Here is a 51,105-nt window from a genome sequence, read left to right on the forward strand (position 1 = left end):
AGTGGGGGGTCGGGGCTGCCGGTCTGTCCGGCGAGGGGGCACCGGACCTCCTGGCCGCCGCCGGACTTCCGCGCCCTTCCCCACCGCCGCCTGCCCGCTGGCGGGGCGGGGATGGTGTCGGCCGCAGCAGCGCCCTGCTTCCAGGCCGGTGGCACGGGTTCGGGCGTCGATGGTCGGCTGCGCGCAACGGCCTCTCCCCCACACGCGGACGGACAGGAGCTGGCGTCGCTCCGAGGAGGCCGGGCCGGGACGACGTCCCCTGGGCGCCACGCAGACGCTCCTCGCTCATGACCCCTGTCCACGAGGATCCGGCCTCCTGCTCACGAGCTCCGGCTCTGGCTCAACTCGTGTGCTGTCGGCCTGGAGCCAGCGCCTCGGCGAGCCGCGCCCCCGGACGGCCGGCGACGTGATGCACGGAGCGCCCGGCCGGCCACGTCGTGATTCCGTCGTCCACCCATCGCGGAACGACATGGACGTGCAGATGGGGCACTGACTGCTCCGATCCCGGGCCGCTCGCGCTGAGGATGTTCACACCAGAGGCGTTCAAGGCGGTCCGCGCGGCCTCGGCCACGCGCTGGACCAGCGCCATCACCTCCGCGAGGGCGTCGGGCGGGGTCTCGAAGATGTCCGCGTGATGGAGCGTCGGAACCACCAGGGTGTGACCGGGCGCCAGCGGATTCAGCGGCGTAAAGGCGCAGGCCACCGGACCACGCTCCACCCAGTCGGCAGTACCTTCGCGGATGAGCCCGCAGAAGATGCAATCCATGTGACCGACCCTGCCAGACGCGGGACATCACTCGCCAACCAGTTCGAGGTGCGGTGCGTTCGGCGGCCGGCGGTCCGCGCGGTCAGGGTGCTGGAGCTCGGCCAGGCCGGTAGCCGCGAAGCTCAGCGACTCAGGCCCGCGAGCGGGTCGGCCGTCGCCGTCGCCGTCGCCGTCACCGGGGTCGAACCGGGCGGGTCCGGAGTGCGTCATGGCCGCCGTCGTCCGCTGGCGGAAGATGGATCCCGTCGGAAAGCTGTCAGGACAGCACGGCGGGGCAGCTGGTTCTCCGTGGTGGGACCACCAGGTCGGCGAGACGTCTGCGTCGACGCTGCGGAACCTCCGCGAGCCCGCGACTGCGCCCGCAGGCAGGGCTCGCCTACGCAGCCGCATCGGTGGGGGTTCTGTCCCGCTCCGGGAGCACTTCGGGCATTGCCTCCACCAGCACCACGACGCCGACCACCTCACCGGCCTCGGAACGGCCGACCCACACGGGGTAGGTACCGTCCCCGGTCGTCGCGAAGGACATGAGTTCGCCGCCGGAGGCCTCGTCCCAGGTGTGCTGCATGAACATGGAACCGTCGTCGAGGTCCTCGTAGCCGTCCAGGTCCGGCTCCCCCTGGATCAGCCCCCGCTCGAAGAGGGCGACGAGGGGTTCCCAGGACCCGGCGTCGGCGAAGCAGCCGGTGGCACCGTCGGTGGTGAAGCCGGCTATCTGCTGCTCGATGAACAGCCGGGGATCGTCGTCCGGGCCGAGGGCCATCTCCCAGGTCGCTGCGGGGGTCTCGTGGACGAGCAGGCGGACGGCCGTGGGTTGCGTGGTCGTGACCTCGGCGTTCCGCCACTCGCACTGGTAGCTGAAGCGGACCCGCGCCTCGTCGAGTACGTACTCCCCGGGCGGGACAGGGATCGTGATGCGCGGCCCGTCGCCGTCGTCGGTGTCCGGGCCGGAGACGGCCAGCAGCCCGCTGGGGACGCGCAGGGTGGCGACCCGGCGCGGCTCCACGACGGTCATCTCGGGGTGGTACCCGTCGGTCACGCGCACCCCCGGCCGGAACAGCTCGTTGATCGGCCCGGCCTGCGCGGGGCGCGGCGGACGCCAGCAGGTCGCAGGGGCGCCTCCGTCACTCGGCTCGGCGGCCTCGGCGACCACGGCCGGTTCGAAGGCCGGCGGCTCGGTGATCCCGTGCACCTGGGCCGAGAGCAGCGGCCACTCCCCGAAGGCGGGGCGGTCCATCCAGCGCTCGTCGTCCCGGAGGACGGGCGAGGTGATGTGGGAGCCCCCGCCCTGTCCCTGCGGCTCCTCCGTCCGTCGGCCCCTCCCCTCCGGGAAGAGGTCCACGGTGATGCGGGGGCACGCCTTGTCGAACTCCGCCATCTCCGGGCCTGTGTAGTACCAGCCGACGGAGTACCGGCGCAGCAGCCGCGACGGGTCGTCCAGCAGCCGCATGTCCAGATCGTAGGTGCGGCGGCCTTGGGCGTCGTAGACCCACAGCCCGACGTAGTGGTCCTGCCAGGAGACCAGCCGGACTTCGAGCGGGGCCTTCCGACCCGGCTCCCGGTACACCACCACGTACGGGAGTCCGGCGGCATCCCGCTCCCGGGCTTCCTCGGCGGGCATCGGCCGCCAGGGCGCACAAGCCTCCAGGTCCCACGCCTGCGCGTAACCCACCTCGACGACCATTGCCGCTCCTCTTGCTGCTGCCTGCCTTGGTTCTGTGCTGAGCTGCAAGGTATCCGCTGCCTCTGACAACGGCCCTCCTCGGCCGGGGCCGCCCGAGCGATCCGGGGCGTCCCCGCCACCCCTGCGACAGCACGCGCCACCGCCCGGCCCAGACCCCCACGTGCGCCGCCGCCCATCCGGACCTGCGTCTGCGGGCGAGGTCTGAGCCGTTCACCCGGTGCCCCGGCTCGCCGGCGTTTGGCGGCCGTCACCAGAGCTTGTCGATCTCCCCCGGATACAGCTCGATGCGGGAGTGGTGGAACGACTCCTGTGCCTGACGGCCCGCAGTCGAGAAGAAGTCCGCCATCGTGACCTTGTCGAAGCCGGGCTGATCACTGGGGAAAGGAGCCTGCGGGGTTCCTCCGATGAGTACGGCTCCCGGGAGCACACGCCAGCCGGCGCTCTCGTAGAACGCCTGCAGCGGGCGATCACACGTGAACAGGCCCAGGTCCAGGCTCTGAGCGATCATCCTCTCGCGTGCCGCTGCCACCAGTTGCCGGCCGTGTCCACGGCCTCGTGCCTGCTTGCTCGTCACCACCGTGCTCAGCCCACCCGCCGAAAGTCGCCGGCCGGCATGGACGATTTCCTTGCACAGGATGTCCAGCGCGGCCAGCACGGTCCCCTCGTCCACAAGCAGCATCGACAACGGGCGCAGTGCGGGATCGTGGGTCGGGGTGTCGACAGCAGCGTCCGACCCGGACGCGGACGGCCATGCCTGCTCTTGGATCTCTCTCACCTGGACGCGCAAGGCGGCGGGGGTGGCTACTTCGGGGAACGACACGATCTGCACGCGCCGATTGTGCTCACCCCTCGCGCCGGCGCAAGCGATTTCTCCCCGGACCCGTCGTGCTCACCGCCTGGCGCCGGCCTGTCCGGCCGGGCTGCTTCTGGCCTCCTCGTACTGACACCTGGGAGGCGTCACTCCCGGGGCGGGGCCGGTTTCTCGGTCACTGAGGAGAACCGGAGGTGCCGGGGGTGCGGCGCACGTCTGCGGCGGCGTCCTGGCCCACCTCGCGGAGCCCCTGCGCCGTCTCCTGGCCGGCGCTGCGGGCCTGGTCCTTGGTGGTCTCCGCGGCCTCCTGGGCGGTGCTCTTCACTGCCTCCACGGCCTGCGCCGCGGGCTCCCGCATCTCCTCCTTGACCTCCTGGACTGCTTCGCCGACCGTCTGCTTGACGGGGTGCAGCAGCTCTTCGGAGTGCTCCCTCAGTTGCCGTCCGACACGTTGTTCGGCTTCGGAGGTCGGCAGGAGCGCAGCGGTGAGCATGCCGGCGCCGAAGGCGATCAGCCCGGCGGCCAGCGGGCTCCCCTGGGTCTGCCGCTTCGCCTGCGCAGGCGCCTGCTGAAGGGTCTCGCCCACGGTCGTGCCGACGTCCTTGGCGGTCTCCGCGAGGGTGCCGGTGGCCTGACTCAGACCCTCGGTGGCTCCGTGCGCCGTGTTCTGTGCCGTGCCCATCACGCGCTCCTTCACTCCGCTGACGCGGTGGCGCACCGATGTGACCTTGCGCTGCGCCATTGTGCGGGGGGTCATCCTGTCCGCGAGGGCGTCGACGCTGCGCGCCAGGTGCGCGCGCCGGTACTCCGCGTCGGTCCTCAGCTCGTCGGGTGTCGGGCCCATCGCGCATCCTCCTTCAGCGACTCCACGGTCTGTTCGGGCTTGAGGTGGACATTGCGCCAGCCCGCACGTCCGCTCACATAGAGGGCCGCGCCGACGGCGGCCCACACGGCGGTGACGATCAGCGCGGCCCAGGCGATATGGATCACGCTGGCCATCGCGAAGACGACCGTGAGGCTGCCGAACAGCATCGCCATGTGGCCGGCGTAGCCGGCGCCGCCCAGCATCCCGCCCGCCTTGCCGGCCTGGGCGAACTCCTGCGTCAGCTCCGCCTTCGCCAGTTCGATCTCGGTGCGGACCAGCCCTGAGACGTCTTGGCCGATGGCTTCGACCAGATCACCGATCGAGGGTTCTGCGGCCTGCCGGTGGGGCGGGGCATGGTACGTCGGCCGTTCCTGGTGTGCGGTGGCCACGACTCACATCCCTTCCGCTCGCTGCGACGAGCCGTCGTCCGGCGGGCGGGCGGACGGCATGGGGACCACGTGCGGGGGCTGCGACTGGCCGTAGGTGTCGGTCAGGTCGTCGTACCCGGGTGGTATGCCGGAGTGTTGGACCGCAGGCATGCCTCCATCGGTCCGGTCTGCTGGTGCAGCCTGGGGCCCGCTGCCTTCGCCGCTACCGGTGCCGGCGGAGGCGGCCTTGACGACGCCCTTCTCGGCCCGCCCGATGAGGAAGCCGGCCACGGCCGCGCTCGCGAGGAAGGCGCCCGGGCGGCGGCGTGCGAAGTTCTGCAGGTCTGCGAGCAGCCCGTCGGGGCCGCGCTGCTCGATGCGGTCGGCGGCCCGGTTGCCGCCCTCGGCCATCTTCCGGGCCACACCGGCCATGGTGGAGTCGGGCTTGCCGTTCTCGCTCATCTCCCGCAGTTCCTGCGCGAGCCGGCGCACGTTCTGCGCCAGGCTCTTCGTCCGGGCCTGTGCCTGGCCCTGGAGCTGATCGCGCAGGCCGCCGGCGAGGTTGCGGGCTTGGGAGGTGGCCTCGCCGACGACGTCGGCCGCCTGCTCCTTCACCGTCCCGCCGACCTCGGCGGCCTTGCCGCCGACCAGAGCGGCACCCTCGCTCGTCTTGTCCTGCACCGTCTGCGCTACCGCCGCCGCGCTGCTGTCGTGCCGGCGGCTCGATTCCTGGAAGTCACTCAAGGCTCCTCCTGGGCCGATCGAAGGATCGTGGTTCCCCGCCCGGGGGTGCACCTGCCCAGGTTTCATCCCTCGACCCATCGGTGCGACGCCGGTTCGTCGAGCTCGCCCACACTTCCACCACGCTGTCCGCGACGAGGACCTGAGTGAGCGAGCCGGTTGCCCCGCCCGGGCGTGGGCGGGGGACCCGGGTGCGCCGCCTTCGTGCACGGTGAGATCAGGGTGCGCCGGGCTGCAACGCCACCGCAGGCCCCGTCGCCTCCCCCCCTTTCAGCTGTGCCGCTTCTGCGACGCCGCTCCCGTACCGGAGGGGGCGTCCGTGCCACTGGCGTGTCCGACCGCCCGTGGGTCCTCGACCGCCGGGGTGGCCGCGGCCCGTGGCCGGTAGCGGGAGACGGCCACTCCGGCCAGGCAGAGCAGGCCGCCGAGGAGGGTGAGCCAGGCCGGGACCTCGCCGAGGAGGAGCCAGCTCAGCAGGACCACGATGGCCGGCACCGCGTAGGTCGTCGCGCCGAGCTTCCCGGCCGGCATCCGCGCGAGGGCGAACGTCCAGGTGGTGAAGGCGAGGGCGGTCGGGACCACGCCCAGGTAGAGCATGTTCAAGGTCGCGGAGAGCGGGGCCTTCGGGACCTCGGCCGCCAGCCGGCCGGCGAACGGCAGGCAGGCCGCGGCTCCGGTGAGGCAGCTGTACGCGGTGATCTGCAGCGGCGTCCCGTACGAGAGGGCGGGCTTCTGCGCGACGACGCCCGTCGCGTACGCCACCGCCGCGAGCAGGCACAGCACGACCCCGAGCACCGAGGTCGTGCCGTCGCTGCCGGACGACATCGACAGGCCGACGACCACCGCTCCGACGAAGGAGACCGCCATACCGGCCACGAGCCGGGGCGGTAGGGCCTCGCCGAGCAGGCGCGCGGCCAGGAGCGCCATCAGGATCGGCCCGGTGTTCACGAGGAGGGACGCGGTGCCCGCGTCGACGAGTCGCTCACCCCAGTTCAGCGCGACCGTGTAGCCGGCGAACCAGACGAGGCCGGACAGCAGGATGCCGCGCCGGGCGCCGCGCGGGGGCAGGCCCTCGCGGCGCAGGAGGAGGAGCACGACGAGCACCAGTGAGGCGGCGAGGAGCCTGCCGAGGGCGAGCGCCCCCGGCGAGTAGGCGGCTCCCGCGCTGCGGATGGAGACGAAGGCGGACGCCCAGGCGAACACCGTGAAGCAGACGGCGCCGAGGGTGGGGAGGTAGGGCGGGAGGACGCGCGGGCGCGCAGGCGGCTGGGTCTTCATGTCTCCGACCTTACACCGAACACTTCGGTAGTCGCCGAAGTATTTTTACGGTGGCTGCGGCTTCCGGTGGCCTAACTCCACGCCGCCGGGGTGAGGCCCAGGAGCCTGCCGAGGGCCTCCTCCCCTGCCGGCGTCACCAGCAGCCCCCGGCCGCCGCCCTCGGGGCGGACCACCCAGCCGTCGTCCAGGGCCCGCGCGCAGAGCCTGGCGCCGACCGTGCCGCCGAGGTGGCGGCGGCGTTCGGTCCAGTCCAGGCAGGAGCTGACCAGCGGCCGGCGGCCGGCGGCCGTCACGTCGACGCCCGCCTCACGGCACCAGTCCAGACCCGCGTCGGTCAGCGCGAAGACCGCTTCGGTGCGCAGCAGGCCGCGGTCTTCCATCGCGTCCGTGACCGCCATGCCGAGCCGGCCCGCGAAGTGGTCGTAGCAGGTGCGGGCACGGGCCAGCGGGTCGGGCGCGGCGACCACCGGGACGGTGTGCGCCGCGTCCCGGCCGGGGACGGCGTAGGAGGCCAGGGCGTCCACCAGGCGGGCCGTGGCGGCGTCGGCGATGCGCACGTAACTGTGCCGCCCCTGCCGCTCCGTCACGCAGATCCCCGCTTCGAGGAGCCGGTGCAGGTGGCCGCTGACGGTGGACGGGGCGACCCCGGTGGTCCGGGCCAGCTCGCCCGCGGTCCAGGCCCGCCCTTCCAGCAGCGTCATACAGATGGCCGCCCGGGTCTCGTCGGCCAGGGCGGCGGCGAGGGCGGCCAGCCGGGCCGCGGGAGCGGGAGGGTCCGCCGGGGCCGGGGCGGGTGCTTCGTCGTGGTTCATGGGTCCAGGGTGCCCCATTGCTTCGGCATCTGGCGAATGGTTGCAGCCCGTGGCGGACGCGCTGGTGGCGGCGATCGTGCGGCCCCGGGTCGGCCGGCGGGCGGTGTGCGCCGTCCCGGTCGGCCGCCGCTTCCCGCCCGCCGGTGCCAGAGGTTGAACATCCGGCGGGCGGTGCAGGCGCTGGTGTCGATGGAGGCGTCGGCGTGCTTGTCGGCCACGGCGATCATCTCCATGGTCCACGGGATGCCGAATCCGACGCAGGCCGTGCACGGCGGGGGGTGCAGCGGTTCCGTGGGCGGGAGTTGCCACAGCCAGGGCACGATCCGCAGGGCGAGGAAGTCGCGTTCCTCCACCGCGCGGCGTAGTTCCCGCACGGCCTGAACCGGCCGGGTCAGGTCGCCACCGGCCCGGCGTCAAAGGCCTCCAGCGGGCACGAGCGCGACCGCGACCGAGCCGGACGTGGTCTTCGGCTTGCCGAGGGGTCGCGCGGGGTATGGCGTGCGCCCCCTGGTGCGGGGATGTGTCCCAACCTCGATGCAGTCGTGGGCGAGTTGGCGGCCCAAAGGGGGGCGCAAAGTTTTTTGCGCACCCGATCGGATGGTCCAGCTGCGCCATTCGGGTGGCGCGCGGACGGAGCAGTGTTCCGGTACGTCTTGGATGACGTCCATGATCTTTTCGGCAGAAACGTTGGCACCCGCCTACCCGGTCGGTGAGACCGGTGTTCCGCTGCCCGTGCACCGGGCGGTCGCGGCCGCCGCTCTTCGTGCGCCGGACCGGACCGCCGTCGTGGAGGACAGTGGGGGAAGCTGCTCGTACCGCGAACTGTGCTCCTGGGCAGGGGAGTTGGCCTCCCGGTTGCGTGAGGCCGGCGTCGGTCCCGGGGCAGCGGTCGCGCTGCGGCTGCCGCGCTCGGCCGGGCTGGTCGCCGCGTTGCTCGCGGTCTTCGAGACCGGCGCCGCCGCCGTGGTGCTGGATCCGCGTACGCCGGCCGAGCGGCTGGCGGCCATCGAGGCGGACGCGGGGTGCGCGGCGGTGCTCGTACCGGCCGGGGGGACCACGCGGCCGGGCGGGCCGCAGCCGGTCACCGTGCCGATCACCTTGCCGGCCTCCCCGGGTACGTCCTCACGCTCGGCCGGGAGCGCCCTGCGCCCGGCCGTACGGGACGGCGAACTCGACCACGTGGCCTGCGTGTTCTACACCTCCGGGTCGACCGGCCGCCCCAAGGGCGTGCAACTCACCCACCGCAACCTGGCGCACTTCGCCGCCGACCCGCACTGGGACGGGCCCGGGCACCGGGTCACGGCGCTCGTCTCCGCCCTGGGCTTCGACGCCCTCAGCCATGACCTGTGGCTGCCGCTGACCCGGGGCGGCACGGTGGTCGTCCCGGCCGAGGACCGGGTGGACGCGCACCGGCTGGCAGCCCTGGTCGCCGATCACGGCGTCACCGGCGTCTTCCTCACCACCGCCTGGTTCAACCAGATCGCCGCGGACGACCCGGGCGCGCTGCGAGGTCTGCACACGGTGCTCACCGGTGGAGAGGCGGCGGACGCGCGGGCGTTCGCGCAGGTCAGGGCAGCTTGTCCGCAGGTGGGGATCGGGCATGTCTACGGGCCCACCGAGTGCACCACGTTCACCACCCTGCACCTCCTGCCGCCTGATCGGCCGGTCCCGGTGGCACGGGTGCCGATCGGTACCGGGCTGCCCGGGGCGGTCGTGCGGTTGCTCGGTCCCGATCTCACCGTGGTGCCGCCCGGGGAACCCGGTGAGGTGTACGTCGCCGGTGAGCAGGTTGCCCAGGGGTACCTCGGTCTGGCCGGCATGACCGCCGAACGCTTCGTCGCCGATCCGTACGGCCCGCCCGGTACCCGCATGTACCGCACCGGTGACCTGGCCGTGCGGGGCTCCGACGGCGCGCTGGAATACCTGGCGCGCGACGACGACCAGGTCAAGATCCGCGGCCACCGGGTCGAGCCGGGTGAGGTACGCGCCGCGCTGGCCGCGCTGCCGGGGGTGGCCCGCGCGGTCGTGGTCGTGAAGGAAGGCCGGCTGATCGGCTACGCGGTTCCCGAACGCGACGCCGGCGGCGTCGCGGGGGAAGATCTGCGCTCCCGGCTGAGCCGGGTGCTGCCCGAGTATCTGGTGCCCGCGGCCGTCATGCTCATCGACGAGATCCCGCTGAGCGTGAACGGCAAGGTGGACCGGGCGGCGCTGCCCGCGCCCGCCGCCGTGCGAGGTGGCCTGGGCGGCGCCCGGACGCCCGCGGAACGGGCGCTGTGCGCCGCCTTCGCCGAGGTGCTCGGCCTGGCTGAGACGGGTACCGGCGACGACTTCTTCGCGCTGGGCGGCGACAGCATCACCGCGATGCGCCTGGTCAGCCGGGTCCGCCGGGAGAACGTGGCCATCAGTTCGCAGGACGTGTTCCGGCTGCGCACCCCCGGTGCGCTGGCCGCCGCCGCGCAGGCGGCGGCTCCGGCCGCGGACCTGCTGCACCGGTCGGCCACCGGCAGGCTGGAGTTGCCGCCGATCGCGCTGTGGTTACGTGAACAGGGTCCGGGCGTGGGCGAGTTCGTCCAGTCCGTGCTGGTCGAGACGCCGCCCGGCCTGGAGCGCGGGGCGCTCGTCGCGGCGCTGCAGGCGGTGCTCGACCGCCACGACGCCCTGCGCACCCGGCTGCCCGACCCGTCCACCGCGGCCGTGTGGCAGCCCGAGGTGCTGACCCCGGGCGAGGTGGAGGCGGGCACGGTCCTGGACGTGGTGGACGTACGCGAGCTGCCCGACGCCCCGTCCTCCGGCACGGTCCGGGAGGCCGTGGCGCGCGCCATGCGGTCGTTGGACCTGCCCGCGGGACGGACGCTGCGGGCGGTGTGGTGGGACGCGGGCCGTACCCGGCCGGGCCGCCTGTTGCTCGCCGTGCACCATCTGGTGGTGGACGGGGTCTCCTGGCAGGTGCTCACCCAGGACCTGGCGCGGGCCGCCGAGGATCCGCACGCGCTGGGCGCCTGGGGTGCGGCCACCCCATACCGCCGCTGGGTGCGGTCGCACAATGCCCGGGCCACCAGCGCCGAGGTGCTGGCGACGCTGCCGCACTGGCAGGCGGCGAGCGTGCCGGCGGCCACGCCGTGGCCGGCGCGAGGGCGGCTGGATCCGACGCTGGACACCATCGGCACGTCCCGCTCCATGGAGTCGGTCCTGCCGGCCGCGGTCGGCCGCGCCCTGCTCACCGCGGCCCCGGCGTACTACGGCGCCACGACGCAGGAGCTGTTGCTGGCTGCGCTGACCGTGGCCGCGGCCCGGCGCGGCGGTTCCCGGACGCTCGTCCTGGACACCGAGGGGCACGGCCGGGACAGCGAGGGCCACGGCCCGGACAGCGTAGGAGGCGGCGGCCCGGAGGCCGACGTGTCCGCCACCGTGGGCTGGTTCACGTGCATGTTCCCGGTCCGTCTCGCATGCCCCTCGGAGGCCGCCCGTCCCGCGGCCGGCGGTGCGCAGGACACGGTGCTGGCCCAAGCGGTGCGTGCCGTGCGGGAGCAGTGGCAGCAGGTGCCGCGGGACCGCGCGTCGTACGGGTTGCTGCGGCACCTGCATCCGCAGGCGGCCGGTCTGCTGTCGGCGGCACCCGGACGGCCGGTGCTCTTCAACTACCTTGGCCGCTATGCCGTTCCGGGCCGTGACCCGTGGCCCTACGCCGCGGAGGCGCCCGTGCTGGGCATCCACCGCGCCGCCCGGCAGCCGTTGTCGCATCCGCTGGAGATCAACGCCGTCGTCGACGAGCGCACCGGGGAGCCGCTGCTGACCGCCGTCTGGCGCTGGTCGGCGCGGCTGGTGGACAGCGGTGACGTGGCGGGGCTGGCAGCGGAGTGGGCCGACGTACTGGCCGCGTTCGCCCGCGCGGCCGATGCCGGTGTGCCCGAGCGGGCCACGACGCCGGCCCTGCCGGCCCAGCGGGAGGAGGAGCGGTGGCCCTGCTCCCCGCTCCAGGAGGGGCTGCTCTACCACGCCCACAAGGGCGAGGGCGCTGCGGACCCCTACCACGTCCAGACCGTGCTCGAACTGGAAGGGCCGGTGGACGCGCCCGCGCTGCGCACGGCGCTGTCCGCGCTCACCGCCCAGCACCCGGCGCTCCGGGCGGGGTTCCGATGGGACTGCCGGGGCCGCGCGGTGCAGCGGGTGCCGGAGGTCGTCGACGTCCCGCTCCGGGAGGTCGACCTGACGCGCCTGTCCGGGGCGGATCGGGAGCGGGCCGCCGACGAGGAGGCCCGTCGGGACCGGGACGAGCCGTTCGACCTGGCCGCACCGCCGCTGCTCCGGGCCGTGCTGCTGCGTCTGGACGAGGGACGCTGTCGGCTGCTGCTGAGCTACCACCACATCCTCATGGACGGCTGGTCGATGCAGGTGGCCCTGGCCGACCTCGCCGACCTGTACGGGCAGGCCGCCGCGGGCGCCGCGCCCCGGCCGGCGGCGCGACCGTCCGCGCTGGCCTATCTGCAGCACGTCGCCGACCAGGATGCCGCGTTGGCGGGCAAGCACTGGCAGGGCCTGCTCGGCGGCGTGACCGAGCCGACGCTGCTGACCTGTGCGGGAGCGGAGCAGCAGGCCCGTCCGCGCACGGTGCTGCTGGAGCTGCCGGCCGCGCGCACGGCCGCCCTGCGGGCGAAGGCACGCGAGCAGGCGCTGTCCCTGAACACCCTGGTCCTCGGTGCCTGGGCGCTGGTGCTGGCCCAGCTGACCGGCCGCGCCGACGTGGTGTTCGGCACGGTCGTCGCCGACCGTCCGCCCCACCTGCCCCAGGTCGAGTCCATGGTCGGGCTGATGAACAACGCGGTGCCGGTACGGGTGGACACCGCCGCGGCCGGCGACCGAGCCGACCTGCTGGCGGCACTCCAGGAGCAGCGGACCCGCATGATGCCCTTCCAGCACCTGGGCCTGGCGGAGATCATCCGGTCCTGCGGGCTGCGCGAGCTCTTCGACACCGTCGTCGTACTGGAGACCTACACCGACTCGTTCGCCACGCGGTGGGGGGCGGAGCTGCGGGTGACGTCCAGCCGGGTGGAGAACGGCACGCACTACCCCCTGTGCCTGCTGGTGTCCCCCGGCGAGCGGATGGCGATCCGGGTCCAGTACCAGCCGGGGCGGCTGGGCGAGGCCGGCGCCCGGGAGATCGGCCGCCGGCTCGTCGACGCCCTGGGCGCACTGGCGGGAGACCTGTCCGTACCTGCCGCGCAGCCGGTCTCGGCCGGGGGCGGGATCACGGCCGTGGACGGGGTCCCGGCCGCGGGTGGGGTCGCGGACATGGGCGCGGGCGGGGTCGCGGCCATGGGCGCGGCCGCGGGAGGCCTGCCCCCGGCAGCGGAGGCGTTGCCGGCGGCGGTCCCCGTGCTGGAACGATTCGCGGCTCAGGTGAGGACGGCCCCCGGACAGGCCGCCGTGGTGGACGGCGACGGGGTGCTGGACTACCGGGCGCTGGACGCGTCCTCCGACCGGCTGGCCGCGGAGCTGGGCGCCCGGGGCGTCGGGGCCGAGGACGTGGTGGCCCTGTGCCTGCGGCGTGGCCGGGACGCGGTGACGGCGATGCTGGCGGTCCTCAAGGCCGGCGCCGCCTACCTGTGGCTCGACCCCCGCCACCCCGCGCCCCGCGTGGCGGCACTGGCCGCCGAGGGGCGCCCCGCGCTGCTCGTCCATCACCAGGAGTTCGACGAGGCCCTGGCGCTCGTCCCGGCCGCCGTGCCGCGGATGCTGCTGGAGCCGCACCACGTGTCCCCCGAACCCCTGCTGCACGGCGAACGCCGTCGCCACCCCGTACGGCTGCCCGGTCACCCGGCCTACGTGGTGCACACCTCCGGGACGCAGGGGACACCGAAGGCGGTGGTGATGCCCGGCGCCGCCATGGACCGGCTGGTGGACTGGCACGAGCAGCGCTTCCCGGCCGAACCGGGCGCGGTGACGGCCCAGTTCACCTCGATGGCGTTCGACGTCGCCACCCAGGAGGTCCTCACGGCGCTGTGCAGCGGGCGGACGCTGGCCGTCCCGGATGCGGACACCCGTGCCGACGCCGCCGCCTGGACCGCCTGGCTGCGGGCGCACCGCGTGACCGAACTGTTCGCCCCCACCCCTGTGTTGGCCGCTCTGTGCGAATTCGCCGACGGGGAACGGGAGGTCCTGCCCGACCTGCGTCATCTCGTGCAGGCCGGTGAGGCACTGGTCGTCGGCCCGCAGCTGCGCGCCCTGTGCGCCCGCGGGGGCAAGCGCCTGCACAACCATTACGGCCCGGCCGAGACGCATGTGGTGACCGCGGGCGAGGTCACCGGGGAGCCGGCCGACTGGCCCGCGCGCCCCGGCATCGGCCGTCCGGTGCCCGGATCCCGGGTGATGCTGCTGGACTCGGGGCTGTGCCCGGTCCCCGACGGTGTGGCCGGCGAGCTCCATCTGGCCGGGGACCAGCTGGCACGTGGCTACCTCGGCCGGCCCGCCCTGACCGCCGCGCGGTTCGTCGCCGACCCCTGGGGGCCGCCCGGCTCGCGGATGTACCGCACGGGCGACCTGGCTCGCCGGCTCCCGGACGGCACGCTCGAATTCACCGGCCGCAACGACGACCAGGTCAAGATCCGCGGCCACCGGATCGAGCCCGACGAGGTGCGGGCCGTCCTGGCCGCCCTGCCCGGAGTGGTCCAGGCCGCCGTGGTCGCCGGGCCGGACGGACGCGGCGGCAAGGAGCTGACCGGCTACGCGGTGGGTTCGCAGGAGACCGGCGCCGCCCCTCTGGACGGGGCCGCACTGCGCGACGCGCTGGCCCGGGTGCTGCCGGACTTCATGCTTCCCGCCCGCGTGATGGTGCTGGACCGCATGCCGCTGACCGTCAACGGCAAGGTGGACCGCCGGGCCCTGCCCGAACCCCAGCGCGTCCCCGCCCGGATCAGGCAGCCGCGCACACCGGCCGAGGGCGTGGTGTGTGAGGCGTACGCCGACGTCCTGGGCCTGGAACGGGTCGGCATCGACGACAACTTCTTCGACCTGGGCGGTCACTCGCTGCTCGCGGCCCGGTTGCTCCAACGGCTGCGCGAACGCCTCGACCCCTCAGCCACGCTGACCCAGGTCATGCAGCGAGCCACCCCCGCCGCTCTGGCCGCCGCCCTCGCCCCCGGTCCGGGCCCGGACGCCGCACCGACCGGCCACGACGGGCCCCTCGTACCCGCGGGCACCTGACCGCACCCGTACCGGTGGCCCAGTGCCCCGGCCTCACCCGAGGAGACGCATGAACCCCTTCGACGACCTCGACGGCACCTTCCTGGTGCTCACCAACGACGAGGACCAGCACAGCCTCTGGCCCGCCCACATCGCCGTTCCGGCCGGCTGGCGCGAGGCACACCCCCGCGCCGACCGAGCCACGTGCCTGGCCTGGATCGAGACCTCCTGGACCGACCTGCGGCCCCGCTCGCTGCGGGCCGCCGAGGCGGCTGGGGCGGCTGATGTCGCTGCGGCGGCTCAGGTCGCTGGGGGCGCCCGATGACCCCGCGGGAGACACCGGGGACGGCTGCGCCGCACAGTCAGGACGATCAGGGCACCCCCGCGCTGCGCGTCGCCGTCGTGGCGGCGCTCCCTCAGACCGCTCCCCCCTTGGTCGAGTCACTACGCGCGCTGGGACACCAGGTACCGGTGGTGATCGGCTATCGGCGGCCCGCCGACTGGCCAGGGCACGTGCTCGGCGAGCACGACCTTCCGCCCGGAGTGGACCTGGCCGTCCCCTCCCGCACGGAATCGGTCGCCTCGCTGCTGCGCGCCTACGCCCCGGACGTAGCGGTCAGCTACGGCTACCCGAGGAAGCTGCCCGCCGCCGCCGTGTCCGCCCCCCGCCTGGGAGCGGTCAACTGCCACCCCTCCGCCCTGCCTTCCTACCGCGGCCCCAACCCGGTCGGATGGGCCGTGCGCAACGGCGAACGTACGATCGGAGTCACCTGGCACCGCATGGACGCGGGGCTGGACACCGGGTACGTGCTGGCCCGCACGACGCTCGCCCTGGACGACGATGTCTGGTCCTTCACCGGAGTCAACACCCGTGTGCTGCAGGCCGCCTCGCGCATGCTGCCGCAGGTGCTGCGGCGGCTGGTACACGGGGACGCGGGCGATCCGCAGCCGGCGCAGGAGGGCACCTGGGCCGGGTTCTTCCGCGAGGACTACGCCACCGTGGACTGGTCCGCGAAGGCCTCGTACATCCACACGCAGGTGCGCGCGTGGAACATCGCCGGCCACCACCCGCGCGTGCAGGGGCCGGTAGCGGTGATCGACGGAACACGCTGGCGCCTGCGCCGCACCGCCCTGGAACAACCGTCCCAAGGCACCGGCCGCCGCATCACCTGCGGCACGGGCCAGCTGTGGGTCCTGGCCGCTGACCCGCTCGACTGAGAACACCGCGGAAGGCCCCGGCCCGGGACAGCTCCCGGCGCGCATCCACCCGCGGCCGGGCTCGGCATACGCATTGACGACTGCTCACTGTGGCAGGCGGTCCGGCTGGATCCGGACGCCGTGCACCGCCTGCCCGTCGCACCACCCGTTGCGGGCCGACCCCGGGGCAGGGTCGGCGACGGTGACGCCGTGCTCGTCCCCGTAGGGGTTGTGCGCTGTGGTGCGGGTTCCGCCCGTGGCGACGAGGCGGTCGAAGAGGGCGTCGTCGACCGCGGCACCGGGGTAGATGTCCGAGGTGATCAGGCCGAGGCCTCCAGGGTCGCGCGCCAGAGCGGGCTGTCGACGTAGTGGTTGTCGAAGCGCTCCGAGGTCTCGGCGAGTCGGCTCGGGGGCTCTTCGCCGCGGGTGACCCGGCCCAGCAGGCGCAGGTAGTCGAAGCGGTCCATGCCCGGCGTGAAGACGCACAGCACGTCGGCGGCCGAACCGGGGGCGGCGCGGAAGGCATGCGGGGTTCGCGGCGGCACGGCGAGGAAGTCACCCTGGTGCAGGATGGTCACATCCTCGCCGAGCAGCACTTGGAGCGAGCCGCCCAGGACGAAGAACAACTCCCAGGCGCGCGTGTGGAAGTGGGCGGGCGCGCCGGCCGCCCCCTCGGTGAAGGTCGAGCGGTAGCTCGTGAACGCACCCCCGGTCTGCGCCGCATCAGCGAAAAGCTTCATCACCGCGCTGGGGTCCGCACAGGTCTCGGCCTCGCCACCGCGCGTGAGTACCGGCTGCGTGCCCCTGTGGATGTGCGTGCCCTCGTCCGAAGTCATGATCACAACCTTACCGAGCAGGTAGGACAAGACCACCGCCCGCGAGCACGCGGAGCACCTCGCCGAGCGCAGCCGCCTTGTCGGCATGGAACCGCCCGTAGTGGCTCCTGCCCACTACTCCGGCGGGCGTGGGGGGCGGATCAGCGGTAGCGGCTCCAACCGCCGAACCTGGCCAGCAGGGTTCGGGGCTCCTCGGCGCTCAGACCCAGGGCCGCGGCCACCGACTCAGGGGGCTGGGCGCGGGCGTCATGGGCGGGCCAGTGCGCAGTACGGCCGGCGATGATCTCCCGTTCGCGGGCGGCCCTGATCGCGGCGACCGGTGAGTCCTCGGCCAGCCGCTCGATCGCGGCCGTGACGTCCTCCAGAAGCGCGCGCAGTTCGGTCGGGAGCGGGACCGTCGTCTCGCCCACCTCCGTGGTGTGCTCGTCCCAGTCCTCCAGGCACCGCCCTGCCGTCCTCGTCCCGTGCTCGCGGAAGGGAAGGCCGCCGGCCGATTCCCAGTCCACGGTGCGGGGCTCCCCCGTCCAGCCGCAGGCGCATTCCGCACGCAGGACGTGCGCCCGAGGCCGCCCGGGATGGTCGGAGCCGTCGTAGACGCAGGCGGCTCCTGGGACCACGATTTCGCGCCCCGGGCGACCACGTCCGCAAGATCGCCGAAGTCCCCGCTCATAGGCACACCCCCCTGGGGCCCGCTGTGTCAGGCCCTGCTCAGGGCACGGGCCGTGGCCTGGGCGAAGGCTTCCGGGTTGTCCAGCATGATGTTGTGGCCGCAGTCGGGGATCGACACCACCTCGACTCCCGCTCCGGTGAGCTCCTGTGCGCCGGGAAGCGGCTGGTCGGCCTCGGGCCGCAGGTAGGTGCGCGGGATCGGCAGGGCGGTCAGCATGTCGCGCAGGGCGGGTTCGGTGCCCCGGGCCAGGTGCACCGCGCTGCGGTACAGGGCCTCGCGCCCGGCCAGGCGCATCGTGGACCACCAGTGCGGTCCGACGGCCTCGCGGAACCGGCGCCATCCGTCGGCGAGGAACTCCTCCTCGGTGTAGGCGGCGATACCCCTGGCCCCGGGCCAGCCGTGCACGGCGGGCACCGGGTCGAGGGTGGCGTCGACCAGGACGAGGCGTTCGACCCGGTGCGGGTGGCGGGCGGCCAGCACGATGGCCACGGCGCCGCCCATGCTGTGTCCGACGATGTCCGCCGCAGGGACGTCAGCCGCCTCCAGGGCCGCGGCCACGGCATCGGCGTGGTCCTCGAGGGTGTAGGCGAAGTCGGTGGGGCGGTCGCTGATGCCGAAGCCCAGCAGGTCGAGCAGCAGCGAGCGGTGGCCGGCCAGGGCGGGGTGGGCGGCGGAGGCCGCGAAGTACGGCGCGGCGCTGGCTCCGAGTCCGTGCAGGTAGACGCGGGTGGTGCGCTGCGGGTCTCCGGGCATCTCCACCCAGCGCATTCGCGCCCCTGCGGCGGTCACCGTGGCATCGCGCATGACTCCTCCTCGATCAGTAACAGTCGGTCAGTCGGTCAGTCGGTTCGCTCGGTCGTGTGCCTGGCGGTGGGCCGCCCAGGCACTCCACTCGAAAGCATCGCCGAGACTATATATCGTTCCCGATGTAGAGAAGACGTGAGGCATGATGGCGAGGTGTTGGAACTGGCGATCCTGGGCTTCCTGTACGAGCAACCGCTGCACGGCTACGAGCTGAAGCGGCGCGTCGCGCATCTCACCGGCCATGTCCGGCCCATCGCGGACGGCACGCTCTACCCGGCCATCAAGCGACTGGAGAAGGCCGGCCTGCTGAGCCGGCAGACCGAGCCCGGCACCCGGGCCGCACCGCGGCACGTCCTCACCCTCACCGGCCTGGGCCAGGAAGAGCTGCGCCGGCGGCTGCGCGAGGCCGACGGCGTCGAGATCAGCGACGAGAACCACTGGTTCACCGTCCTGGCCTTCCTGCGCCACCTGGAGGACCCCGACCAGCAGGCCGCCGTCCTGCGCCGCCGCCTGGCCTTCCTCCAGGAGCCGAGCAGCTTCTTCTACGAGGGCGAACGACCGCTCGGTGCCGAAGAGTTCGACGACCCCTTCCGCCAGGGCCTGCTCACCATCGCCCGCGCCACCAGCCACACCGAACTGCGCTGGCTGGACACCACCCTGGAGGCGCTCGCCCCCACGTCGGACGCGCGCTGACGCTCCAGGCCCGCGGCCCGGCCGGCCGGCGACCCGTCAGACGCACCCTCGGGGAGCCGGCGGTCGGCCGCAGCGGCTCCTTCACGTGGATCTCGTCCAGGGTGTCGACGACGCCTTCCGCCGCGTTCAGGTGGTAGCGGAAGGGGAGGCCCTTGTCCCGGTGTGTGTCCAGCCGGGAGGTCAGTTCGCTGGTGGAAGGCGGCTTGCGGAGCGGCTGCCCGCGCGGGCGGTGTGCACGGCCCGCGGTCGCTCTCGTTGATCACCTTCGGTAGGCGGCCTGGCACCATAGGTCGGTGCCCTCGTCCTTCGAACGTCCTGTCGTCGTCGCGCAGCGGAACCTGCCGGTGTTGCTGCGCGGCCTGGCGGGCAACCCTTCCGCACCGCCGGAGGTTCTTGTGCGCCTCGCAGCGGTGACCATCGATCGAACCGAGCTCGCACGGCGCCGCGACCTGCCCGCGCAGGCCGCGGTGATCCTTGCCGGTGACGAGGAGGTGAAGCTGCGGTCGGAGCTCGCGGCGCATCCGCATCTCCCGGCCGAGGTCCAGATCGTGCTCGCCCGAGACGTCGACCCGCGGGTGCGTGGCCGGTTGGCGGAGGGTGCCGAGTACTTCACCACCGTCGGCGTGCACGGGCGGCATTTCGCGGGGCCGTTGTCCCACGAGGTCTACGATCTGCTGGCACGGGACCCGGAGCCGAAGGTCCGCCGTGCATTGGCGTTCAACCGCCACCTGCCCGACGACATCCGGGCCAGGATGCTCGATGACGGGGACGCGCGAACGGCCGCCATCGCCGCCGTCGAGTGGAACCCTGCGCCGACCGCCCGGATCGCAGAACTCCTTGCGCGGGTCACCGGCGCCTTCGGCCGTGAGCTGCTCCTGCTCCGCCTGGACGGTCCGCTTCCCGCCGGGGCCGCCCGCGGCCTGCTCGCCGACATCGAGTCCTCCCCCGCGGACCCGGCGGACAGCGAGGGGCTCCTGCAGCAGATCGCCGCGACCGCCGACCTGGCCGCCGACCTGGCTGCCGACCTGGCTGCCGACCTGACGGACCGCTTCCTGGCGGACCCGCAGCTGCGCGTTGCTGTCGCGGCCAATCCGACCCTGGACCCCCGGCATGTCGCGGCTCTGGCACACGATCCCGACAACCAGGTCCGCGCGGCAGTCGTCGCACGCCATGGCCTCGATCCGGTCCTGCGTGAGTCGGTGGCTGTGGAGTACGACGACGGGAGCAGCGGCAACACCGTCGCCTGGCTGCTGACCGAAGACCTCTCCGCATCCGATCAGGTCGCCTTCGCGCGAAGTCGCCACCAGGTCTTCCGTAAGACGCTGGCCATGCGCACCGATCTGTCCGACGAGGCCGTGGAGATCCTCGCTCTCGACGAGAGCTTCGCCGTGCGGCTGTTCGTGTGCGAACGCCAACGGAACGCCCCGGGTTGGCTGCTGGCACACATGGCCGCCGAGTGGAAGAGCTACAGCCGCTGGGACATGCTCGCCCACAAGAACTTCCCCGCCGATGCCGCCACTGCCCTGGCCCGCTCCGACGACCCGCATGACCGGGTCGTCGCCGCAGCGCATCCCGGGCTGCCGATCGAAACGATCGAAGCGCTGCTGGCCGACCACGCCGACCACGTGCGACGTCACGCGGCGACCAACCCGTCGATCCCGACCGACCGGCTGATCACCCTCCTCGAGGCCGACGAGACGGCCGTGGCCTCCGGGGCGGCCACGAACCGGACGCTTCCCGTCGTGACGATGCACCAGGTGCTCGATCGAGCCGGGCTGTAAAGCGTCCCCTCCTCTCGGTCGAGGACTTCGAGGTACGTCGCCCGGAGGCCGGGATCGGCGTGATCGGCGTGATCGGCGTGATCGGCGTGATCGGCGGGCTGATCGGCGTGGCCGCGGGACACGCGCTGCACGGCCTGGTCATGCCGGTGATGGGGCGCGCCGTGGGCTCCGTTCTGCCGCCGGCCGCCCTTGACGTGTACGGGCCGGGCACCGGCGAGGGCGTGTCGGCTCGGGCGGGCCGGCGTCAGGTGGTGGTGACGTGGCAGGTGTAGGGGGCGGGGCCGGAGCCTGCGTAGGCGGCGACTTCGAGGTGGTAGGTGCCGGTGGTCGTCGCGGCGTGGGTGAGGGCTTCGTCGGCGCCTGCGCCGTCGTTGACGGACCGTGCGAGGGTGCTGCCGCCTGCGTCGAGCAGGTAGAGGTCGGCGTCGTAGTCGTCGGGGACGTCGCACCGGACGTCCGCGCGCCGGCCCGTGGTGAGGTGGATCGCGAAGTAGTCGCGGTCACCGGTGGTGGCCAGGCTGCCGGTGAGCGCGGCGGGCGGGCTCAGGGGGGTGGCGTCGTCCGCCCTGTCGCGGGTGTCGTTGGGTTCGGTCTCGGTGAGGGCGGGGGCGGCCGTGCACGGGGTCTGCGGGGTGCCGTCGTAGAGGTGCGGGTCGGGGACTCCGGCGGTGACGCCGCGCAGGTAGTAGCCGCAGGTGGGGCGGTGGGCGAAGTCGAAGGTGGTGCCGGGGATGAGCTTCCAGATCTTGAAGTCGGTGTAGGTCAGGGGCCGGCGGGCCGCTACCTGTTCGCCCGGGTGGTCGCCGAGGACGACGTAGCTGTTCTTGCCGTAGGCGGTGGCCAGACCGTTCTTGTCGATGTGGAGCGAGCCACCGCCCTCCTCGACACCGACGCCCCAGGCGGAGCCGGCTGAGGTCAGGCCGTCCTTGAGGAAGCGGGCGACGAAGGCCATGAGGCGGCCCATCCGGTCGCGGGCGACGAAGTGGGAGTCGTTGACGACGTTGTCGTAGTGGTTCCAGGTGAACAGGCCGGTGGTGAAGCTGAGGGAGCGGCCGTAGGGGTCGGCGAGGGCTTCGGTGCTGGTGACGCTGCCGTTGCAGGCGTCGTAGACGATCGGACTGTTGACATGGTGGCCGGCGCTGCCGCCGCCCGATCCTCCTCCCTTGGCCACGACCGACTCGACCGACGCTTCGAGGGCGGTTCCCTTCCAGGCGGTGTAGCGGCACTGGTCGCCGCCGGCGAAGTACACGAACTCGGCGTTGCGCACGTCGGCGTCGACCTGGGCGTTGCCCGCGTCGGAGGTGGCGGTCAGGGTCCAGGTGGTGCAGGAGTTGACGCCGGGCAGGGTCATGACGGTGTCGCACTCGGGTGTCCTGCTGCCGCTGGTGGGTGCCGATCCGGCCAGGACGACCACGTCCAGGCTGCCGGTGCCGCCGCGGATGTCGTCGATCGCGCGGCTCATGGAGCCGGGCACGACCGCGCCGGCGCCGTTCATGGTGTAGGCGGGGCCCTGCCAGGAGGGGCGGGAGACGTCCGTCGCGCTGCCCAGGCGGATACGGGATGCGGCGGCGTGTGCGGGCGTGGCGGCGACGAGGAGGCCGGGCAGCACCAGCAGGGCTGCCGCGGCTGCGGCGGGTCGGGGTCGGCGGGTGGTCCGTTGCATGGCGGCGTCCTCGATCGGTGGGTGGGATGGCGACGCGGAATCCAGTGCGCCTGGAGTAGTAGCGGAAGATACAAGCCAGGCTGGTTCGTGAACAGATGTAACGCCGAGATGACTTGGCCGCGCGCCCAAGGGGCCACACGGCAGGGCTTTTGCTGACGAAGCGGTCGAGCCGGCACCCGAAGTGAGGACCCCACCGAGAAGTAACGTGCGATACATCTAGTCATTTCTCGCGTTCATCTGTAACTTCCGGTGTGGCTCGCCGACGGCAGCCGTCCTCCGGTGTCTTCCCTCCCCTTGTGAACGAGGTCCGAGAGTCATGCACGCAAGAGTCATGCACGCACGTACACCCTTCGCCCGCTCCCTGACCGCGGCGCTCACCGCGCTCACCGCGCTCACCGCGTCCGCCGCCCTGTCGGCGTGCGGCCGCAGTGAGACCGCGACCCCCGCCCCCGCCCCGTCCGGCGCCGACGTGGCCGGGGTGCGGGTCCAGCCCGACCAGGCCCTGCACGACGCACTGCCGGAGGCGATCAAGAAGTCCGGCACCGTACGGGTGGCGACCGACGTGCCCTACGCGCCGTTCGAGATGTTCGTCAAGGAGGGGCAGAGCGAGCTGACCGGCCTGGACTACGACCTCGGACAGGCGCTGGGCGCCAAGCTCGGGGTGAAGTTCGCCTTCACGCCGCAGAAGTTCGACGGCATCATCCCCGCGATCCAGGCCGGCAAGTACGACGTGGCGATCTCCGCCATCACCGACACCAAGGAGCGCCAGCAGGTCGTCGACTTCGTGGACTACTCCCGGTCCGGCTCGGGCCTGCTGGTCGCCGACGGCAATCCGGCCAGGATCACCACCCTGGACGACCTGTGCGGGCACCCGGCCGGTGTCCAGGCCGCCACCCACCAGGCCGACCTCCTCAAGGCCCACCAGTCCCGCTGCGCCGAGCTGGGCAGGCAGCCCATCGACATCCAGACCTTCCCCAAGGACTCCGACGCCCAGCTCGCCCTGCGCGCGGGCAAGGTCGTCGCCGATGTGCTGACCAAGCCGGCCGCCGGATGGACCGCCAAGACCGCCGAGAACGGCGCCGCCTTCGACTCCGTCGAGGACCCCGCGGCCCAGGGCGGGTACAAGGCCTCTTTCAATGGCATCGCGGTGTCCAAGAAGCAGCCGGAGCTGACCGATGTGATCCACAAGGCGCTGCAGCAACTCGTCGCCGACGGCACCCTGACGAAGATCTGCGACAAGTACGGCGTCGCGTCGATCGCGGTCACGGAAGCCACGAAGAACGCGGGCGCCCAGTGACCGACACCACCACGGCGACCGGCACGCTTCACCCGGTGACCGCCACCTGCCAGGACGAGGCGCTCGACGTGGTGCCGGTGCGCCACTACGGGCGTTGGGCCGCGGCGGTCGCGGCGGTGGCCGGGCTGGCCGGCCTGGTCGGGTCGCTCGCCAAGAACGACAACCTCCGCTGGGACGTCGTCGGCGACTACCTCTTCGCCGGTTTGATCTTCGACGGGATGGCCACCACCTTGTGGCTGACCGCCGCCGCCATGGCCCTGGGGCTGGCCCTCGGGACGGTCGTCGCCGTCATGCGCCTGTCGTCCAGCCCCGTGCTGTACGGCCTGTCGTCCCTGTTCGTGTGGGCCTTCCGCGGCACACCGCTACTCGTCCAGATCATCTTCTGGGGGTACGCCGCAGCCCTGTACTCCCAGATCAAGATAGGGATCCCGTTCACGGACGTCACCTTCGTCTCCTGGGACACCAACACCGTCCTGACCCCCGCGGTGGCCGCCCTCCTGGCCCTCGGCCTGAACGAAGCCGCCTACGCCTCCGAGATCGTCCGCGCGGGGATCCAGTCCGTCGACCCCGGGCAGGCCGAGGCCGCGCACTCGCTGGGCATGCGCCCGGCGCTGACCATGCGGCGGATCGTCCTGCCGCAGGCCCTGAGGGTCATCATCCCGCCCATGGGCAACGAGACCATCAACATGCTCAAGATGACCGCCCTGGTCTCGGTGATCGCCGCCCACGACCTGATGTCGAACATCCAGGAGGTGTACGCCCAGAACTACCAGGTGATCCCCCTGCTGGTCGTCGCCAGTTGCTGGTACCTGGCGCTCGTCTCCCTGCTGAGCATCCCGCAGACCTGGCTGGAGCGCCGCTACGGGCGCGGCGCGGCCCGCGGCCGCAGCACCCCGGCGTTCCGGCGGCTGCTCGGCGGCGCCGGCACCGGCTGGGCCCGCCGTACGAGGAAGGAGTCCGGGCGATGAGCAGGCCCATGGTCCAGGCGCGTGGCGTCCACAAGAACTACGGCGGCCTCCACGTGCTGCGGGGCATCGACCTGACGGTCGAGCGCGGTCAGGTCTGCTGTCTGCTGGGGCCCTCGGGCTCGGGCAAGTCGACCTTCCTGCGGTGCATCAACCACCTCGAAACCGTGGACGGCGGCACACTGGCCGTCGACGGCGACCTCGTGGGCCACCGCCGCCGCGGCGGCAAGCTGTACGAACTGCGCGAGCGGGAGGTCGCCGAGCGCCGCCGCGACATCGGCATGGTCTTCCAGCGTTTCCACCTCTTCCCCCACATGACCGCGCTGGAGAACATCTGCGAGGCGCCCGTGAAGGTCGCGGGCGTCTCCAAGCCCGACGCCGAGGCCGAAGCGCACCGGCTCCTGGAGCAGGTGGGACTCGCGGACCGGGCCGGCCACTACCCCGCGCAGCTGTCCGGCGGACAGCAGCAGCGCGTGGCCATCGCCCGTGCACTGGCGATGAGGCCGAAGCTGATGCTCTTCGACGAGCCGACCTCGGCCCTCGACCCCGAGCTGGTGGGTGACGTGTTGGACGTGATGCGGCGCCTCGCCGCCGACGGGATGACCATGGTCGTGGTCACGCACGAGATCGGCTTCGCCCGGGAGGTCGCCGACACGGCCGTGTTCATGGACGAGGGCGTCGTCGTCGAAGCGGGCGACCCGCGCACGGTCCTGACCGATCCGGCGCAGGAGCGGACCCGCGCGTTCCTGTCCAAGGTCCTGTGACCGCCCCGGTCCGCCCGCAGCCGTCCGCCCGGACGCTGCGGGCCCGCGCCGCCGCGCGGCACAGCGAGTACCTGGCCGACCTCGCCGCCCTGGTGGCCATCGACTCCGGCTCCTACAGCCCCGACGGGATCGACCGCGTCGCCGCCTGGTTCGCGGACCGGCTGGAACGCCACGGCGCCACCACCCGCACCGTGCCCGCCGGACGCCACCGGGGGCGGGCGCTGGGCAGCGCGCTCGTCGCCCGGAAGAAGGGCGCCAGGAGGGCGGCGGACGGAGGGCGGCGCATCCTCCTCGCCGGCCACATGGACACCGTCTTCGACGACGGCACCGCGGCCGCCCGCCCCTTCACCCTCACCGGGTCGTTGGCGCACGGGCCGGGTGTCAGCGACGACAAGGGCGGTCTCCTGGCGGGACTGAGCGCGCTGGAGATCCTGGCCGAGGAGGGGTTCGACGACTACGACGAGATCGTCTTCCTCGCGACGCCGGACGAGGAGATCGGCTCCCCGGGCAGCGCCCCCCTCACCCGGACCCTGGCGGCCGAGGCCGACTTCGCGCTGGCCCTGGAGTGCGCCCGCGAGAACGGCGATGTGGTCGTCGCCCGGAAGGGAGTTGCCGAGTACCTCGTCACCGTCACGGGTAAGGCGGCGCACGCCGGCATCGAGCCCGAGCGCGGCGCCCACGCCGCTCTCGCCGCGGCCCATCTGACCATCGCCCTGCAGTCCCTCAACGAGCAGGAGGACGACGCGACGATCAACGTCGGTGTCGTCCGCGCCGGCAGCCGCCCCAACATCGTCCCCGAGCGGGCCGAACTCCACATCGAGGTCCGGGCGACCACCACCGCCTGCCTGGACCGTATCGGCCACGCCATCGGGGCGACCGCGGCGCGCCTGCCCGTCCTCGGTACGACCGCCACGGTGCGGCAGCTGGACCTGTGCCCGCCGATGGAGGCGACGGGCGGCAACCGCCGGATGCTGGCGCTCGCCCACGGTGCCGGCCGCGAACTGGGCATCGCCTTCGGGGCGACGCGCACCGGAGGCGTCGGCGACGCCAACACCATCGCCGCCACCGGCACACCGGTCCTGGACGGCCTCGGCCCGGTCGGCGGCGCCGACCACACCCCCCAGGAATGGCTCGACACCACCACCGTCACGGACCGCGTCACCCTCCTCGCCCTGCTGATCGCCCGCCTGTGCGACACCACCGCCACCTGAACGGAGTCCCCATGCCCGGCACCCGCTCACGACACCGCCTGCTGGCCGCCACCACCACCCTGCTGCTGGCCGCCCTCACCGTCCCCGCCGCCCACGCCTCCCCCGTGCACGACCCGACCCACGGCGGTTCGCTGGTGCTGGTCGGCGGCGGCCTCAAGGAGGACAACAAGGCCGTCTACGGCGAGATCATCGACCGCGCCGGCGGCGCCGCCGCCCGGATCGGCGTCCTGACCGCGGCCTCCGTCCCCGCCAGCCAGGACCCGAACGCCGACGACCCGGCACGGTGCAGCAACTCGGCCTGCAACGGCGCCTACTACGCCTCACTGTTCGAGCGGCACGGAGCCGCCGACGCCCAGTGGATACCCGTCGACCTCGATCACCTCGGCAACGCGGACTCCGACACGGTCGTCGCCCAGGTCAACGCGATGACCGGCTTCTTCTTCGGCGGCGGCGACCAGTACCGCTACGTCACCACCCTCCTCCACGGCACCGCGCACACCGACAGCAAGGTCCTGGCCGCGATCCGCGCCAAGCTCGCCGCCGGCGCCGTCGTCGCGGGCTCCTCCGCCGGCGCGCAGATCATGGCCGGGGCCGACATGGTCACCGGCGGCGACTCCTACGAGGCCCTGCGCGACGGCAGCAGCCCCGGCTACTTCGACGACCCGACCCGACCGGGCCACCTGCCCGCAGGCGGCTTCGGGTTCCTCCGCTCCGGCCTCCTCGACACCCACACCGGCGCCGCCGGCCGCGAAGGACGCGCCCTGCGCCTGGCCGCCGACACCGGCCACACGCGGGTCTACGGCCTCGAAGAGAACACTGCCCTCGTCATCGACCACCCCGGCACACCCGCCGAGACCGCCACCGTCAAGGGCACCCAGGGCCTGACCGTCCTGGACCTCCGCCAGGCCCGCGCGCACACCACGACCGCCGGCTGGTCGCTGCACGGAGCCCGGTACACCTACCTCACCGACGGGGACCGCTACCTGCCCCGGACCTGGCAGGCCCTTCCGGCCCCCGGCAAGCGCCCCATCACCCCGACCGGCGACACCCCGGTCCCCACCAACACCGACGTCTTCTTCTCCCGAGCCAACCCCGGCGGCCGGCCCTACTCCCTCCTGAGCACCGCTCGTGCCCTTGCGGCCAGCCGCACCCGGCGCACCGCGACGGCTTCCACCTTCGAGACGCACCCGCGCTACACCGTGACGCTCACGCGTACACACCCGGCCACCGCCTGGGCCCACAGCTCTGCGGACCCGACGACGCTGACCTCGCTCGCCCTCGCCATCACCGCGCACTGACCCCGGGACCAGCGCAAGCCGACACCTCCGTGTGCGCCGCGCCGGCACTAGGCTCGGCGGACACGGCACGACCCCTCCGGAAGGAAACCACCCGACGATGACCGGCACCATCGCCGACGGCATTCGCGCCAACCTCGGCGCACTCAGCCCCGCTGAACGCAAGGTCGCCCGCACCCTGCTGGCCGGATACCCGTCCGCGGTCTTCGAGACCGTCGCCGTCATCGCCGAACGTGCCTCGGTCTCCACCCCCACCGTCCTGCGCTTCGCAGCGCGGATGGGCTACCAGGGCTTCCCCGACCTCCAGGCGGCGGTCCGCAGCGAACTCGACGTCCGCAACGCCTCCCCCATCGCCCTGTACGAAGCCGCGGGCCTGGGCGGCGACCACGACCCGACCAGCACGGCGGGTCTCCTCGAACACAGCAACGCCACCTTCGCCCCCGCACTCGCCCAGACGCTCGCCGAGGTCCCCCCGCACGACTTCCAGCGCGCCGTCGCCCTCCTCGCCGACCGCAAACGCCACATCACCCTCGCCGGGGGCCGTTTCACCCACCTCCTGGCGCAGTACCTCGGCCTCCACCTGATGCAGCTGCGCGAGGACGTCCGCTTCCTGCCCGACCGGCCCGTCGAACGGACCGCGGCCTTGGCCCGGCTCACCCGCCGGGACGTGGTCGTGCTCTTCGACTACCGGCGCTACGAGGACGACAAGACCGCCATCGCCCAGCTCACCCGCGAGGCGGCCGGCAAGACCATCGTCTTCACCGACCCCTGGCTCTCCCCCGCCACCGCCCACGCGGACGTCGTCCTGCCCAGCCAGGTGGGTACCACGGCCCCCTACGACAGCCTCGTTCCCACCCTCGCCGTGATCGAAGTCCTCATCGCCGGCGTCATCAACACCCTCGGTCCGCAAGCGCACGAGCAGCTGCGCCACAACGAGGAAGTGGCCCGCCGCACAGGGATGGTCTAGAACACCCCGGCCTGGGGGGCCATCCGGGGGGCCGGCCGTCGCCGGTGCCGGCCGTGGGCGCCGGGGCGGGTCATGCTGGGGGTGTGTCCGATCGTGACGAATTTCTGGTGTGGGTCAGGACCGCGCTCCACGAGGCCGAGGTCGCGCTGCACAACGGCGACGCCGCTCCCCGGCGGGCGCTGTGGTCGCGTACCGAGCCCGTCAGCGTGCTGGGGGCATGGCGCAACGCCGTCGGCCGCGACGAGCTCGACGCCCTCTTCACCGGGCTCGCACAGTCGTTCTCCGACTGCACGTCGTACGCGTTCGAGCTACAGGTCTACGACGTCCGCGGCGACATGGCGTACACCGTCGGCCTGGAGCACACCTCCGCCTCGGTGGACGGGGAGCCCCGGACGTACACGCTCCGCGCCACCCAGGTGTACCGCAGGGAGAACGGCACCTGGCACGTCGCCCACCGGCACGCCGACACCGTGATCGGCTGATCGTCCGCGAGCTACTGTGGGGGCATGCGGTTGTTGTTGACCTCCGACACGCATCTGCCCAAGCGTGCCAAGGAGCTGCCGGACGCGTTGCTGGACGAGGTCGACGCGGCCGATGTCGTCATCCACGCCGGGGACTGGACGGACGAGGCCACGCTGGACCTGCTGGAGGGCAGGGCCCGGCGGCTGATCGGCGTGTACGGCAACAACGACGGGCCGGCGCTGCGCCGGCGCCTGCCGGAGGTGGCCCGGGCCTCGCTGGAGGGCGTACGGTTCGGGGTCGTCCACGAGACGGGCGGCGCCGCGGGGCGGGAGCGGCGCTGCGCCGAGCGCTTCACGGACCTGGACGTGCTGGTGTTCGGCCACAGCCACATTCCGTGGGACACCACGGCTCCCGGGGGGCTGCGGCTGCTCAACCCCGGCTCGCCGACGGACCGTAGGCGGCAGCCGTTCTGCACCTTCATGACCGCGGTCGTGGCGGATGGGGCGCTGTCCGACGTCATGCTGCACCGGCTGCCGCGGCGCGGCTGATCCCCGTCAGTGGTCGGGGTCCGGTTCGACGACCTTGATCTCGAACTCCGTGCGGTTGTTCTCCGTGTTCCGGTCGTCCGCACTGCGCACCGTGAACGCGCCCTTGTACGTCCCCGGTGCGGTGTCGGCGTCGATGCGGAGCGGGATCAGGGCGGTGGCGGAGCGGTTCGTCCTGAGCCCTGCACCGAACTCGCACCGCACCCGATGGTCGTCGGCGTACGGCTCGCAGGTGTCGGGGAAGAACGGCCTCTCGGCCTTCACCTGGCGCGGCAGGGTGACGGTGATGAAGAGTGAGGAGTTGGTCGTCTCCGGGCCGAGGTTGGTGACGAACGCGTGGAGTTCGGTGCGGCCGCCGGGCGGCACGAGATCCGGCTCGATGCGCACCACTTCCAGATCGGAGTTCGACGGCGCGGCGGCGGCCGCGGCACGCGGCTGGGCCCAGGCGGGGCCGGCGACCAGCAGGGTCGCCGCGCCCACCAAGGCTGCGGCCCGGTACCGGGAAAGCCCCGTACGGGGAGTGTCGGTCATCCTCGATCACACCTTTCAGGTCGGGAAGCGCCACGTTCTGAGGGCGTACGGGTGTCATGATCGGTGAGGTCGCGGCGACGGCCCGGACACATTCCGCCGGAGTCGCCGCCCACCACCCGTCCGGCGGTCCTGACCGGGACGGTGCGTCAGAGGCGTTCCGGATCCGGGAAACGGGGGGAGCACCGTCGGGTCCGCGGGAAGGCGATTCTTGGGAGTCGCTCGCGGTCGGCGACAGCCGGCGAATGCCCCGCTCTGCGCGGGAAACCGAAGAACGGACCGGGCCGGACCGGACTGTGCGCGTGCGCGCCGCCGGGCCTGTCGCAGCGAAAAGGGCCGGCCGTCGACGACAGCCGGCCCTTCCGGGGGACCGCGCCTCGGCGCGGTACCGCTGCAAGAAGCCCTCGGCTCAGTCCCGCCCGGCGGGCAGGGCCCTACGTGTCAGGGCCGTCCGCGATGCCCGGGGCGGTTCACGGAGCCTGGTCGGGGTCAGCGCAGGCGCCAGTCCCAGCGCTGGTTGCCGCCGTTGTCGCAGGCCCAGACGACGACCGGCTGGCCTTCGGCGTAGCGGCGCTGGTGCGGGACCAGACACTTGTTCGTCGCGTGGTTGACCAAGGTGCCGTTGCGGTGGGTCCAGCGCTGCTGGGGGCTGCCGTTGCAGTCCCACAGACGGACTCCCAGGCCGTCCGCCGCGGAGACGTCCAGGCACTTGCCCAGGGCGCGGAGCTCGAAGCCGTCACCGTGGGGCATACGGCGCCAGGCCTGCGGGGTGGACCAGTTGCAGTTCCACATCTGGACCTTGGTGCCGTTGGCGGTGCCGCCCTGGGCGACGTCGAGGCAGAGGCCGCCGTCGTTCACGGACCAGGAGGGGGCGTTGTTCAAGCTCTGCACGAACTTGCGCGGGCCCTCGCCCTGGCTCTGCACGTGGTCGAAGGAGATGATGTTGGGGACGCGTCCGCCCGCCGCGTGCGTGCAGTTGCCCATGCGGTCGCGGATGTTCTCGTAGACGTTGGTCTCGTCGTCACCGTCGTGGAACTGGTTGATGAGCAGCAGCGGCTGGAACCGTCCCCGCAGCGGGGTGTTCATGGGCTGGGAGATGCCGCCGCGGTCCTTGCACTCCAGGCCCTTGTAGTGGTTCTGCACGACGTAGTCGCCGATGAAGGGCAGCCCGATGTCGCTGCGCTCGTTCTTGTCGCTGAACATGATCAGCCGCTTGTTGGCCTTGACCATGTCCTTCACCTTGGGCCACCCGCGCTCCTGGACCTTCCACTGGTCGGAGTCGGGCCGGAAGGTGAGGTCGGACAGGCCGGGCACGGAGCGCAGTACGTTCGCCAGGAGCTGCTTGTCCTTGACGTAGTCCTCGAAGCGGACGACGAAGATCTCGTCGCGTTCCTGGTTCAGCAGGGTGACGATGTCGTTGAGGGCCCGTTCCAGGGGACGGGAGCCGAAGCCGCACGTGCCGTGGCAGAGCTTGATCTCGTCGATTTCCTGGTAGATGTCGAGTTCCGTGCCCCGCACGTTGAACTTCTGCAGCTGGTCGCGCAGCGAGACGCTCTGGTTGGTGACGGGAGCGAAGGTGATGCCGTCCTTCTGGTTGGAGAAGCCGTTGTGGCTGTCGAGGAGGGTGATCTCGTCCAGCCTGCGTTCTCCGTAGCCGCCGGGTACGGCCGCCTGGGCGGGTGGGGCGGTGAGGAGCGGGGCGACGGCGATGCCGACCAGCAGGGCGGCGGTGGCCGGGAGCAGTCCGGCCGCCGCGGCGGCGATGCGGTTCCTCCTCGGCGGCCGGGATGCCGCGGCGGTCTCGGCCTGCTGCGGCCGGGTGCTGCTTCGTCGCATGGAATGTCCGATCTGTGTGGTGCGGGAGGGGGAAGGCCGTCTGCCTTCCCTCGAACCGGACTACTCCCGTCGGCAGCGCTGCGGTTGCCCCGCCCGGAGAACCGATCCGCACACGCTCGTGTTGTGCGCGGCAGGCAACCCCGGAGGGCGGCGACGGAGTATCACCTGGTGAAGGACCTGTTGCAGGTGATCAATCCGAAGGGAGCCATGTGACCCTGACCGACGTGGGCGCCGTACCGGTACCCCGCCCGCCGGCGGGCACCCCTGCCTCCGCGGCCCCGGCGTGGGTCGCCCCGCGCGAGGCCGAAGGGCCGGGCGATTTCGACGAGTTCGCTGCGGCGCGGTGGGACCGCCTCGTGCGGATCGCGTTCCTGCTGACCGGCGACTTCCATGAGGCCGAGGACCTCGTACAGACGACGCTGATCAAGGTGCACGGCAGATGGCACCGGCTCCGGCCGGAGTCCTTGGACGCCTACGTACGCCGGGCTCTGGTCAACACCCAGCGCAGTCGGCTGCGTCGACGGACCATCAGCCAGCTGCTGATGTCCCGGCTCCCCGACGAGGCGGCCCTCGCGCCGTCGGGCCCGGCCGTGGAGGAGCAGGACGCGATGCTGCGGCTGCTCCACGTCCTCGCGCCTCGTCAGCGGGCGGTGCTGGTGCTGCGGTTCTGGGAGGACATGACCGAGGAGGAGACGGCTCGGGTGCTGGACTGCTCCGTCGGTACCGTCAAGAGCCAGGCGTCCAAGGCGTTGCGGAAACTGCGGGGCAGTCCGCTGTTGCCGCTCCTGTTCCACGGCCCCGCGATGGTGAAGAAGGTGCGTGAGTCATGAGCCGTGATCACGGATGCCGGCCGGACACGGTGCGTGAGGGCGGTGAGCCGCAACCGGCGTGCGACCTCGCTGCCGCGGACGTGAGTCAGGTGCTGGCAGCGGTCGCGAAGCTGCCGCGGCCCTCGCCCGTGCCGCTCGGCCTGATCCATCGCGGGGCGGCGCGACGCCGACGGCGCAGGGCCGTGGTGCGCGCCGGCGCGACCGGGCTGCTGCTGGCCGCCGGCATCGGGCTGCTGACGCTGCGCCCCTTGCTGTCCGACGACGCCGGCGGTGGGGGCGGCCACCCGGTGCCCGCGCCGCCGGCGGCGCTGCCGGCGCCCCGGGACACGGCCGCGGGACACGGCGTCGTGGGACATGGCGTGGTGGACGACGTGCGCTGGTCCCTCGTCGTACGCACCGTCCGCGGCACCGCCCCGGCCGGCCCTTCCGCCGCCGGGACGCCGGGGACGGACTGCCAGATGCAGCTCTCCGTGCAGCCGGCCGACGGCCCGGGGACCCCGGAACGCCCGGCGCCACCCGACTCGGGGGGCCGCTGGTTCCCCTGCCCACCGCCGCCCGATCCCCGGCTGGAGACCGACCACGGCGACGGCAGCCGCTGGGGCACCCTGCTGACCACCCACGAGACGGGCGTCCCGGGCCTCACGCTCTGGCTGGGCAGCCCCGGACCGAACGCCCGGACCGGCCGGCTCGTCTTCGAGGACGGCCTGACCCTCACGACGCCCGTCGCCGACGTCCCCGAAGTCGGCAGGCGTACCTACGCCCTCGCCTGGAACACCGGGGAACACCGGCTCGCGGGATACCGGGAACTGGACGCCGACGGCCGCACCCTCTCCTGGTTCGACGTCTACGGTGCCCACCAGCCGGCCCAGCCGGCCCAGCCGGCTCGCTGAAAGGAGGCGTTCCGGCGTTCCGGTGCGGGGTTCGCCAAGACGTCGCCAAGGAAGCGCCAAGGCCTGCGGTGGCGCCGCCCGACCGGGGGTCGGGGTCATTAGGTTGCTCCGGTATGAGGGCCGATTCCAAGGGTGGCGGCGGGGGTCCGGTGCGGCGCCGGTTCGTTCGGGTGCTGCTCGGGAGCGGTGCTGCTGCCGCGGGCGTGGGGCTCCTGGCCGGTGCCCAGGGGCCGGTCTCCGGTCGGGTGGCCGGGGTGCGGAAGCGGCCGCCCGATCCGGGGTCGGCGTGGCGGGAACTGGCTGCGGGCAATCGCCGTTGGCGCACGATGCACGAGCAGCATCCCGACGAGTCGCGGAGGGTGCGCCAGTCGCTGCTCGGCGGTCAGCATCCGTTCGCCGTCGTCCTGGGTTGCGTCGACTCCCGGGTTCCCCCTGAGCTCGTCTTCGACCAAGGTCTGGGAGATCTGCTGACGGTGCGTTCGGCCGGTGAGGTCCTGGACCGGGCCGTGGTGGGAAGCATCGCCTACGGGGTGCTGGAGTTGGGCATTCCGCTCGTGGTGGTCCTGGGCCACCAGTCCTGCGGGGCCGTTGCAGCCGCCGTCCACGCCGAGGCCGGCGGTGATCCGCTGCCGGGGCCGTTGCGGTATCTGGCCGAGCAGATCCGGCCGGCGGTCGACCCGGGCGCGGCTACGGACGCGCGGGTGGACGCCGCCATCACCACGAACGTGCGACGGGTGGCCTCCCGTCTGGCCCTGGTGCCGGAGCTGGCCGCCCGGGTGGCGGCCGGGAGCCTGGCCGTGGTCGGGGCCCGGTACCAGCTCGGCAGCCAGCAGGTGCACCGGCTCACCTGACCGCCGCGCTCCTCCCCCGGGCCCGGGACGATGCCCGTGCCCCCTCCCAGGGTAGACTTGCAGAGTTATGCAATTCACTAGTACGACGAACAGTCGACGCGGGGAGAGCACCTTGCCGGATCAGGAGCAGTGGAAGGCGAAGGGCGTCGCACTGCGCGCCTTCTGCTACATCGTCGGCACGCACATTTTCGCCGGGTTCGTGTACCTGCTGTTCCAGCTGGGCCAGCATGCCCAGAAGTGAGCCCGGCGGGAGCGGCCGCCCCCCGGTGTCAGAAGCGCCGGGTGCACCCGCGCCGCGGGGGGCGGCCGCCGTTTCGGGGGCGGCCGTCGCTGTCAGGGCCGGCCGCCGCTCAGGGGGCGGGCCGGCTACTGGGGCCGGCTGGCGCGCAGGTCTGCCAGGAGTTCGGCCTGGCCCTGCAGGACGCCGGAGAGGATGCCTCGGGCCACGCGCAGGAGTTCGGCGACGTCGGGGCTGGTGAGCCGGTAGTAGACGTTGGAGCCCTCGCGGCGGGTGGCGACGAGGTTGGCCTTGCGGAGCACGGCGAGTTGCTGGGACAGGGAGGCGGGCTCGATGCCGACCTCAGGGAGCATTTCGGCCACGGCGTGCTCGCGCTGGCTGAGGAGCTCCAGGACGCGGATACGGGCCGGATGACCGAGCGTTTTGAAGAACTCGGCCTTGAGCTGGTACAGCGGGGTGCTCGCCTGCGCCGTCCCGCCGCCGCCTCCGTCCGTGCTCGTGTGTGTGCTTGGCACCTCATCCACCCAAACTCTTCGCGGGGGACCCCGGGGAACGGGGTCCCTGCCAACATGCTGTGACCTCCACAATTGCAGACTCCTGCAACTGACGGACACCCGCCCGGCGCGGCAGGAGGCGAACACCCCGCTCCGGGCGTCCGGCGGCCGGCCGGTGAGGCGGGCGAGGGGGTCAGGCCTTCTTGAGGAACTCGGTCCGCAGGACCAGGCCCTTGACCTTCTTGGTGTTGCACTCGATCTCGCCGGGCCGGGAGGTCAGGCGGATGTTCTTGACCAGGGTGCCGCGCTTGAGGGTCTCGGAGGTGCCCTTGACCTTGAGGTCCTTGATCAGGGTGACCGAGTCGCCGTCGGCGAGCGGGGTGCCGTGGGAGTCCTTGACGGTGAAGTCGTTCATGCTGCCGTGTTCCTTGCCTGTCGTGGTGGTGCGATCGGGGTCGTCGGGTCGGGGAGCTCCCCCGGGTGCTCGTGGGCGGCGTACTGCCGTTCGATTGTCGTGCGCGCTTCCTCGGCTCTCACAGGGGCAGGGTGATCCAGATGCTCTTGCCCTGCCCGTCGGCGTCCGGGCGGACGACCGCGGTGCCGCCCAGTTCCATGGTCATCGCGACCACGGTGGCCAGCCCGCTGCCGGGGGCGGCGGCCAGGGCCCGGGAGAGCGCGGGCAGGTGCGGGTGGCGGTCGTGGACGGCGAACGCGAACACCCCGGGCCCGGCCGCGTAGGTCACCGTCACGTTCGGCGAGAGCGCGGCGGCGTGCCGCACGGCGTTGGTGACCAGCTCCGACAGGATCAGCAGGGCCGGCCCGACGTGCGGATGCTGCAGCCCGACGCCGATCTCGACCAGGATCAGCTCGGTGGTCTCCCGTACCACCCGGACCGCCGACGTCATCGTGGGCAGGGTGAGCACGTGCCGGTACGGGAGCGCGGGCAGGGTGGTGGTCACCGGCCGCTCCCGTCCGGGGCGAGCGGGCGGGCCAGGCGGAACCCGGAGACCGACTGGGGGTGCAGCCGCAGCACGGTGTCGTGCGGGCCGTGGGACCAGCCGGGCAGGGTACGCCGGTAGTGCGCGTCCTCGTCCGGGTCGGTGATGACGTCGGCCGGGCCGTGGGCGGTGACCGTCCAGCCGGTGCCGGCCGGGTGGCGGACCTCCTCGGCGTGGTACGTGAGCACGGTCCGCGACAGGACGAGCAGGGGCTGGACGGGGGCGCGGACGACAAGGCGCCCGTACTCCAGGACGTGGGTGGCGGGGCGGACGACGGCCGTCCCGCGCTGCACGAACACCAGTCGTCCGTGGCCACCGCCTTCGAGCAGCCACAGCGCCTCCGTGCCGGAGACCTCCAGCATCAGCCGCTGTCCGGTCGGCGCGGTCATCGAGCGGTCCTTCCCCGGACGACGCGGTCGGTCGGCATGCCCGTGCTCACGAGCCGTTCACCCGGACCTCGCCCGAGCCCTTGGGCAGCTGCGACCGTCCGGCCGGCGCCGTCGGACAGGATCCGCCGCGCGGCCGCCAGCAACTGCCCGACGTCCCCGCCGGCCAGCTCGTACACCACCGTCGTCCCCTCCCGCGTCGCCGTCACGATGCCGGACCTTCGCAGCACCGCGAGCTGCTGCGACAGCGCCGACGCCTCCACCTGGGTCGCTGCCAGGAGCTGACGCACGGGCAAGGGCCCGTCCTGCAACAGCTCCAGGACCCGTATGCGCATCGGGTGCCCGAGCATCCGGAAGAACTCGGCCTTCGCCTGGTACAGCGGAACCGTCATCCGTGACCACCACCCTCCCGACCGCCGGGCTGCCCGAGCAGCATCGAAGGCCGTGCCCGCGGCTACCTGCGGACACGGCCAGCTAAGAATGTAGCTAATTGCAGAGTTTTGCAATTCCGCGAGTACAGAGTGGACCGGGGCGGGCCCCGCCGGGTGCCGGCCGCTTCACGAATTGCATGACTCTGCAATTGCGTACATCATGATGTCGCGGCCCGCAGCAAGTGAGGCGAGAGCGGGCACGAGGCAGGAGGAGCGGGTGTGGGTTCCGCTGTACCGGGCGCAGGCCGTGCCGGGGAACGTGTCGTCCAGGCTGGTCCTGTCCCCCGATCTCCGGGAGGACCGCGGCGCCCTGGCCGATGCGGTACGCGACGAGGACGGGGCCGCCTCGTGAACCGGCTGCTGCTCCGCGTCGCCCGCCGTGGTGGGGCGCTCTTGCCGACGCGCGCCGACTTCGCGGTGATGGCCCGCGCTCCGCGCCGGGACCTGCTGGCCGGGCTGACGGTGGCGATCGTCGCGCTGCCGCTCGCGCTCGGCTTCGGCGTCTCCTCCGGGCTCGGCGCGCAGGCCGGGCTGGCCACCGCGGTGGTGGCCGGGGGGCTGGCCGCGCTGCTCGGCGGCTCGAACCTCCAGGTGTCCGGACCGACCGGGGCGATGACCGTCGTCCTGGTCCCGATCGTCGCCCGGTACGGACCCGGCGGCGTCCTCACCGTCGGGCTGATGGCCGGCGTCCTGCTCATCGCCCTGGCCCTGCTGAGAGCCGGCCGGTACATGGCCTACGTACCCGCGCCGGTGGTGGAGGGCTTCACCCTCGGCATCGCGTGCGTCATCGGCCTGCAGCAGGTCCCGAACGCACTCGGGGTGGCCAAGCCCGAGGGCGAGAAGGTCCTCGCCGTCGCCTGGCGGTCGGTGACCGCCTTCGTGGACGCGCCGAACTGGACCGCGCTCGGCCTCTCCGGGGGCGTCGCGGTGGTGATGCTGGCGGGGGCACGATGGCGGCCGACCGTGCCGTTCTCGATCGTCGCCGTGATCGCGGCCACCCTCGTGGCGCAGGTCCTCCACCTCGACGGGGCGGCACCGATCGGCGCGCTGCCCGCGGGCCTGCCCACCCCCTCGCTCGCCTTCCTCGACGTCTCGACCCTCGGCTCGCTGCTGGCCCCGGCCGTGGCGGTGGCCGCGCTCGCGGCGCTGGAGTCGCTGCTGTCGGCGACGGTCGCGGACGGCATGACGGTCGGACAGAAGCACGATCCGGACCGCGAGCTGTTCGGGCAGGGCGTGGCGAACCTGGCCGCCCCGCTGTTCGGCGGCGTCCCCGCGACGGCGGCCATAGCCCGGACCGCCGTCAACGTCCGCACCGGCGCGACCTCCCGGCTCGCCGCCCTGACCCATGCCCTGGTGCTGGCGGTGGTGGTGTTCGCCGCGGCCCCCCTGGTGGCCCGGATCCCGCTGGCGGCGCTGGCAGGGGTGCTGCTGGCGACCGCGATCCGGATGGTCGAGGTCGGCTCGCTCAAAGCCATGGCCCGGGCGACCCGCTCCGACGGGCTGGTCCTGGTCCTGACCGCCGCGGCCACGCTGGTCCTCGACCTCGTCTACGCCGTGGTCATCGGCCTGGCGGTGGCGGGGGCGCTGGCGCTGCGCGCCGTCGCGCGCCAGGCCCGCCTGGACCAGGTCGACTTCCGCGCGGACCTGCCCGGGGAGCACAGCGACGAGGAACACGCCCTGCTCGCCGAACACATCGTCGCCTACCGGATCGACGGACCGGTCTTCTTCGCCGGCGCGCACCGGTTCCTGCTCGAGCTGGCGGAGGTGGCCGACGTACGGGTGGTCATCCTGCGCATGTCACACATCACCACGATCGACGCCACCGGCGCCCTCGTCCTCAAGGACGCGGTGCACCAGCTCCGCAGGCGGGGCATCGCCGTGCTCGCCTCCGGGATCCGGCCCGGCCACCGCCAGGTCCTCGCCTCGGTCGGCGCCCTGGAACTGCTCCACGCGGACGGAGCGGAACACTCCACCACGCCGGAGGCCATCGCCGCGGCTCGCACCCTCCTCGAACGGGACGGCCTGCTCCTCCCCGCGCGTCACTCCGCGCGCCACCGCGCGCGCCCCGTGCACCACCCGCACCGCTCCGGGAAGGCTGCCGCCCCGGCGGGGCCGGCTGCGGACCGGAGCTGAGCCGATGCCGCAGGTCAGGGCCCTGCTCTGAGGACTGTTTGCGCTAAGCCCGATCGTTTCTGCGGTGAACCTGACATGGCGACGGGCGCGGCCCTGTCGGGCAGGCGTGCGGGCACGGATACATCTGGGGCGGCCCGCAGGAGTTCGTGGGCCCATCTTTCCCGATCGAGTGAAAGCAGATCCCTGTGCTGAAGAGGTCTCTCGTCGTGGCTGCGGCCGCGGCGATGACGTTCATGACGTTCGCGTCGGCCGGCGTCGCAGCGGCTGACGATGTGGTGCGTGTGGTGGAAAGTGCGGAGGTGACCATCCCGGTCGCCAGCGGCGGGTACCCGGGCCGCGCGGCGGCCAAGGCGGAGTGCCCGGCCGGCGAGACCCGAACGGGCGGCGGCGCCATGGTGACCGCGGGCAACTCGTACGCCGACCGTTACGAGCTCGGTGCGAGCATCCCCGTCACCGGCGAGGGCTGGTGGGCGTTCGCGACGAACTCCGACCCGAACGACCCCGGCAAGCTCAAGGCGTACGCGATCTGCGCCAAGGTCGTCAGGAACCCCACGCTGACCACCCCGTGACCGGCTCTGCCGTGGCCGCGGCCCGGTAGACGAGGGGCCCCTCGCAGGATGGAGGGGCCCCTTCCCGCGTTGCGGTGGACCTGATCAAGGCGTCAGTGGTGCAGCACCCTCGCGAGGGAGAGCGTCGGAGGACACATCGACCGGGCAGCAACCCCGCTGGGCAAGGGGGCGGATCGGGGTGCGTCCCGTCCGATCGGAGGAAGAAGAGGTGGGCCCCCCAGCGCCCCGGACGGGGGGGGGGACGTCCGCCCGCGAACCGGCCGGACGGGGCCGTCCCGATGCTCGGATCCGTTGCTCTCATGGAGGGGGTCAGGGTCCTGCACCCCGCAGGCCCGGCATCAGGGCCGCCTCCCCGGCCCGGAACCACCAGCAGAAGGAGCTCGCCTTGTCCGACATCTCCGTGGAGACCCAGCTGGATCTTGCCATCGCCGAGGAATTCGGTGCCGTCGCCATTCCGAACGTCACCGACTGACGATCGGCACGGTCCCGGGGCGCGCCGCACTGCGCGCCCCGGCTCTCCCTCCCTCTCCCCCCTTTCCCGGGCAGTGTCGGGAAGGGCCGACTGTCACCAGGGGACCCATGAACCTCGTGGACGCACCTGCGCAACCTTCGACGGCGGCCTCCGCCGTGCGTCTGGGGACGCATCGCACGCTTCCCCCGGAGGAAACGTGGAACCGGCTCCGGCCGGTGCTGGTCACGGCCGGCATCACCCGGGTCGCGGATGTGACCAGGCTCGACGACATCGGGATTCCGGTGTGGCAGGCCATACGTCCCAACGCGGCCAACATGTCCGTCTCGCAGGGCAAGGGCCTCACCCCGATGCTGGCACGCGTCTCCGCCGCGATGGAGGCCTACGAGCTGTACTGCGCGGAGCAGGCCCGCCCGGAAGCCGTCGTGTGCGCGGCCGCGGACCTGGGTGGGACCCTGACCTACGACCCCGGCCGTCTGGTGCTCCGCCCGCACCATCTGTGGCTGCCACCCACGCGGACGGCCTGGCTCCCGGCGCAGGACCTGCTGCGGGGCCGGCAGACCTGGGTGCCGGCCGATGCGGTCCGCGTCGACCTACGGGTCCGGCACCGCTGGGACCCGTCCGACGCCTACGCCGTCAACAGCAACGGGCTGGCCAGCGGGAACACGCTGACCGAGGCGACCCTGCACGGCATGCTGGAGGTCGTCGAACGCCACAGCCTGGCCGAAGCGCACGCGGCCGGGAACGGCATGTGGGAGGACGCGGTGTCCGTGCTGCCCGGCCGTGCCGGCGCCGCGGCCACGCTCCTGCACGCCTACGCCGACGCCGAGGTGACCGTGCAGGTCGCCGATTGCACGGGTTCGTGGGGCGTGCCCACCTTCCTGGCGCGGATCTGGTCCGCCGGCGTCCCATGGTGGTTCTCGGGTTCCGGTACCCACCCGGACGCCGACGTGGCCCTGTCCCGTGCCCTGAGCGAGGCGGCCCAGTCCCGGCTGACGGCCATCGCCGGAGCACGCGACGACCTGCCTTTCATCGCCTACGGCACGGGACCGGTTCCCTCGCCCCTGTCCCGGGGGCGCACCCTCACCAGTGACGGGCTGATCGCCGCACACCATCCGCCGCCGACGGGCCGTCCGGCCCTCCGGGACCTGGACCGTGACCTGGCCGCCCTGTTGGACGCGGCCGATGCCCGGCGGACGACGGTGCTCCGGGCCGACCTGACCCCCGTCGGCATGCGTCTGCCCGCCGTTCGGGTGATCGTTCCCGGCGCCCGCTTCGCCCATGGCGCTTGGGCGTGACGCCGTGGGCCGACTGCGCCTCGCCCACCGTGCTTCGTGCTCCCCTCACCCCCAGGACCGACAGGAACCACCATGCGCCTGCCTCCCCGCACCGTCGTGACGAGCGGCCCCACCCTCAGCCCTGGCACAGTGCGCCGGTACCTCCCGTACGCGGAGGTCCGCGGGCCCGTCGCCGCCGACCAGGTCCTCCGGTGGGGCCTGCGGGAGAACGACCGGCTGCTGGTCGTCGACGGACTCTTCCTCCAGTCACGGGCCGTCCGCCACAAGGAACTCCTCGCGCTCCTCGACGACGGCGTCCAGGTGCTGGGGGCATCCAGCATGGGTGCCCTGCGTGCGGCCGAGCTCCATCCTTTCGGCATGCAGGGCATCGGTTCGGTCTTCCGTGCCTACCGCGACCAGGAGATCGTCGGAGACGACGAGGTCGCCCTGCTGCACGCCGATGCCGACGCCGGGCACCGGCCCCTGAGCTGGGCGCTGGTCGACCTGCGCCACGCGCTCGGCCGTGCGCGCCGGCAGGGGGTCCTCGACGAGGACACCGCTGACCTGGTACTGCGTACGGCAGCGGACCTGCCGTTCACCGCCCGCGACGACTTCACGGTGCTCGCCCGGGCACGGGAGCAGGGGGCTGCGCCTGCCGCCCTCGCCCGGTTCCGCGCGTACTGCCGCAGCCGGCGGCCGAGCATCAAGCGCCGCGACGCCCTCTCGGCGCTCCGCCTGCTCTCCCTCACGGGGCCGCCGACCACGAGCCGTTCCGGGCCGCTGCCGGGGACGAGGCCCTCACGGCTGACCTACCACGGCGTTCCCGTGGCGCTGGCCGAGACGGTCTTCCTCCGCTCCTGGCGCCGGACCCCGGCAGGGGCGGCGCACGACGACCCCGCCCGCGAGGGGAACCACGAGCGGTGCGGCGCCGAGGAAGCCGTGAGCGCCCTCGCCCTGACCTGGAACGGCTATCCGTCCTTCTTCCGGGACCTCGCCGCGGAGCAGTTGCTCGCCGCCTCCGGCCACGACCGGCCGCTCAGCGGCCCGGGGTCCCCCTCTTCGTCCCCCTCTTCGGGTCGCGGCCCCTGGGCCGGTGCCCCCTGGCCGGTACTGAGCCGCGCCCTGTACGACCGGCTGGAGCACCTCGGCATGCCGTCGTCGCCCCGGGCGGCAGAACCCCACCTCGGTCTGCTCCGGCCGCGGGAGCGGGCCCTGCCCTGGCAGGAGGCGGGCCCCCTGCTGGCGACCCGCCTGTGGCGCTCGTCCAGCCTGCTCGACTGGGTGACTCCCGCCGTGGTCCACCTCGCGGACCACCCTGCCTTCCACCGTGCGCACGCGGAGGTGAGCGGCATCCGGGCCAGGGCGGACCGCAGCCCCCGCGGCACCGAGCAGGAGGTGCGGGGCGCCTGCCGCCGGCTGTTCGCCGACTGGCACGTCGAACAGGGCGAGGACCTGGTGCCCGCCCTCAGGGAGCGCGGCTTCCTCGACCTGCCGGAGCTTGTCCGGGTGGTCCGTCACCACCATGCGCTCCTGGTCGCCTCCGACCCGGACGACCCCGCCCTGCGGCCGGCTCCCGTACACCGGGGCGGACACATCGGGCACCCGCTCGGCACGGTGCGCGGAGCGGCATGACACCGATGTCTCCCTGACCGGGGGATCCATGTCCGACGTCGATTCCTGCGACAGCCCCCTACTGTCGGGGTCGGCCTGACTCGGACGCCTGCGTGGAGCAGCTCGCGTTCTTCGAGGCGGTGGGATTGCGCGCCGGGGACCTGACCCCGTCGCCGCTGCCGGGAGCGGCCGGCGTGCGCCGCTCGTCGGCCGGCCGGGTGCCGGGCTCGGTCCGCCGTGCGCAGGCGGGTGAATCGCGGCGGCGGTGCCAGGCGTGTTGGCCGGGCGTTGCGGGCGCACGGAGCCGGCCGCGCGAGGCTGGAACTCCTGTCGGCCCGGCCCGGCGGGGGAAGGAAGTCCCGCGTCACGATGGGGAAGAAACTCATCGCGATCGAGCCCCGCTGGTGGGTCGTCGTCATCGCGTCCGGCGCGTTGGCGCTCGGCTACGTCGACCAGGAAGCGGTCGCTGTCGCACTGCCCACGATCCAGCGCGATCTGGGCATGTCGCCCACGGAGTTGCAGCTCGTCGTCAACGCGTATCTGATCGCTCTCGCCGCGTGCATCGCGCTGGCGGGCCGGGCCGGGGACGTCTTCGGTCACCTCAGGGTCTTCCGGTGGGGCGTCGTCGTCTTTCTGCTCGCCTCGACGGCCTGCGGTCTGAGCGGATCCGTGATCGGGATCGTCCTCGGCCGCCTGGTCCAAGGCATGGGCGCGGCCATGATGGTGCCCAACGCCACGGCGGCGGTCATCGGCGCCTTCGATCCGCGGTCGCGGGGCAGGGCCTTGGCGTTCAGCGTGAGCATCGCCATGGTCTTCCTCACCCTGGGTCCACCGATCGGGGGACTCCTCACGTCCTTGATCTCCTGGCGAGCGGTGTTCCTCGTCAACCCCCTGCTGGGTACCGGGCTCCTGGCCCTGATGAGTCGGGTGCTGCCGGCGAAGGACTGGCCGCCTCCTACGGCGCCCCGCGGGCGGATCGACTGGATCGCCATGCCGCTGATCGTGCTGGGATTGGGTTCGCTGACCCTCGGGGTGATGCAGACCCGGCAGTGGGGCTGGCTCTCGGCCGGAGTCCTCGGCCTTCTCGCGACGGCGGTGGTGTGCCTGGTCGCCACCGTCGTGTGGGAGCGCCGGCAGCCCGTCCCCCTGCTCGAACTGGGCCTGCTGTCCCTTCCGCTCTTCAGCACCGAGGTCCTGGTGGTCTCGGCCATCCGCTTCGCGGTCAGCGGATTCACGATCTTCAGTGTGATCTGGCTCCAGGACGTGCTGGGGTTCAGCCCCCTCGCCACCGGCCTGTCGCAGCTACCGTTCCTGCTGACGCTGCTCCCCGTCACCCTGTACGCGGGCGGCCTCTTCGACCGTATCGGCGCGCGCCTGCCCGTCGCGGTCGGCACGGTGGCGATCTCGGTGTCGCTGCTGTGGATGGCGGCCGTACTCGACCGGCTCTCCTACGAGCAACTCATCGCGCCCTACGTATTGCTGGGAGCCGGCCTCGGCCTGGCCGTCAGCCCCGCGATCACGGACCTGCTCAACTCGGCCCCCGAGGGCGCCCGGGGGCAGACCTCCGGTCTGGTGCAGACCAGCCGGGAGGTCGGTGCGGCACTGGGCATCGCGGTGATGGGCACCGTCGTGTCGCACGGGCAGGCCCACCGGGTCCGGCAGCTGCTCACGGGCGAGGACACCTCCCCCGGCCGCGTCGCGGAGGTGGAACGCAGCATCGGCGCAGCGGTGGCCGATCCCGCGTCGGCACGGATCCCGGCCGGTCTGATCCCGGCGCTCCAGCACGCGGTCACCGACGCGGTCGCAACCGCCTATGCCGTCGCGGGCGCCGTCACCGGGCTGGGCGCGCTGCTGTTCCTGTGGAGGTCGTGGGCCGTCGCTCGTGCCGACGGATCCGCAAGGAGCCACCGATAGGCACGTAACGTCCTATTTATACCCTTTGTTCCTATCCTGGAACGATGGATACGACACCGAAGATCGACGTTCGAGCCGCTACCCGCTCAGCGCGCGAGTTCCTGCTCGCCATGGGCCTCTCGCTGGACTCGGCCGGTCTCCAGGACACACCCAGGCGCATGGCGGAGGCCTACCGGGAACTGCTCAGCCCCCGCCGCTTCAACCTGACCACCTTCCCCAACGACGAGGGCTACGAAGAGCTGGTGCTGTCGCGCTCCATCCCGGTGCGCACCGTGTGCGAGCACCACATGCTGCCCTTCGTAGGAACCGCCCATGTCGCGTACCTGCCGGACGAACGCATCGTGGGGCTGTCCAAACTCGCCCGGCTCGTCGAGTACTACGCCCACCGCCCCCAGGTCCAGGAACGGCTCACCCGGCAGGTCGCCGACTGGCTCTACGACAACCTGCACCCCAAGGCCGTCGGCGTGGTCATCGAGGCGGAGCACTCGTGCATGACCCTGCGGGGCGTGACCGCGGTGGGCTCGACGACCGTCACCTCGACCCTGCTCGGCAGCCTCCGCGACGACCCCAGCGCACGGGCGGAGTTCCTGTCCCTGATCGGCCTGCCCCCGCACCACAGTTAGGAACACCGAAAATGGAGCACTTCACCGTCACGAAGGTCCTGGACTTCGCCTACGGCCACCGCCTCGTCCGCTACAGCGGCAAGTGCCGCCACCTGCACGGCCACAACGGCCTGCTGGAAGTCGTCCTCGACTCCGACCGGCTGGACGACAAGGGCATGGTCATCGACTTCGGGCAGATCAAGGAGACCGTGGGCACCTGGGTCCGCGACCACCTCGACCACCGGCTGATCCTCTGCAAGGAAGACCCCCTGATCCCGCTCCTCGAAGCGGCCGGCGAACCCGTGTACGTCATGGCGGACAACCCCACGGCGGAGAACATCGCCAAGGAAGTGTGGAACAAGGCCAAGGCCGAAGGCCTGCCCGTCTGTGAGACACGTCTGTGGGAAACCCCGACGAGCCTTGCCTGCTACCGCGGAGCACGGTGATGGGAACGGTTGCGGTACTCGCCAGCGGGGGTCTCGACAGTTGCGCCCTGGTCGGCGACCTCGCCCGCCGGCACACGGTCCGCCCCCTGTACATCGCGTGCGGTCTCGCCTGGGAGCAGGAGGAGCGGCTCGCTCTCGACCGCTTCCTCGCCGCTCTGGACTCGCCCGCCGTCGAGCCCGTCACCGTCCTGCCGGCACCTGCCGCGGCCCTCTACGGCGAACACTGGAGCATCACCGGACGCGGTGTTCCCGGATGGCGAGCACCCGACATCGAGGTGGAGCTGCCGGGCCGTAGTCTCCTGCTCCTGACGACGGCAGCCGTATGGTGCTCACGCCACGACGTCGAGGAGATCGTGCTCGGGACACTCGCGGGCAACCCGATGCCCGATGCCTCACCCGCTTTCTTCCAGGACTTCGAGCGCTGCCTCAACACGGGCTTGGCACCCCACCGGATCGTGATCCGCCGCCCCTTGGCCGATCTGGCGAAGGACGCGGTCATCGCCGCCTTTCCGGATCTCCCGTTGCACGAGACCCTCACCTGCATGGCCCCCACGCACGACGCGACCGGGGTACTGCACTGCGGCGCCTGCAACAAATGCGCCGAGCGGCACGACGCCTTCCGACGGGCGGGCATCGCCGATGCCACGCGCTACCGAAACGACCCCGGTACGGGCGCGTGAGCGGGCGACGGGGGTCCACGACCGATTGACCGAAGCGTTGGTCGCCTTCGACAGCGCCGCCACGGGCGCGTCCGATCGCGGTGCGTTCTCGATCGAGGTGACCGATGAAGCAGGTGAGCTGGTCGGCGGGTTGACCGCACGGACATGGGGCGGCCTCTGCGGCATCGAGCTGTCGTGGGTGCGGGAGGACCGTCGCAAGGACGGCTGGGGCAGCAGGACCGGGACGACGACTCGGCGGTCGCCCGGTGCCGATCTTGCAGGTAGGTTGGCGTGAACCGATCCGGATGACAGGCCAGGGGGAACGTTCGCGTGAACGATGACGAGGTCAGGCGCGCCGTGGCTCGGGGGATCAGGGACTACGAGCGGTCCCGGCCGAAGCCGAAGGGTGTGATCGACGAGGCGTCCGGCGCCGCTTGCGGCTGCATCGTGATGTTCGTCGTGCTCCTGGTCGTCATGGGAATCGTCGTGGCCTGCAACACCTAGGTGTAATGACCACGAGCGTTGTTGACAGTGTTCTCGATCCCAGCAGGTCCTCAGGACTGGCGCGTCAGCGTGTCGAGGTCGGCGGGGTACCTGGCTGCTCTCCGCAGCGAACAGGTGCGCCGGGCCCGGAAACACGATGTCACCGCTCGTCATAGTGATGGACCTCACTCGACGTGAGCGGGAGCTGCCCCTGTCGCGCGATGGTCCCACGCGAGGGCGTCCGCCCAACGCCCGGCTGCTATCGGTGAGGGTGCCCGGCTGGGTCGGGATCGTGGTCGGCGGCCCAGCTGGCGAGGATGCGCAGGGCGTCTTCGGAGTCGCTGCCCGGCTCGGCGCCATAGGCGAAGAGGATGAGGCCGTCGGCGGGTAGTTCGTCTTCCGATCCCTCGACGTCCCGGCCGCCGACGAGATCGGCAACATGTTCCAGTACTACGGCGACTTCGACCGGGAATTCACCGGGGCCCGCGACCTGACCACGGCACAGCAGCTCAACCCCGGGCTCAAGAGCTTCGACGCCTGGTTGGCCGACAACATCGCGCACATGAACTGAAGGTCGGTTCCCTACCGCCCGCAAACAAACGGCAAGGTCGAGCGCCTGAACCGCACCCTGCTCGACGAGTGGGCCTATGTACGCCCGTACTCCAGCAATGCCGAACGCACCGACGCCTTGGCGGAATTCATCCCCACGTACAACCACCATCGCGGCCACACCGCGCTTGGCGGTCAGCCGCCCATCAGCCGAGTCAACAACCCTGCGGGTCAATACACCTAGGGCATGCGGCCGGCTCCCTCCCGCCCGGGGTCCGGGCGGGAGGGAGCCGGCCGTGTGGAGGTGGCGTCTACCAGGAGCGGTTGAACTTCACGTACCCGCCGTTGCGCTCCCACCAGCCGGTGAAGCCCCAGTTGATCCAGCCGCCGTCACCCTGGTTCGTGAACTCGCCGGACTCGAAGATCCACAGGCCGTAGTGGATGTTGCCCCACTGGACGTTGGCGTAGACCCGGGTGCCCTGGAAGTGGTCGGCGTAGTTCTGGCTGAGGTTGAACAGCATCACGTTGTGCCGGCCGCCGGCCGCCTGGAAGGCCTTTTCGATCGCCTGCTGCACGAAGCCGCCCCGGTCGTCGGTGCTGATGCCGCGCAGCGCGTCGGCGATCGCCTGCCCCCGGCCGAGCTGGTCCATGGAGACCTTGACGGTCACGCTCTTCGCGGCGGCCGCGGGCTGAGCCGCGTCGGGGGTGGCGGTCCGGGAGAGGGCGGCCGGCCGTTCGGCGGCCTGGGCCGGGAGAGCGGCGGCCCCGGTCATCGCGAGGGCGGTCAGAGCGATCGAGGCGAAGGCGGTCTTGCGACGCATGGCGGGATTCCTGTTCTGTCGTGTTCTGTTGTGGCGAGAGGAAGCAGGGGAGGACGAGGCGAGGGGGCTCACCAGGAGCGGCGGAAGGTCACATTGCCGCCGTCGCGGTCGAACCAGCCGCGGAAGGCCCAGTTGATCCAGCCGCCGTCACCGTGGTTCGTGAACTGGCCCGACTCGAAGACGAGCACCCGGTACGTGCCGTGCACGCCGCTGACCTTGGCGTCGTAGACCACGCCCTGCAGGTGGGTGGAGTAGCGGTTGGCGTCGTTGATGACCATGACGTTGTAGCGCTGCCCGGCCTCGTAGAACGAGCCTTCCATGAGGGACTTCACATAGCCCGAGCGGTTCTGCCCGCGCTCGACGGCGTCGTTGATGATGTTGTACAGCCTGGCGGTGATGTCGACGATCGCCGTGACGGCGTCCACCCGTCCTGCCGCGAACGTGCCGGCCTCGCCCTGGGCCGCGGCCGTCACGGCCTTCGGCGCCGCGGGCGCCTCGACGGCGAAGGAAGCGGTGGCCGGCAGCAGGACGCCCGCGAGGGCGGCCGAGCTGACGAAGGCGAGGGCGAGGCGCTTGCGCACAACAGACACGACATTTCTCCTATTTATGGATGATTCGGGCATTGATGGCCCGGGGGAACTCCGCCGCCGCGCCGGGAAATTGCGAGGGGGGAGAGGGAAGGGAAGAGGGGCCGGGGCGGAAGGGGACCGAATATGGCCGAATTTCGGCGAACCAAATCGGCTGGCCCCTCTTTCGCCCCGTACAAACGGCAGACCGAATATGCTGCGGAGCTATCGGCGGGGTGTCGTCACCACGAAGTGGTGAGGTGTGCCGCGGGATCGTCCTGGCAGGGGCGGTCGCCGTGACGCGCGACCGGGAAGGGGGCGGGGACCACGGCCCGTCGGCGCAACAGGACCGAGCAGGACCAGGCGCAGAGCAGCAGGATGGCGGGCCACCAGGCCAGATGACCCGCCCCGCGTCTGAGGAAAGGATTCACCGTTGCCTTGTCTAGAGAATCGGGGGGCAGTACGTCCACTCGGTGTCCAGGGGCCCGTTCTCGCAGGGGGCGAAGGCCGGGGCGGATTCCGTGGCGCGCGGGTTCTCGTGCGCCGACGCCCCGGCCGCGAGGCCGCCGGACACGACCGTCGCCAACAACGCCGCACAGAAGAACCGGGTGAACTTCATGCTGCACTCCTGAGGTCCTGAGAAACGAAGCGGATCCCTCGCCGGGATTGCGGTGACCGGGAATTTCTTTCTCGGTAATTCCCGATGACTCAAGAATGGCTCGACCCCGGAACCCCGGTCCAGGTGGAGCAGCCCTCAGCAAGGTGCGTGGCAAGAAAGAGAGACCTCCCAAATATGGACATACATGAGCATTTAGCCCCGGCGGGCCAGGCCCCGGACACACTCGGAGCGTCCGCGCTCCGCTGCTACACCCGCCTGCTCGAACAGGGGCCGACATCACCCACCGCCCTGGCCTCCCAACTCGGCCTGGACGAGGAGGACGTGCGCCGGGCCGTCACCGACCTGACCCGCCACCGCCTGGTGGCCAAGGATCCCGACGACCCGGGCCACGGCCCGCTGCGCGCGGTGAGCCCCTACACGGCCACCGCCGAGCTCGTGGGCCCGATGGAGAACGCCCTGCGCCGCCGCCTGGCCGCACTCGAACGCACCCGGGCCCGGCTCAGTTCGCTGATCCCCCTCTACGAGGAGACGTACCGGCGCGGCACCGACACCTCGGCCGTGGAACTGGTCGAGTCCCGCGACCGGGTCATGCTGCTGATCTCCGACGCCGCGGCCCGCTGCACCGAGGAGGTGCTCACCGTCCAGCCCGGCGGCGGCCGCCCGCCCGGCCACCTGGAACGCGCCCTGCCCCGGGACCTGGAGATGCTGCACCGCGGCGTACGACTGCACACCCTCTACCAACACACGGCGCGCTACAGCCCCGGGACCCAGGAGTACGTCCAGGCGGTCACCGCGGCCGGCGCGGAGGTCCGCACCCTCGGCGAACTGTTCGGCAAAATGGTCGTCTTCGACCGCACCACCGCGTTCCTGCCGGCCTGGGACAACCCCGACGCGGCCGTCGTCCTGCGCGAACCCTCCGCCGTCGCCTTCCTCCGCTCGGTCTTCGCCACCGCCTGGAGCCTCGCCGAACCCTTCGCCGCCTCCTACACGGCCGCCACCGCGACCCAGCTCCAGGACACCATCGCGGCCCACCTGGCCAGCGGCGCCAAGGACGAGCTGATCGCCCGCCGCCTGGGCATGTCCCTGCGCACCTGCCGGCGCCACATCGCCGACCTGATGGACGATCTGGGCGCAGCCAGCCGCTTCCAGGCGGGCTACCTCCTCGCCCTCGGCACCCACCCTCACCCAGGCCCCCCGCCCCGCCCGGGCCCCACGCCCGGACCAGGCCAGGCCTGGCCTGGCCTCGCCTGCGGG

At 72.4% G+C, this 51,105-nt stretch carries 53 protein-coding genes and 1 pseudogene; 31 read left to right on the plus strand and 23 right to left on the minus strand.

Annotated features, from left to right (window positions below; all coding sequences use genetic code 11):
* Nucleotides 1–340: 340 nt before the first annotated feature.
* The 9 genes from EF918_RS02820 to EF918_RS37640 form a co-directional block, all read right to left on the minus strand.
* Entirely contained in the window at nucleotides 341–766 is a 426-nt protein-coding gene (locus EF918_RS02820; protein ID WP_125640025.1) for an HIT family protein, read from the minus strand.
* Nucleotides 767–1,142: 376 nt separating this feature from the next.
* Nucleotides 1,143–2,447, minus strand: a complete 1,305-nt coding sequence (locus EF918_RS02825) for a DUF4241 domain-containing protein (protein WP_125640028.1) — start codon at nucleotides 2,445–2,447, stop codon at nucleotides 1,143–1,145.
* 247 nt (nucleotides 2,448–2,694) lie between these two features.
* Complete coding sequence (locus tag EF918_RS02830; protein ID WP_125640031.1) at nucleotides 2,695–3,276, minus strand: GNAT family N-acetyltransferase; 582 nt, start codon at nucleotides 3,274–3,276, stop codon at nucleotides 2,695–2,697.
* Between the two features lie 157 nt (nucleotides 3,277–3,433).
* The gene (locus EF918_RS02835) at nucleotides 3,434–4,102 is read right to left on the minus strand and encodes a DUF3618 domain-containing protein (RefSeq protein ID WP_125640034.1); all 669 of its coding nucleotides are present in this window, start codon (nucleotides 4,100–4,102) and stop codon (nucleotides 3,434–3,436) included.
* Entirely contained in the window at nucleotides 4,078–4,512 is a 435-nt protein-coding gene (locus EF918_RS02840) for a phage holin family protein (RefSeq protein WP_125640037.1), read from the minus strand. The genes EF918_RS02835 and EF918_RS02840 overlap by 25 nt, the downstream gene beginning before the upstream one ends.
* Before the next feature lie 3 nt (nucleotides 4,513–4,515).
* Nucleotides 4,516–5,235: a hypothetical protein gene (locus EF918_RS02845; protein ID WP_125640041.1), complete on the minus strand. Its 720-nt coding sequence runs from the start codon at nucleotides 5,233–5,235 to the stop codon at nucleotides 4,516–4,518.
* A gap of 267 nt (nucleotides 5,236–5,502) precedes the next feature.
* Nucleotides 5,503–6,510, minus strand: coding sequence for a DMT family transporter (locus EF918_RS02850; protein ID WP_125640044.1), 1,008 nt, complete (start codon nucleotides 6,508–6,510; stop codon nucleotides 5,503–5,505).
* Between the two features lie 71 nt (nucleotides 6,511–6,581).
* Nucleotides 6,582–7,322 (minus strand): helix-turn-helix transcriptional regulator, encoded by a 741-nt coding sequence (locus EF918_RS02855; RefSeq protein WP_260609724.1) that lies wholly within the window; start codon nucleotides 7,320–7,322, stop codon nucleotides 6,582–6,584.
* On the minus strand, nucleotides 7,319–7,696 hold the full coding sequence (locus EF918_RS37640) for a hypothetical protein (RefSeq protein ID WP_221889683.1): 378 nt from the start codon (nucleotides 7,694–7,696) through the stop codon (nucleotides 7,319–7,321). Before EF918_RS37640 ends, EF918_RS02855 begins: the two co-directional genes overlap by 4 nt.
* A 292-nt stretch (nucleotides 7,697–7,988) precedes the next feature.
* Between EF918_RS37640 and EF918_RS02865 the strand changes: the two genes are divergently transcribed.
* The 3 genes from EF918_RS02865 (at nucleotide 7,989) to EF918_RS02875 (ending at nucleotide 15,719) form a co-directional block, all read left to right on the plus strand.
* Nucleotides 7,989–14,522 carry a non-ribosomal peptide synthetase gene (locus EF918_RS02865; RefSeq protein ID WP_185921570.1) on the plus strand — a complete coding sequence of 2,178 codons (6,534 nt, stop codon included), beginning with the start codon at nucleotides 7,989–7,991 and terminating at the stop codon, nucleotides 14,520–14,522.
* A 49-nt stretch (nucleotides 14,523–14,571) separates the two neighbouring features.
* Complete coding sequence (locus EF918_RS02870) at nucleotides 14,572–14,826, plus strand: MbtH family protein (protein WP_125640053.1); 255 nt, start codon at nucleotides 14,572–14,574, stop codon at nucleotides 14,824–14,826.
* Nucleotides 14,827–14,933: 107 nt separating this feature from the next.
* Nucleotides 14,934–15,719 (plus strand): methionyl-tRNA formyltransferase, encoded by a 786-nt coding sequence (locus EF918_RS02875; protein WP_185921571.1) that lies wholly within the window; start codon nucleotides 14,934–14,936, stop codon nucleotides 15,717–15,719.
* Nucleotides 15,720–16,018: 299 nt separating this feature from the next.
* Here EF918_RS02875 and EF918_RS02885 read toward each other — a convergent pair whose 3' ends face one another.
* From EF918_RS02885 to EF918_RS02895, 3 genes are all read right to left on the minus strand, one after another.
* Nucleotides 16,019–16,534 (minus strand): cupin domain-containing protein, encoded by a 516-nt coding sequence (locus tag EF918_RS02885; protein WP_125640059.1) that lies wholly within the window; start codon nucleotides 16,532–16,534, stop codon nucleotides 16,019–16,021.
* A gap of 140 nt (nucleotides 16,535–16,674) precedes the next feature.
* Complete coding sequence (locus EF918_RS02890) at nucleotides 16,675–17,040, minus strand: hypothetical protein (RefSeq protein WP_125640062.1); 366 nt, start codon at nucleotides 17,038–17,040, stop codon at nucleotides 16,675–16,677.
* A 191-nt stretch (nucleotides 17,041–17,231) separates the two neighbouring features.
* The gene (locus tag EF918_RS02895; RefSeq protein WP_125640065.1) at nucleotides 17,232–18,008 is read right to left on the minus strand and encodes an alpha/beta fold hydrolase; all 777 of its coding nucleotides are present in this window, start codon (nucleotides 18,006–18,008) and stop codon (nucleotides 17,232–17,234) included.
* Between the two features lie 153 nt (nucleotides 18,009–18,161).
* Between EF918_RS02895 and EF918_RS02900 the strand changes: the two genes are divergently transcribed.
* The 3 genes from EF918_RS02900 (at nucleotide 18,162) to EF918_RS38950 (ending at nucleotide 20,754) form a co-directional block, all read left to right on the plus strand.
* A complete protein-coding gene (locus EF918_RS02900) occupies nucleotides 18,162–18,701 on the plus strand; it encodes a PadR family transcriptional regulator (protein ID WP_125640068.1) in 540 nt (179 codons plus the stop codon).
* Nucleotides 18,702–18,994: 293 nt separating this feature from the next.
* Nucleotides 18,995–20,482 carry a hypothetical protein gene (locus EF918_RS02905; protein WP_260609725.1) on the plus strand — a complete coding sequence of 496 codons (1,488 nt, stop codon included), beginning with the start codon at nucleotides 18,995–18,997 and terminating at the stop codon, nucleotides 20,480–20,482.
* A 59-nt stretch (nucleotides 20,483–20,541) separates the two neighbouring features.
* Nucleotides 20,542–20,754: a hypothetical protein gene (locus EF918_RS38950; protein WP_185921572.1), complete on the plus strand. Its 213-nt coding sequence runs from the start codon at nucleotides 20,542–20,544 to the stop codon at nucleotides 20,752–20,754.
* On the opposite strand, the gene EF918_RS02915 is transcribed toward EF918_RS38950, so the two are convergent.
* Nucleotides 20,727–22,145 carry a pre-peptidase C-terminal domain-containing protein gene (locus tag EF918_RS02915; RefSeq protein WP_260609726.1) on the minus strand — a complete coding sequence of 473 codons (1,419 nt, stop codon included), beginning with the start codon at nucleotides 22,143–22,145 and terminating at the stop codon, nucleotides 20,727–20,729. The genes EF918_RS38950 and EF918_RS02915 overlap by 28 nt on opposite strands.
* A gap of 331 nt (nucleotides 22,146–22,476) precedes the next feature.
* Here EF918_RS02915 and EF918_RS02920 point away from each other — a divergent pair, with 331 nt between their 5' ends.
* The 8 genes from EF918_RS02920 (at nucleotide 22,477) to EF918_RS02955 (ending at nucleotide 29,654) form a co-directional block, all read left to right on the plus strand.
* Nucleotides 22,477–23,442 (plus strand): ABC transporter substrate-binding protein, encoded by a 966-nt coding sequence (locus tag EF918_RS02920; protein ID WP_125640071.1) that lies wholly within the window; start codon nucleotides 22,477–22,479, stop codon nucleotides 23,440–23,442.
* Nucleotides 23,439–24,410: an amino acid ABC transporter permease gene (locus EF918_RS02925; protein WP_260609727.1), complete on the plus strand. Its 972-nt coding sequence runs from the start codon at nucleotides 23,439–23,441 to the stop codon at nucleotides 24,408–24,410. Before EF918_RS02920 ends, EF918_RS02925 begins: the two co-directional genes overlap by 4 nt.
* Nucleotides 24,407–25,171, plus strand: a complete 765-nt coding sequence (locus tag EF918_RS02930) for an amino acid ABC transporter ATP-binding protein (RefSeq protein WP_312847804.1) — start codon at nucleotides 24,407–24,409, stop codon at nucleotides 25,169–25,171. Before EF918_RS02925 ends, EF918_RS02930 begins: the two co-directional genes overlap by 4 nt.
* Entirely contained in the window at nucleotides 25,168–26,382 is a 1,215-nt protein-coding gene (locus tag EF918_RS02935; RefSeq protein WP_125640074.1) for a M20/M25/M40 family metallo-hydrolase, read from the plus strand. Before EF918_RS02930 ends, EF918_RS02935 begins: the two co-directional genes overlap by 4 nt.
* 11 nt (nucleotides 26,383–26,393) lie before the next feature.
* Complete coding sequence (locus tag EF918_RS02940; RefSeq protein ID WP_125640077.1) at nucleotides 26,394–27,680, plus strand: cyanophycinase; 1,287 nt, start codon at nucleotides 26,394–26,396, stop codon at nucleotides 27,678–27,680.
* Between the two features lie 97 nt (nucleotides 27,681–27,777).
* Nucleotides 27,778–28,644, plus strand: a complete 867-nt coding sequence (locus EF918_RS02945; protein ID WP_125640080.1) for a MurR/RpiR family transcriptional regulator — start codon at nucleotides 27,778–27,780, stop codon at nucleotides 28,642–28,644.
* Between the two features lie 83 nt (nucleotides 28,645–28,727).
* A complete protein-coding gene (locus tag EF918_RS02950; protein WP_125640083.1) occupies nucleotides 28,728–29,126 on the plus strand; it encodes a nuclear transport factor 2 family protein in 399 nt (132 codons plus the stop codon).
* Between the two features lie 24 nt (nucleotides 29,127–29,150).
* Nucleotides 29,151–29,654 (plus strand): metallophosphoesterase, encoded by a 504-nt coding sequence (locus EF918_RS02955; protein ID WP_125640086.1) that lies wholly within the window; start codon nucleotides 29,151–29,153, stop codon nucleotides 29,652–29,654.
* Nucleotides 29,655–29,660: 6 nt separating this feature from the next.
* Here the strand turns inward: EF918_RS02955 and EF918_RS02960 are convergent, their stop codons facing one another.
* Together EF918_RS02960 and EF918_RS02965 are read right to left on the minus strand one after the other, a co-directional pair.
* The gene (locus EF918_RS02960) at nucleotides 29,661–30,182 is read right to left on the minus strand and encodes a hypothetical protein (RefSeq protein WP_125640089.1); all 522 of its coding nucleotides are present in this window, start codon (nucleotides 30,180–30,182) and stop codon (nucleotides 29,661–29,663) included.
* A gap of 486 nt (nucleotides 30,183–30,668) precedes the next feature.
* Complete coding sequence (locus EF918_RS02965; RefSeq protein ID WP_125640093.1) at nucleotides 30,669–32,015, minus strand: ricin-type beta-trefoil lectin domain protein; 1,347 nt, start codon at nucleotides 32,013–32,015, stop codon at nucleotides 30,669–30,671.
* 209 nt (nucleotides 32,016–32,224) lie between these two features.
* Here EF918_RS02965 and EF918_RS02970 point away from each other — a divergent pair, with 209 nt between their 5' ends.
* The 4 genes from EF918_RS02970 to EF918_RS37645 all read left to right on the plus strand — a co-directional run bounded on the left by EF918_RS02970 (nucleotide 32,225) and on the right by EF918_RS37645 (nucleotide 34,827).
* The gene (locus tag EF918_RS02970) at nucleotides 32,225–32,845 is read left to right on the plus strand and encodes a SigE family RNA polymerase sigma factor (protein WP_260609728.1); all 621 of its coding nucleotides are present in this window, start codon (nucleotides 32,225–32,227) and stop codon (nucleotides 32,843–32,845) included.
* On the plus strand, nucleotides 32,842–33,735 hold the full coding sequence (locus tag EF918_RS02975; RefSeq protein WP_125640099.1) for a hypothetical protein: 894 nt from the start codon (nucleotides 32,842–32,844) through the stop codon (nucleotides 33,733–33,735). The genes EF918_RS02970 and EF918_RS02975 overlap by 4 nt, the downstream gene beginning before the upstream one ends.
* Nucleotides 33,736–33,848: 113 nt before the next feature.
* Complete coding sequence (locus tag EF918_RS02980; protein ID WP_125640102.1) at nucleotides 33,849–34,586, plus strand: carbonic anhydrase; 738 nt, start codon at nucleotides 33,849–33,851, stop codon at nucleotides 34,584–34,586.
* A gap of 112 nt (nucleotides 34,587–34,698) precedes the next feature.
* Entirely contained in the window at nucleotides 34,699–34,827 is a 129-nt protein-coding gene (locus tag EF918_RS37645; RefSeq protein WP_260609729.1) for a DUF6126 family protein, read from the plus strand.
* A gap of 125 nt (nucleotides 34,828–34,952) precedes the next feature.
* On the opposite strand, the gene EF918_RS02985 is transcribed toward EF918_RS37645, so the two are convergent.
* The 5 genes from EF918_RS02985 to EF918_RS03005 all read right to left on the minus strand — a co-directional run bounded on the left by EF918_RS02985 (nucleotide 34,953) and on the right by EF918_RS03005 (nucleotide 37,094).
* Nucleotides 34,953–35,339, minus strand: a complete 387-nt coding sequence (locus tag EF918_RS02985; RefSeq protein ID WP_125640105.1) for a helix-turn-helix transcriptional regulator — start codon at nucleotides 35,337–35,339, stop codon at nucleotides 34,953–34,955.
* Between the two features lie 172 nt (nucleotides 35,340–35,511).
* Nucleotides 35,512–35,733, minus strand: a complete 222-nt coding sequence (locus tag EF918_RS02990) for an alkylphosphonate utilization protein (RefSeq protein ID WP_125640109.1) — start codon at nucleotides 35,731–35,733, stop codon at nucleotides 35,512–35,514.
* A gap of 118 nt (nucleotides 35,734–35,851) precedes the next feature.
* Nucleotides 35,852–36,223: an ATP-binding protein gene (locus tag EF918_RS02995; protein WP_125640162.1), complete on the minus strand. Its 372-nt coding sequence runs from the start codon at nucleotides 36,221–36,223 to the stop codon at nucleotides 35,852–35,854.
* A gap of 50 nt (nucleotides 36,224–36,273) precedes the next feature.
* Nucleotides 36,274–36,705: a pyridoxamine 5'-phosphate oxidase family protein gene (locus tag EF918_RS03000; RefSeq protein WP_260609730.1), complete on the minus strand. Its 432-nt coding sequence runs from the start codon at nucleotides 36,703–36,705 to the stop codon at nucleotides 36,274–36,276.
* The gene (locus EF918_RS03005) at nucleotides 36,702–37,094 is read right to left on the minus strand and encodes a helix-turn-helix transcriptional regulator (protein WP_125640112.1); all 393 of its coding nucleotides are present in this window, start codon (nucleotides 37,092–37,094) and stop codon (nucleotides 36,702–36,704) included. Before EF918_RS03005 ends, EF918_RS03000 begins: the two co-directional genes overlap by 4 nt.
* 256 nt (nucleotides 37,095–37,350) lie before the next feature.
* Here EF918_RS03005 and EF918_RS37935 point away from each other — a divergent pair, with 256 nt between their 5' ends.
* The 12 genes and pseudogenes from EF918_RS37935 to EF918_RS03065 all read left to right on the plus strand — a co-directional run.
* Nucleotides 37,351–37,485 (plus strand): hypothetical protein, encoded by a 135-nt coding sequence (locus EF918_RS37935; RefSeq protein ID WP_260609731.1) that lies wholly within the window; start codon nucleotides 37,351–37,353, stop codon nucleotides 37,483–37,485.
* 68 nt (nucleotides 37,486–37,553) lie between these two features.
* A complete protein-coding gene (locus tag EF918_RS03010; protein ID WP_125640165.1) occupies nucleotides 37,554–39,266 on the plus strand; it encodes a SulP family inorganic anion transporter in 1,713 nt (570 codons plus the stop codon).
* Between the two features lie 299 nt (nucleotides 39,267–39,565).
* The gene (locus EF918_RS03015; RefSeq protein ID WP_125640115.1) at nucleotides 39,566–39,835 is read left to right on the plus strand and encodes a hypothetical protein; all 270 of its coding nucleotides are present in this window, start codon (nucleotides 39,566–39,568) and stop codon (nucleotides 39,833–39,835) included.
* A gap of 579 nt (nucleotides 39,836–40,414) precedes the next feature.
* On the plus strand, nucleotides 40,415–41,602 hold the full coding sequence (locus EF918_RS03020) for a YcaO-like family protein (protein WP_125640118.1): 1,188 nt from the start codon (nucleotides 40,415–40,417) through the stop codon (nucleotides 41,600–41,602).
* Between the two features lie 72 nt (nucleotides 41,603–41,674).
* Nucleotides 41,675–43,213 (plus strand): TfuA-like protein, encoded by a 1,539-nt coding sequence (locus tag EF918_RS38955; RefSeq protein WP_125640121.1) that lies wholly within the window; start codon nucleotides 41,675–41,677, stop codon nucleotides 43,211–43,213.
* Nucleotides 43,214–43,561: 348 nt separating this feature from the next.
* Nucleotides 43,562–45,106, plus strand: coding sequence for an MFS transporter (locus EF918_RS03030; protein WP_125640124.1), 1,545 nt, complete (start codon nucleotides 43,562–43,564; stop codon nucleotides 45,104–45,106).
* 44 nt (nucleotides 45,107–45,150) lie between these two features.
* Complete coding sequence (folE, locus tag EF918_RS03035; protein WP_125640127.1) at nucleotides 45,151–45,729, plus strand: GTP cyclohydrolase I FolE; 579 nt, start codon at nucleotides 45,151–45,153, stop codon at nucleotides 45,727–45,729.
* Between the two features lie 11 nt (nucleotides 45,730–45,740).
* The gene (locus tag EF918_RS03040; RefSeq protein ID WP_125640128.1) at nucleotides 45,741–46,154 is read left to right on the plus strand and encodes a 6-carboxytetrahydropterin synthase; all 414 of its coding nucleotides are present in this window, start codon (nucleotides 45,741–45,743) and stop codon (nucleotides 46,152–46,154) included.
* A complete protein-coding gene (locus tag EF918_RS03045) occupies nucleotides 46,154–46,834 on the plus strand; it encodes a 7-cyano-7-deazaguanine synthase (protein ID WP_125640131.1) in 681 nt (226 codons plus the stop codon). The genes EF918_RS03040 and EF918_RS03045 overlap by 1 nt, the downstream gene beginning before the upstream one ends.
* 25 nt (nucleotides 46,835–46,859) lie before the next feature.
* Complete coding sequence (locus EF918_RS03050) at nucleotides 46,860–47,108, plus strand: hypothetical protein (RefSeq protein ID WP_125640134.1); 249 nt, start codon at nucleotides 46,860–46,862, stop codon at nucleotides 47,106–47,108.
* A gap of 35 nt (nucleotides 47,109–47,143) precedes the next feature.
* Nucleotides 47,144–47,317 carry a hypothetical protein gene (locus EF918_RS36715; RefSeq protein ID WP_185921574.1) on the plus strand — a complete coding sequence of 58 codons (174 nt, stop codon included), beginning with the start codon at nucleotides 47,144–47,146 and terminating at the stop codon, nucleotides 47,315–47,317.
* A gap of 520 nt (nucleotides 47,318–47,837) precedes the next feature.
* A pseudogene (locus tag EF918_RS03065) lies at nucleotides 47,838–48,089 on the plus strand (integrase core domain-containing protein); the annotation flags it as partial.
* Nucleotides 48,090–48,156: 67 nt separating this feature from the next.
* On the opposite strand, the gene EF918_RS03070 reads toward EF918_RS03065, so the two are convergent.
* From EF918_RS03070 to EF918_RS36720, 3 genes are all read right to left on the minus strand, one after another.
* Nucleotides 48,157–48,666: a stress protein gene (locus EF918_RS03070; RefSeq protein WP_125640138.1), complete on the minus strand. Its 510-nt coding sequence runs from the start codon at nucleotides 48,664–48,666 to the stop codon at nucleotides 48,157–48,159.
* Nucleotides 48,667–48,734: 68 nt separating this feature from the next.
* Nucleotides 48,735–49,256 (minus strand): stress protein, encoded by a 522-nt coding sequence (locus EF918_RS03075; RefSeq protein ID WP_260609732.1) that lies wholly within the window; start codon nucleotides 49,254–49,256, stop codon nucleotides 48,735–48,737.
* A gap of 418 nt (nucleotides 49,257–49,674) precedes the next feature.
* Nucleotides 49,675–49,851 carry a hypothetical protein gene (locus tag EF918_RS36720; protein ID WP_185921575.1) on the minus strand — a complete coding sequence of 59 codons (177 nt, stop codon included), beginning with the start codon at nucleotides 49,849–49,851 and terminating at the stop codon, nucleotides 49,675–49,677.
* Between the two features lie 174 nt (nucleotides 49,852–50,025).
* Here EF918_RS36720 and EF918_RS03080 point away from each other — a divergent pair.
* A partial coding sequence (locus EF918_RS03080; RefSeq protein WP_148141214.1) for a hypothetical protein occupies nucleotides 50,026–51,105 on the plus strand: 1,080 nt, incomplete at its 3' end.

This window comes from Streptomyces sp. WAC06614 (assembly GCF_003949795.1).
Lineage (GTDB): Bacteria > Actinomycetota > Actinomycetes > Streptomycetales > Streptomycetaceae > Streptomyces.

Excerpts from the sequence above, each read along its gene's own strand:
- EF918_RS02915 (WP_260609726.1), bottom strand. The coding sequence starts at position 22,145 with ATGCAACGGACCACCCGCCGACCCCGACCCGCCGCAGCCGCGGCAGCC.
- EF918_RS02855 (WP_260609724.1), bottom strand. The coding sequence starts at position 7,322 with ATGAACCACGACGAAGCACCCGCCCCGGCCCCGGCGGACCCTCCCGCT.
- EF918_RS03010 (WP_125640165.1), top strand. The coding sequence starts at position 37,554 with ATGGCCCGCGCTCCGCGCCGGGACCTGCTGGCCGGGCTGACGGTGGCG.
- EF918_RS03040 (WP_125640128.1), top strand. The coding sequence starts at position 45,741 with ATGGAGCACTTCACCGTCACGAAGGTCCTGGACTTCGCCTACGGCCAC.
- EF918_RS02930 (WP_312847804.1), top strand. The coding sequence starts at position 24,407 with ATGAGCAGGCCCATGGTCCAGGCGCGTGGCGTCCACAAGAACTACGGC.
- EF918_RS36720 (WP_185921575.1), bottom strand. The coding sequence starts at position 49,851 with ATGAAGTTCACCCGGTTCTTCTGTGCGGCGTTGTTGGCGACGGTCGTG.
- EF918_RS02835 (WP_125640034.1), bottom strand. The coding sequence starts at position 4,102 with ATGGGCCCGACACCCGACGAGCTGAGGACCGACGCGGAGTACCGGCGC.
- EF918_RS02885 (WP_125640059.1), bottom strand. The coding sequence starts at position 16,534 with ATGACTTCGGACGAGGGCACGCACATCCACAGGGGCACGCAGCCGGTA.
- EF918_RS02955 (WP_125640086.1), top strand. The coding sequence starts at position 29,151 with ATGCGGTTGTTGTTGACCTCCGACACGCATCTGCCCAAGCGTGCCAAG.
- EF918_RS02995 (WP_125640162.1), bottom strand. The coding sequence starts at position 36,223 with ATGACGTCGGCGGTCCGGGTGGTACGGGAGACCACCGAGCTGATCCTG.
- EF918_RS02975 (WP_125640099.1), top strand. The coding sequence starts at position 32,842 with ATGAGCCGTGATCACGGATGCCGGCCGGACACGGTGCGTGAGGGCGGT.
- EF918_RS03005 (WP_125640112.1), bottom strand. The coding sequence starts at position 37,094 with ATGACGGTTCCGCTGTACCAGGCGAAGGCCGAGTTCTTCCGGATGCTC.
- EF918_RS03030 (WP_125640124.1), top strand. The coding sequence starts at position 43,562 with ATGGGGAAGAAACTCATCGCGATCGAGCCCCGCTGGTGGGTCGTCGTC.
- folE (WP_125640127.1), top strand. The coding sequence starts at position 45,151 with ATGGATACGACACCGAAGATCGACGTTCGAGCCGCTACCCGCTCAGCG.
- EF918_RS02850 (WP_125640044.1), bottom strand. The coding sequence starts at position 6,510 with ATGAAGACCCAGCCGCCTGCGCGCCCGCGCGTCCTCCCGCCCTACCTC.
- EF918_RS38955 (WP_125640121.1), top strand. The coding sequence starts at position 41,675 with ATGCGCCTGCCTCCCCGCACCGTCGTGACGAGCGGCCCCACCCTCAGC.
- EF918_RS03045 (WP_125640131.1), top strand. The coding sequence starts at position 46,154 with ATGGGAACGGTTGCGGTACTCGCCAGCGGGGGTCTCGACAGTTGCGCC.
- EF918_RS03000 (WP_260609730.1), bottom strand. The coding sequence starts at position 36,705 with ATGACCGCGCCGACCGGACAGCGGCTGATGCTGGAGGTCTCCGGCACG.
- EF918_RS02990 (WP_125640109.1), bottom strand. The coding sequence starts at position 35,733 with ATGAACGACTTCACCGTCAAGGACTCCCACGGCACCCCGCTCGCCGAC.
- EF918_RS02965 (WP_125640093.1), bottom strand. The coding sequence starts at position 32,015 with ATGCGACGAAGCAGCACCCGGCCGCAGCAGGCCGAGACCGCCGCGGCA.
- EF918_RS02820 (WP_125640025.1), bottom strand. The coding sequence starts at position 766 with ATGGATTGCATCTTCTGCGGGCTCATCCGCGAAGGTACTGCCGACTGG.
- EF918_RS02960 (WP_125640089.1), bottom strand. The coding sequence starts at position 30,182 with ATGACCGACACTCCCCGTACGGGGCTTTCCCGGTACCGGGCCGCAGCC.
- EF918_RS02980 (WP_125640102.1), top strand. The coding sequence starts at position 33,849 with ATGAGGGCCGATTCCAAGGGTGGCGGCGGGGGTCCGGTGCGGCGCCGG.
- EF918_RS02940 (WP_125640077.1), top strand. The coding sequence starts at position 26,394 with ATGCCCGGCACCCGCTCACGACACCGCCTGCTGGCCGCCACCACCACC.
- EF918_RS03070 (WP_125640138.1), bottom strand. The coding sequence starts at position 48,666 with ATGCGTCGCAAGACCGCCTTCGCCTCGATCGCTCTGACCGCCCTCGCG.
- EF918_RS02865 (WP_185921570.1), top strand. The coding sequence starts at position 7,989 with ATGATCTTTTCGGCAGAAACGTTGGCACCCGCCTACCCGGTCGGTGAG.
- EF918_RS02920 (WP_125640071.1), top strand. The coding sequence starts at position 22,477 with ATGCACGCACGTACACCCTTCGCCCGCTCCCTGACCGCGGCGCTCACC.
- EF918_RS02895 (WP_125640065.1), bottom strand. The coding sequence starts at position 18,008 with ATGCGCGATGCCACGGTGACCGCCGCAGGGGCGCGAATGCGCTGGGTG.
- EF918_RS03020 (WP_125640118.1), top strand. The coding sequence starts at position 40,415 with ATGAACCTCGTGGACGCACCTGCGCAACCTTCGACGGCGGCCTCCGCC.
- EF918_RS02945 (WP_125640080.1), top strand. The coding sequence starts at position 27,778 with ATGACCGGCACCATCGCCGACGGCATTCGCGCCAACCTCGGCGCACTC.
- EF918_RS02870 (WP_125640053.1), top strand. The coding sequence starts at position 14,572 with ATGAACCCCTTCGACGACCTCGACGGCACCTTCCTGGTGCTCACCAAC.
- EF918_RS02825 (WP_125640028.1), bottom strand. The coding sequence starts at position 2,447 with ATGGTCGTCGAGGTGGGTTACGCGCAGGCGTGGGACCTGGAGGCTTGT.